Annotated in this window: 48 protein-coding genes (1 of these 48 cut by a window edge); 35 read left to right on the plus strand and 13 right to left on the minus strand. The window is 44.1% G+C overall.

Annotation, left to right across the window (positions count from 1 at the left end; genetic code table 11):
* Window position 1: 1 nt before the first annotated feature.
* Window positions 2–928: a hypothetical protein gene (locus tag CA600_RS16650; protein WP_082651207.1), complete on the minus strand. Its 927-nt coding sequence runs from the start codon at window positions 926–928 to the stop codon at window positions 2–4.
* Window positions 921–1,091 (minus strand): hypothetical protein, encoded by a 171-nt coding sequence (locus CA600_RS31280; RefSeq protein WP_156113055.1) that lies wholly within the window; start codon window positions 1,089–1,091, stop codon window positions 921–923. The genes CA600_RS16650 and CA600_RS31280 overlap by 8 nt, the downstream gene beginning before the upstream one ends.
* A gap of 187 nt (window positions 1,092–1,278) precedes the next feature.
* Between CA600_RS31280 and CA600_RS16655 the strand changes: the two genes are divergently transcribed.
* The 9 genes from CA600_RS16655 (at window position 1,279) to CA600_RS16695 (ending at window position 20,230) form a co-directional block, all read left to right on the plus strand.
* Window positions 1,279–3,096: a vWA domain-containing protein gene (locus CA600_RS16655; RefSeq protein ID WP_094871502.1), complete on the plus strand. Its 1,818-nt coding sequence runs from the start codon at window positions 1,279–1,281 to the stop codon at window positions 3,094–3,096.
* A gap of 61 nt (window positions 3,097–3,157) precedes the next feature.
* The gene (locus CA600_RS16660) at window positions 3,158–6,547 is read left to right on the plus strand and encodes a tubulin-like doman-containing protein (protein ID WP_094871503.1); all 3,390 of its coding nucleotides are present in this window, start codon (window positions 3,158–3,160) and stop codon (window positions 6,545–6,547) included.
* 4 nt (window positions 6,548–6,551) lie between these two features.
* Window positions 6,552–8,954, plus strand: a complete 2,403-nt coding sequence (locus CA600_RS16665) for a transcription initiation factor TFIID (protein ID WP_094871505.1) — start codon at window positions 6,552–6,554, stop codon at window positions 8,952–8,954.
* A gap of 329 nt (window positions 8,955–9,283) precedes the next feature.
* Window positions 9,284–10,558, plus strand: coding sequence for a vWA domain-containing protein (locus CA600_RS16670; protein ID WP_256989881.1), 1,275 nt, complete (start codon window positions 9,284–9,286; stop codon window positions 10,556–10,558).
* Window positions 10,559–10,580: 22 nt separating this feature from the next.
* A complete protein-coding gene (locus tag CA600_RS16675; protein ID WP_094871508.1) occupies window positions 10,581–11,222 on the plus strand; it encodes a beta-mannanase in 642 nt (213 codons plus the stop codon).
* An 84-nt stretch (window positions 11,223–11,306) separates the two neighbouring features.
* A complete protein-coding gene (locus tag CA600_RS16680; protein ID WP_042124368.1) occupies window positions 11,307–12,569 on the plus strand; it encodes a hypothetical protein in 1,263 nt (420 codons plus the stop codon).
* On the plus strand, window positions 12,566–15,526 hold the full coding sequence (locus CA600_RS16685; protein WP_094871510.1) for a GAP1-N2 domain-containing protein: 2,961 nt from the start codon (window positions 12,566–12,568) through the stop codon (window positions 15,524–15,526). Before CA600_RS16680 ends, CA600_RS16685 begins: the two co-directional genes overlap by 4 nt.
* 208 nt (window positions 15,527–15,734) lie before the next feature.
* Window positions 15,735–18,314 (plus strand): DUF4430 domain-containing protein, encoded by a 2,580-nt coding sequence (locus tag CA600_RS16690; RefSeq protein WP_094871511.1) that lies wholly within the window; start codon window positions 15,735–15,737, stop codon window positions 18,312–18,314.
* A gap of 209 nt (window positions 18,315–18,523) precedes the next feature.
* Window positions 18,524–20,230 (plus strand): methyl-accepting chemotaxis protein, encoded by a 1,707-nt coding sequence (locus CA600_RS16695; protein WP_179281645.1) that lies wholly within the window; start codon window positions 18,524–18,526, stop codon window positions 20,228–20,230.
* Window positions 20,231–20,305: 75 nt separating this feature from the next.
* Here the strand turns inward: CA600_RS16695 and qoxD are convergent, their stop codons facing one another.
* The 4 genes from qoxD to qoxA are packed head-to-tail and all read right to left on the minus strand — an operon-like array spanning window position 20,306 to window position 24,171.
* The gene (gene qoxD, locus CA600_RS16700) at window positions 20,306–20,599 is read right to left on the minus strand and encodes a cytochrome aa3 quinol oxidase subunit IV (protein WP_179281646.1); all 294 of its coding nucleotides are present in this window, start codon (window positions 20,597–20,599) and stop codon (window positions 20,306–20,308) included.
* 1 nt (window position 20,600) lies between these two features.
* Window positions 20,601–21,197 carry a cytochrome aa3 quinol oxidase subunit III gene (gene qoxC, locus CA600_RS16705; protein WP_094871514.1) on the minus strand — a complete coding sequence of 199 codons (597 nt, stop codon included), beginning with the start codon at window positions 21,195–21,197 and terminating at the stop codon, window positions 20,601–20,603.
* Window positions 21,194–23,137, minus strand: coding sequence for a cytochrome aa3 quinol oxidase subunit I (gene qoxB, locus CA600_RS16710; protein WP_042185110.1), 1,944 nt, complete (start codon window positions 23,135–23,137; stop codon window positions 21,194–21,196). Before qoxB ends, qoxC begins: the two co-directional genes overlap by 4 nt.
* A 38-nt stretch (window positions 23,138–23,175) precedes the next feature.
* The gene (gene qoxA / locus CA600_RS16715; RefSeq protein ID WP_094871516.1) at window positions 23,176–24,171 is read right to left on the minus strand and encodes a cytochrome aa3 quinol oxidase subunit II; all 996 of its coding nucleotides are present in this window, start codon (window positions 24,169–24,171) and stop codon (window positions 23,176–23,178) included.
* 484 nt (window positions 24,172–24,655) lie between these two features.
* Between qoxA and CA600_RS16720 the strand changes: the two genes are divergently transcribed.
* The 9 genes from CA600_RS16720 (at window position 24,656) to CA600_RS16755 (ending at window position 32,673) form a co-directional block, all read left to right on the plus strand.
* Window positions 24,656–25,777, plus strand: a complete 1,122-nt coding sequence (locus CA600_RS16720; protein ID WP_256989882.1) for a polysaccharide deacetylase — start codon at window positions 24,656–24,658, stop codon at window positions 25,775–25,777.
* 211 nt (window positions 25,778–25,988) lie between these two features.
* Window positions 25,989–26,759, plus strand: coding sequence for an amino acid ABC transporter substrate-binding protein (locus CA600_RS16725; RefSeq protein WP_094871518.1), 771 nt, complete (start codon window positions 25,989–25,991; stop codon window positions 26,757–26,759).
* 29 nt (window positions 26,760–26,788) lie between these two features.
* On the plus strand, window positions 26,789–27,448 hold the full coding sequence (locus CA600_RS16730) for an amino acid ABC transporter permease (protein ID WP_094871519.1): 660 nt from the start codon (window positions 26,789–26,791) through the stop codon (window positions 27,446–27,448).
* Between the two features lie 14 nt (window positions 27,449–27,462).
* Window positions 27,463–28,215 (plus strand): amino acid ABC transporter ATP-binding protein, encoded by a 753-nt coding sequence (locus CA600_RS16735; RefSeq protein ID WP_373455890.1) that lies wholly within the window; start codon window positions 27,463–27,465, stop codon window positions 28,213–28,215.
* A 167-nt stretch (window positions 28,216–28,382) separates the two neighbouring features.
* Window positions 28,383–28,772: a GntR family transcriptional regulator gene (locus CA600_RS16740; protein WP_094871522.1), complete on the plus strand. Its 390-nt coding sequence runs from the start codon at window positions 28,383–28,385 to the stop codon at window positions 28,770–28,772.
* Entirely contained in the window at window positions 28,765–29,667 is a 903-nt protein-coding gene (locus tag CA600_RS16745) for an ABC transporter ATP-binding protein (RefSeq protein WP_094871524.1), read from the plus strand. Before CA600_RS16740 ends, CA600_RS16745 begins: the two co-directional genes overlap by 8 nt.
* Complete coding sequence (locus CA600_RS16750; protein ID WP_094871526.1) at window positions 29,642–31,663, plus strand: hypothetical protein; 2,022 nt, start codon at window positions 29,642–29,644, stop codon at window positions 31,661–31,663. The genes CA600_RS16745 and CA600_RS16750 overlap by 26 nt, the downstream gene beginning before the upstream one ends.
* Before the next feature lie 208 nt (window positions 31,664–31,871).
* Entirely contained in the window at window positions 31,872–32,039 is a 168-nt protein-coding gene (locus tag CA600_RS32115; RefSeq protein WP_179281647.1) for a hypothetical protein, read from the plus strand.
* A 112-nt stretch (window positions 32,040–32,151) separates the two neighbouring features.
* Window positions 32,152–32,673, plus strand: a complete 522-nt coding sequence (locus CA600_RS16755; protein ID WP_094871527.1) for a mismatch-specific DNA-glycosylase — start codon at window positions 32,152–32,154, stop codon at window positions 32,671–32,673.
* 340 nt (window positions 32,674–33,013) lie between these two features.
* Here the strand turns inward: CA600_RS16755 and CA600_RS16760 are convergent, their stop codons facing one another.
* On the minus strand, window positions 33,014–33,949 hold the full coding sequence (locus CA600_RS16760) for an MraY family glycosyltransferase (RefSeq protein ID WP_094871567.1): 936 nt from the start codon (window positions 33,947–33,949) through the stop codon (window positions 33,014–33,016).
* 167 nt (window positions 33,950–34,116) lie between these two features.
* On the opposite strand from CA600_RS16760, the gene CA600_RS16765 reads away from it, so the two are divergent.
* A complete protein-coding gene (locus CA600_RS16765; RefSeq protein ID WP_094871529.1) occupies window positions 34,117–34,818 on the plus strand; it encodes a YjjG family noncanonical pyrimidine nucleotidase in 702 nt (233 codons plus the stop codon).
* Window positions 34,819–34,873: 55 nt separating this feature from the next.
* Here CA600_RS16765 and CA600_RS16770 read toward each other — a convergent pair whose 3' ends face one another.
* Window positions 34,874–35,851 carry a ring-cleaving dioxygenase gene (locus CA600_RS16770; RefSeq protein WP_094871530.1) on the minus strand — a complete coding sequence of 326 codons (978 nt, stop codon included), beginning with the start codon at window positions 35,849–35,851 and terminating at the stop codon, window positions 34,874–34,876.
* A 167-nt stretch (window positions 35,852–36,018) separates the two neighbouring features.
* On the opposite strand from CA600_RS16770, the gene CA600_RS16775 reads away from it, so the two are divergent.
* The 3 genes from CA600_RS16775 (at window position 36,019) to CA600_RS16785 (ending at window position 39,157) form a co-directional block, all read left to right on the plus strand.
* Window positions 36,019–36,816: an AAC(3) family N-acetyltransferase gene (locus CA600_RS16775; RefSeq protein WP_094871532.1), complete on the plus strand. Its 798-nt coding sequence runs from the start codon at window positions 36,019–36,021 to the stop codon at window positions 36,814–36,816.
* 118 nt (window positions 36,817–36,934) lie between these two features.
* Window positions 36,935–37,867 carry a manganese-dependent inorganic pyrophosphatase gene (locus CA600_RS16780; protein WP_094871533.1) on the plus strand — a complete coding sequence of 311 codons (933 nt, stop codon included), beginning with the start codon at window positions 36,935–36,937 and terminating at the stop codon, window positions 37,865–37,867.
* 183 nt (window positions 37,868–38,050) lie between these two features.
* A complete protein-coding gene (locus tag CA600_RS16785) occupies window positions 38,051–39,157 on the plus strand; it encodes a Glu/Leu/Phe/Val family dehydrogenase (RefSeq protein WP_076283886.1) in 1,107 nt (368 codons plus the stop codon).
* A 235-nt stretch (window positions 39,158–39,392) separates the two neighbouring features.
* Here the strand turns inward: CA600_RS16785 and CA600_RS16790 are convergent, their stop codons facing one another.
* Window positions 39,393–40,076, minus strand: coding sequence for a peptidylprolyl isomerase (locus CA600_RS16790; RefSeq protein ID WP_094871568.1), 684 nt, complete (start codon window positions 40,074–40,076; stop codon window positions 39,393–39,395).
* A 204-nt stretch (window positions 40,077–40,280) separates the two neighbouring features.
* On the opposite strand from CA600_RS16790, the gene CA600_RS16795 reads away from it, so the two are divergent.
* Window positions 40,281–41,486 (plus strand): MFS transporter, encoded by a 1,206-nt coding sequence (locus CA600_RS16795; protein ID WP_076283887.1) that lies wholly within the window; start codon window positions 40,281–40,283, stop codon window positions 41,484–41,486.
* 93 nt (window positions 41,487–41,579) lie between these two features.
* Here the strand turns inward: CA600_RS16795 and CA600_RS31865 are convergent, their stop codons facing one another.
* Entirely contained in the window at window positions 41,580–41,978 is a 399-nt protein-coding gene (locus tag CA600_RS31865) for a hypothetical protein (RefSeq protein WP_256989884.1), read from the minus strand.
* Between the two features lie 224 nt (window positions 41,979–42,202).
* Between CA600_RS31865 and CA600_RS16805 the strand changes: the two genes are divergently transcribed.
* Window positions 42,203–44,101 (plus strand): sensor histidine kinase, encoded by a 1,899-nt coding sequence (locus CA600_RS16805; protein WP_094871535.1) that lies wholly within the window; start codon window positions 42,203–42,205, stop codon window positions 44,099–44,101.
* Between the two features lie 114 nt (window positions 44,102–44,215).
* The gene (locus CA600_RS16810) at window positions 44,216–46,126 is read left to right on the plus strand and encodes a sensor histidine kinase (RefSeq protein WP_256989886.1); all 1,911 of its coding nucleotides are present in this window, start codon (window positions 44,216–44,218) and stop codon (window positions 46,124–46,126) included.
* 16 nt (window positions 46,127–46,142) lie between these two features.
* Here the strand turns inward: CA600_RS16810 and CA600_RS16815 are convergent, their stop codons facing one another.
* Both CA600_RS16815 and CA600_RS16820 read right to left on the minus strand, forming a co-directional pair.
* The gene (locus CA600_RS16815) at window positions 46,143–46,382 is read right to left on the minus strand and encodes an NHLP leader peptide family RiPP precursor (protein ID WP_170880314.1); all 240 of its coding nucleotides are present in this window, start codon (window positions 46,380–46,382) and stop codon (window positions 46,143–46,145) included.
* Window positions 46,383–46,476: 94 nt separating this feature from the next.
* The gene (locus CA600_RS16820; protein WP_094871538.1) at window positions 46,477–47,412 is read right to left on the minus strand and encodes a hypothetical protein; all 936 of its coding nucleotides are present in this window, start codon (window positions 47,410–47,412) and stop codon (window positions 46,477–46,479) included.
* Window positions 47,413–47,515: 103 nt separating this feature from the next.
* Between CA600_RS16820 and CA600_RS16825 the strand changes: the two genes are divergently transcribed.
* Window positions 47,516–47,809 (plus strand): hypothetical protein, encoded by a 294-nt coding sequence (locus tag CA600_RS16825; protein ID WP_094871539.1) that lies wholly within the window; start codon window positions 47,516–47,518, stop codon window positions 47,807–47,809.
* Between the two features lie 41 nt (window positions 47,810–47,850).
* On the opposite strand, the gene CA600_RS16830 is transcribed toward CA600_RS16825, so the two are convergent.
* Window positions 47,851–49,761: a family 20 glycosylhydrolase gene (locus CA600_RS16830; RefSeq protein ID WP_094871541.1), complete on the minus strand. Its 1,911-nt coding sequence runs from the start codon at window positions 49,759–49,761 to the stop codon at window positions 47,851–47,853.
* Between the two features lie 84 nt (window positions 49,762–49,845).
* Between CA600_RS16830 and CA600_RS16835 the strand changes: the two genes are divergently transcribed.
* The 9 genes from CA600_RS16835 to CA600_RS16875 all read left to right on the plus strand — a co-directional run.
* Window positions 49,846–50,700, plus strand: coding sequence for a helix-turn-helix domain-containing protein (locus tag CA600_RS16835; protein WP_179281648.1), 855 nt, complete (start codon window positions 49,846–49,848; stop codon window positions 50,698–50,700).
* Between the two features lie 317 nt (window positions 50,701–51,017).
* On the plus strand, window positions 51,018–52,664 hold the full coding sequence (locus CA600_RS16840) for a sensor histidine kinase (RefSeq protein ID WP_094871544.1): 1,647 nt from the start codon (window positions 51,018–51,020) through the stop codon (window positions 52,662–52,664).
* A 24-nt stretch (window positions 52,665–52,688) separates the two neighbouring features.
* Window positions 52,689–53,324, plus strand: coding sequence for a response regulator (locus CA600_RS16845; protein WP_094871545.1), 636 nt, complete (start codon window positions 52,689–52,691; stop codon window positions 53,322–53,324).
* A 268-nt stretch (window positions 53,325–53,592) separates the two neighbouring features.
* Window positions 53,593–54,333, plus strand: coding sequence for a YveK family protein (locus CA600_RS16850; RefSeq protein WP_094871547.1), 741 nt, complete (start codon window positions 53,593–53,595; stop codon window positions 54,331–54,333).
* Entirely contained in the window at window positions 54,317–54,958 is a 642-nt protein-coding gene (locus CA600_RS16855) for a CpsD/CapB family tyrosine-protein kinase (RefSeq protein WP_094871549.1), read from the plus strand. The genes CA600_RS16850 and CA600_RS16855 overlap by 17 nt, the downstream gene beginning before the upstream one ends.
* A gap of 67 nt (window positions 54,959–55,025) precedes the next feature.
* Window positions 55,026–55,916: a UTP--glucose-1-phosphate uridylyltransferase GalU gene (gene galU / locus CA600_RS16860; protein ID WP_036676615.1), complete on the plus strand. Its 891-nt coding sequence runs from the start codon at window positions 55,026–55,028 to the stop codon at window positions 55,914–55,916.
* Between the two features lie 30 nt (window positions 55,917–55,946).
* The gene (locus CA600_RS16865) at window positions 55,947–56,639 is read left to right on the plus strand and encodes a sugar transferase (RefSeq protein ID WP_042124430.1); all 693 of its coding nucleotides are present in this window, start codon (window positions 55,947–55,949) and stop codon (window positions 56,637–56,639) included.
* 25 nt (window positions 56,640–56,664) lie between these two features.
* Window positions 56,665–57,600, plus strand: coding sequence for a glycosyltransferase (locus tag CA600_RS16870; RefSeq protein ID WP_094871551.1), 936 nt, complete (start codon window positions 56,665–56,667; stop codon window positions 57,598–57,600).
* 9 nt (window positions 57,601–57,609) lie between these two features.
* On the plus strand, window positions 57,610–57,671 hold the 5' portion of the coding sequence (locus tag CA600_RS16875) for an O-antigen ligase family protein (protein WP_094871552.1). 1,285 nt of this gene lie beyond the right edge of the window; the window shows 62 of its 1,347 coding nt (coding positions 1–62); its start codon is at window positions 57,610–57,612; the stop codon falls past the right edge of the window.

Consider the following 57,671-nt stretch of genomic DNA (forward strand, 5'->3'; position numbering starts at 1 on the left):
CCTATTGAACTTCCGGGTCCCAGCGGTATTTGGCTTCACGAATGTCCGCTACTCTTTGGTCCAAGCCATTCCACGGTTCATGGGGATTTGCAGCGATGAGTTTGGATAACCGCATAAAGCGGTCTTTAGGCAGATCTTGCACGTATCGGCCGATCATACTGGAGTAGAGCAGGGCATAACGTTTCATTCTTACTGCAGCTCCGGCAACTCCCGTAAGGATGGTCATACCATTATTCATATGACGAATTTCTACTTCATAGTTCTTTACGTATCGTAGTGTACGATCTTTGATCAGATCAGGACGGACTTTAGCGATCTCGCCGATATATTCGGCTAGTAGCGGCTCGAAATCCTTAAGAAGAAGCTGCTCCAGTTCTAAATCCATATCCTTGCGAAGCAAAAAACCATGCAGCAAGGCGATACGTTGCCGTGCGATCCGGTCACCACGAAGCAGGATGGAGAGTTCGCGCAGCTTCTCGTAGGCAAGAACATCGTCCTCACGGAGTACGGAGACAGCCTCCTGGCGGTTGATCTCCAGTCCCTCTTTGATGATGCCAATTCCTCGGCCGAGCAGCTCGTTAAGAGAACGAAGATTCTCGTTCTGCCGTACTTTTCGCTGCGTATAGTACAATAGTCCAGCGAGGAGAATTCCTCCGGCACCACATAACATCATCTGCTCTATGCTATTTCCAAAATAGACGGAGGCTAGTGTAAGCAGTAAGATGAATAGGAGGCGCGTATGCATTTTTCTTCCTGCAATGGATGCGGCTTGCTTCTCTACCGTAATAAGTGAATCTTTACCGCATTTGGTGCATCGATCTTCACCGAGAGCGGTGTATTGTCCGCAGTGGCGACAAATACGAAGCTTGTCATAAGCGTAACGAGGAGCCTTGAAAGGGCGAAAGGTAACAGGTCTTTTCTTATTCACGGCCTTTGTCGCCTCCGTTCAATGCGGCCAGTAGGCGGTCGTTAATATCATCTCGAGTTAGTGGTTTACGTTGGCGTGCAGCATAGATGGAAATTTGAATTACGACAATTAGGAACGTAATCCCAAGAATGACGTATGAAATCATGGAACAGTCCTTTCTCATAGACGCCTCGCAGTATGGATAGCTCATAGAATGATCACTCTATGCATCATTGCTACTTTGGTCCGGCGGTCCTAAAGTTGAAGTTTACAAGGTTTAATTATATCATAATGGCATACTATTTACAGATTTTAGCGATAGTGCTGAACCTGTCATATGTGCCTAATATAACACAAGAGGAGCCCTATTTATGCTTCGTAAATATCAAAGCAACAGAACAACTAAGACACTTATTCAACGTATCTTCCCGGCATTACTGCTGGCGCTATGTCTTGCTGCCTCACCATTTGCAGCTGTTCAGGCCTATGCGGCAACATCGGCGCAATCTCACATTGATGCAGTGCTTCTTATCGATGTAAGTAACTCCATGAAGACTAGTGACAAGAACAAAGTCGCGAGCGAAGCGATGAAAATGTTCATAGATATGCTATCTACTCAAGGTGATAAAGTAGGTATTGTTGCCTATACCGACAAAGTGCAGCGGGAGAAGGCCCTGCTGGAAATTAATTCAGAGGCAGATAAACAGGATTTGAAGGATTTTATTGATGGACTGGACCGTGGAGCTTATACCGACATTGCTGTCGGTGTAGAAGAAGCTGTGAAGGTGCTCCAGAATGGTAGCGATCCGAATCATGAGCCAATCATTGTAATGCTAGCTGATGGCAATAATGATTTCAACAAAACAACAGGCCGGACGCAAAGCGAATCGGATAAAGAACTGAACGCCGCTGTGGAGGTCGCCAAGAAGAATGGCTATCCCATTTATACGATTGGGCTTAATGCCGACGGCAAGCTGAATAAACAGAAACTCGCTGATCTGTCCACTGAGACAGGTGGTAAAGCATTTTCGACGGACTCCGCAGATGATCTTCCGCAAATACTTAGTGAAATTTTTGCTAGCCATCTGAAGCTAAAGGTAGTGCCTGTGCAGTCGATCACTGCAAATGGGGATTATCAGGATGTGACCGTCAACGTGCCTAACGGCAGTGTTTTGGAAGCCAATATCTCAATTATGTCGTCACAGCCTGTGACCGCGAAGCTAACTGATCCTGCAGGAAATGCTGTCGCCATCCCGTCCAAGGATGTTGTGCTGTCGAAGTCTTCTACTTATAGCTTGATCAAGCTGTTGTCACCGCAAGAAGGAGATTGGAAGCTTCAGGTCAAAGGTGTGCCAAAGGATAAAATTGATATTAATCTAGTTTTTAACTACGATTTGGAGCTTAAGATCGATGCGTTGCCATCAGCAACCTATAAAAAAGGTGATAAAATTGATATTACCTCTCACCTGTTCAGCAATGGTACTCAGGTAACGCTCAGTAATTTGTATCAAGATATGAAGGCGGTACTGCTTGCTACAGATATCGATACAGGTGATGTACAGGAAATCGAACTGGATAACTCCGGGGATGTTTTTAAGGGTACCTTTGAGGTAAAAGAGAGCCATGACTATGAGCTGAAGGTTCGTGCAGAGGAAAGTAGTTTCTATCGTGAAAGTGCTCCTGTGAAGATCAGCGCGAAGTCAGGTGGCGCAGCTACTACTAGTCCATCAACAGGGACTGGCAAAGAAGAACCTCTGAAAGAAGCATCGTCTAATACCTTGTATTACATTATTGGTGGTATTCTTCTGGTGTTGGCAGCCGCTGCGGCATGGTATGTGCTGAATAAGAAATCGGCACGTGGTTTTGTTGGACAGTTGGTAATTGAGGTTAAAGACGGCAATACGGGTGAGAAGACCTACCCACAATATAAGAAACTTGCTGGCTTCAGAGGCAAGTTCACTCTTCATCAGCTGCTGCAATTAGCGCCTGAGCTGAAGGAAAGCGAGAGCATTATTTTCACACCAGCTAAGAATGACCGATTGCTGTTACGCAGTGGTGAAGGTGTTACTGTAGAGAGATCCGGACGTGCTGCGGATGCCTCGCGTGGTCTTGAGCTGAAGAGTGGTGACCGCGTTTCAGTGTCCCTGCACACGGTAGATAAGACGATTTATCTCGAATATTTAGTATAGAAGTGGTTTTGCAAGAAATCTGAAGTACAGCTTCCGCAAAACTTTTAGGAGGATAAAGCATATGAAACCAGTAGTAAGAGAGCATATACAGCAATTGGATGTATCACTAGGCGGCGGGATTGTCAGTGATAAGATCAGGGTGGATACGATTGATAATCCGATCCTGATTATTGGACTAGGCGGCACGGGCATTGATGCCCTGCTGCGACTTAAATATCAGATTAACCGCCGCTTTAAGCTGCCGGAAGATCCGATATCCAAGAAGAAGCGGGACAAGCCGGATAATGTGGAGTTTTTAGCCTTTGAGACGAATGAACAGGATCGCGGGAAGAAATACAAAGGGATTGGACTTGATCCACAGAATGAATTTGTATTGCTGGCAAATGCCGAAATCGGTGGATTGCTGCAGAATCGCAGTATTCTTGACTCCTACATTACGGATTGGTTGTCACCTGAACTGAGCATCACAGATGGTATGAACGGTGCCGCTGGTGTTCGGCAAGCTGGACGTCTACTCTTATTCACCAAGATTAATCAGGTGGTAGGTGCGATTGATAAGAAGATTAAGACCTTGTCCGTAGGGACTAACAAAAAGCTAATGGTCTTTCTTTTGACAGGTCTGTCAGGCGGTACAGGTAGTGGAGCGTTCTTGGATATTGCCTATATCGTACGCGGTATTATTGAACGTGATTATGGATCAGCCGGTATTGACCGTGTGAACACACTGGGTTACCTATTTACACCGGACGTGAACCTGTCTAATAAAAGTCTAAGCGAGCATACGCGTGAATATATTCGCAAGAACGGATATGCGGCGCTAAAAGAGCTGGATTACTGGATGAATGTAGACAGTCGCGGGGAACGATTCCAGCAGCAATACGGTAATATTTTGACGGTGAATTCTCCGCTGCCGCCTTTTAATCTATGCCATTTGATCTCTGCAACGAATACAGAAGGTAAGCTGCTTGAGAATGCGTATGATTACTGTATGAACGTAACGGCTGAGAACATCACGAACTTTATGGCAAGTGAAGAAAAGCAATCGGGTGAAGAATTCGCCATCCATGACTATATCAGTAATATCCGCACTAATATTGCGCAGATGAACAAGACTTATCCAGCTAACTATGAATACAACATTATCGGTGCCTCGTCTGCCGTGCTTCCGATTGAGGAAATGACGACTTATCTGGCCTTCCGCTTGTTTGATAAAATGGAAAAAATGTTCCAGCAGGCGCCTGGTCAAGAGGATGTTGAGAAATTCGCACGCAAGCTGGGGATAGATCTCGACAGCATGATTAAAACCTTTGAATCCCGTGTACCTGAGCCATTACCAGGTTTCGAAAATAGCGAACGCCTGAATCATGCCAATGTAGTTAAGAATCAAGTGGTAAGCATGGATACAGAGCTGGAGCAGAACTTCCTGGCTCGTGCCCGAGAAGAATATATCAAATCGAAAAAGCAGCTGCCTGGTGAAATTGTCGGACGTTTCAGTGAAGAGCTGGAGCGCATCTTCCTGCACCCAGAGCAAGGTCCGTTCTACGTTTCCCGCCTGCTGTACACCGAGAAGGGCTTCTGTATTTTGAAGCTGATTCAGTCTTATATTGAGGCTTTACGTGAAAGCTTGCTGCGTCTGCCACGGGATATTGAGACGGCACAGGACAGTGCGGATGAGAAGCTGAGCGATGCTCGCAGTGCTTTTGTATCCAAAGAGAAGAAGAAAAATGCCTATATTGAGGCTAAAATCAATGAATATTGGCTCCATGCCGATGTAGAACGCACGGAACAAATGATTCAATTTTACGAGGACTTATATGAACTCTTAAATGAAGAGAATAGCCGGATTTACGGTGTGTTTACGGAGATTCTTAGTGCGCTTAGCTCGATTTTTGCCAAGAATGGGGACATCCTTATCAATGGTGAAGAGCAAGCAGATTATAAAGGCAACAAAACTTATTATTGGAACATTGTTAACGTGCCGGATATTTCGGCGACGATCTCCAAAATCATGGATCAGAAGGACGGCGACGACCTGATTCGCGACTTCACCCGTGAAATGCTGAAACATTCCGGACGCTGGGTTAAGGAACAGGAGATTGATATCGTTCGCTCGATTTCGGATTTCCTTAGCGATAAGTTCGGGGATCTGATCACCCGTTCGATGGAAGATTTCCTTGTGATGAAATTCGGCCATGAAGAGCCGCTGGATAAGTTCGTAGAGCGGATTATTGCCGGTAAATTGGACGAAGAGGCTGTGCCTACCTTCCACCTTAGCAACAGCTCGGGCAGCTTGCATTTCCCATCATGGGGTTTCGTTTCCGTACCTGTTAAAGCGCCTGGCATCCTGAAAGGGATTCGTAATTATCAGAATAATGCGCTTGGCAAATCACAATTTACAATCAAAGAAAGCCAAGTGAAAAACCGTATTTTCTGGCTTAACACACGTAACGGTGTGCCACTCTTCGTCTACACGCCGCTGCGGGTGTTTGAAGAGAACTATGAGCGGACCATTCTCGATAAGGAAGGGATCGGCCGCCATCTGGTGATGACGGATAAGAACAACTGGACGTATCTCCCTTCTCCGATTCCGGAAAAATCATGGGGTGACACTTACGTCAATTCTCGTGTACGTGATTATAACGCACGTGTGCGTGCAGACTTTGCAAAGGCGTTGGCAAGCGGAGTGATCATCGAAAAAGGTGTAGACGAGAACACAAGCAACAGATACTCTGTTGTGTTTACGAAACCATTTGATATGGATGCTCTATTGAGTGGATTTGATATGCAGTTAAATTCTTCGCGTCCGAATCTCGGAGAAGTGAAGAAGGCGGCTGATGAACTAAAGAATCTGCGCGAGAAGGGCTTGGAGCGCGAAGGCATTAAAGATATTTTTGGCAGCATCAATAAAGAAATGGCACAGGAGAATCTAATTCGTTCACCACAGCTGATTTCTCGTGTTCGTATTGAGCTAGCTAAATATGCTGAGCTGACTGCAAAAGCAACGGAGCTTGAAGGGCTGCTCCATCAATATCTGGACGAAGACAAGTGGATGGACCAATTCATCGAAGCGTTGTACACGGACAGCATTATCAAGAAAGGCGCACTCTACGTTTATGACCGTGATGAAGAAGAGGAAGCTTGGGAGCCGTTTGCCAACTTGATGAAAGAACGTAGCTACGTGGAATATGCCGTGTACCGTCATTTCCGGGAGCTGGATGAGAAGAGCCGCAGCGTTCTGCTGCGTAAGGCAGCTCGCCGTGCGAGTGAAATGACTGCCGCTGAAGACGTAACCCCATTGCTCTATAAGCTGGAAGGTCTTTATGTATCATTCCTTGAAGCACGCGACAGCTTGGAGTATGAACGGGTAGAGTATGAGAGCGGCGATGAGATGTATAGTTTCTACAAGAGTATGACTAGCAAACTCGGCAGCATCCGCAGAAAGTTGAAATAGGCCTATGATCAAAACACTGGCATTATCCTATGGTGAACAATATGCGGTACAGGAAGAGGCACAGCGCAGTAAAGGGGATGGACGCAGCAGCATCCATTACCCAGCCCTGTTTCTGTTCGTAGGCGACAAGGTTGCTCCGGCCATCGGTCCGGTGCTGGATAGCTGCGAACGGAAATGGGATAACGCCGGCGGTGTTATGGCATTACATGCTGTGTCAGGCACGATGAGTGAGGACACAGACAGAAGTAAGAGGGGCACTGATGCAGGAGGAAAAGACCGGGTACTGGCCATGGCCTTGCCGGATATGGCAGGGTCAGATCCGCGCAAGGTGCGTCATGAGCTTTACCGCAAGTTTCATGAGGATACACGTTATCTTGCTGAAATGAATAAAGTTATCCGGCGGCTGAGCAACAGTATAGCGGATTATGGACGTCTATATTCATCTTTTGACGTGATTCATCTCTCTATCATTACGCGGGTCGATGACCCGCTTAATGTGTTGTTGCCAGAAATTACACTGCTGGCTCGTGCAATACTCAGTCAGTCTTTTAAGTCGGTACAGACGGATCTCTACGCTCTAATTAATGAGCGGGAGCAAGGGGATAATTTTGGATATTCCAGCTCGGTAGGGCTGGCTTTTCTGCGTGAATTGGACAGAATGCAAGCTACGGACTATACCTTTAATGCGCCGCTGCTTGTAACCGAAGACGGACTGTCAATTCCAGTTGGCCATGGTCCTTCTGCATTATTTGACCTTGTGTACCTGCTCTCTGATAAGAATGAGCGCGGAATGATGTCTGCTCACGGCATGGATGATAACTACGAGATTATTTCCCATATCAGTTTACTCAAGAATCGTGTTCGCCCGACTTCTGATCAGGCAACCGGACACGGCGGGTATAACAATATGACCTTCAAAAGCGGGATTAGAGGCAGCACAGGAAGACAAGGCTACGCCTCTGCAGGCTTTTCTGGCGTAAGAAGGCCTAATGTCCAAATTGCCTTGGCCGTGCTGTATCACGCCTTCCGGCGTCTTGCAGCGGATATGCGTGAGGGTAGTCCATGGACTATGCGCGAGCGTCAATCTCTATTAGGGCTGGATCCTGATCGTTTACGGGAGCATAGGGCGCAGCTAGTCCCGGAGAAAGACGGCCTTAGTGAAATGACAGGGCTAATGAGCCATGGACGTCCGTCCTACAATGAGCTGAAGCAGTTGTCACTTCGTGAAGCTGAACAGCAGCTGTTCGGTGATGGGGGCGAAGCTTATTTCCGTAATAATTTTGTGGCAGAGTCTAACCGGAGAGTAGAAGGTATTCATCCACTTCGTGGATGGCGCACCCTATTGGCGGCACAGGAAACAGCTACACCAGCAGTAACATTCTATCAGCTTGCGGAGTGGACAGCTGATCGCGATGAGGGTGGCAGTGTGCTGCATGCTTTGCGTCAGCATATGACTGGATTGCGTTCAGCACTTGTCTCCGCGCAGGATGAGCTTGAGGATCTTTATGCGGAAAGTGTGGAGCGCCAACCGTTCCAGCGTGTGCCGCTTTTTGACAAACGAACGGTACGCAACTTCATTCATTACTTATTCTCTGCGGTATATGGCAAAAAATATGAGCTATTATGTATGGAAAGTGAGCTTGCGCTATGCAGTCGTTTGGAATCTGCGCTTGAGCAGCTTCACGTGGAATGTGTGGCTCGTGTGAAAGCTATGGAGACGCTCCAAGAAGATCTGCGTATTACTGTGATGGACAGCATTGGACGAACGAATGAAACCACTGGCCAGAACGTGATGGAATACTACCGAGTTGTCACAGAAGAAGTAATGAAAGAGATCGAGACCCGGCGTGGGCCAGGGATATTCTTTAGTGACAAGTACATGGGTAGCATTTCTAAGCTGTTAGAGCAAGGCAAAGTAGCGGTAGCGGAGCGTTTGATTGCCATTTGTCAGCGGGAAATATTAACGGCAGATCCGTTTGCTCTATCTTTCGAAGAAGAGCTTTTGCGACGTGCAAATGTTGCGGCTGCTTATGAGAACCGTCAGGTTCTATCCAAGGAAGAGCTGTTCAAGCGTCTGTACCATAACCTGGAGGATAGCGCGACGATCAATGTTCGTCTGTTCGAATACACGCAAGAGCATCGTCATGAGGAAAAATATTTCTTCGGAGACAGCGCATCTGAATTCCTGCGCTATGCATTTGGTGTGGATGAGACGACTCGCATTTATCGCTTAGGCTTCGTGCATGAACAGCGCAGGAGCGGAGTGGAAAAATTAAATCTGATGGGTGGTTTCCATTTAGAGGACTTGCTCTATTACCGTAATGGGAAGGTTTATTATGAAACCTATGCTCAGAATGGCTATCAGCTTCATGGGGTGAGTGAAGAGCAGCTTCCCGAGATGCGCTGATGGCGTAATAGGTGGGTACCCTCACTTTGAGCCTCTTTATTGCACTTTGTGCAATAGAATCAACGGAAATAACCTTTAACTAGGGTTCTGTCGTATTTGATACATTAGATTTAAGCGGATTTCTGGAAGAGGGACATTTCTCCTTATTTCCAATGCACATTATGCAATAGAATAGAAATAGATGTTTCTTTTATTCCATTCTATTGCACAAAGTGCAATCTGGGGGATAATTACACATCCGGGCAGCCCGTTAATTTGGGCTACATAACCCCCGAACAATGTTAAGACCATAAGAGTACAATTCAGGTTTCTCCCGGAAAGGAAGTATAATGATGCAGAGAAAAATCAATCTGCTCCTGCTCTTCTTCAGTCTGATCGGCGGCGGGGTCGCCTTTCTTTTTGGCGAGTGGCTGCTAAGCTGGTACAACGATCTGCCTTCCATCTTACTCGTAGGCATTTATTTTGCCATAGTAGCACTCGGTATCGGCATCGGCTGCCTGCTAGCAGAAATGATCTCGCCACGGCTGAACGGAGCCTCATGGAAGCAGCGCTACCTAGGACTTTCCTGGAAGCTCCTGCCACTGATGATTGTCCTTGCACTTGGAGTTGGAGCATTAACAGAATTCGTTTATGAGCTGAATTTTGGCGGTGCTAAACCGGTTAAGAATGTTGTAATGGCTATTGATGACTCTGGCAGTATGGCGCAGAGTGATCCTGATAACAGCCGTTATTCAGCAGCTAAGGCGTTAATTGCGAGAATGGACAATGATAATCAGGTAGCGGTGGTGACCTTTAACCACGAAGCAGTAGTCGTCCAGCCGTTAACACCACTCTCGAATTCGCAGAATCGTGAGAAGGTGCTAACGTCCATTGATAATCTGAAGCCAACTGAGGGCGGCACGAACATTAGTGGTGCGATCTCGGAAGCACTTAAGGAGATAGACAGTGACGGCAGAAAAAATCAAGGCGCTATGGTCATTTTGCTGTCGGACGGAGTCAGTAATTTCGACACCTCACGAGAATTACAGACCTATATAGATCGTGGCATTGCCGTAAATACCATTGGCCTGGGGATGCAGGATCCTGCCGGTACCCAGTTGCTGCAGGATATTGCGAAACTAACGGGCGGTCACTATTATGATGTGACAGATACGGCTCTTTTGGGTGATGTATTCCAGCAAATCTATGATCGGTTGGGAGATCGAACATTGCTTACGGTGCGCAGTGATGCTACAGCAGATAGTCCATACTATGCTGCAGTTCGTATTTTGTCGCTGATGCTAATCGGTGCTGCACTTGGACTCGGTCTTGGTATTATGTTTGATAACCGTCATCTAGCAAAAAGCTTCGGGATTGGCGGCGTAATTTCAGGGTTGTTCGCAGGGCTTATTCTGGAATTTGGACTTAGCGGACATCATTTCACGGACGGACTTATTCGCCTTCTAGCTGTTCTTATATTGGCTGCAATCATCTCGTTATTTACAGGCGTCATTCCGGTAGGAGAAGGACGTATTTACCGTAATAGAAGAAACAATGCAGCGCCTACTCCACCGTCAGAAAGCTTTCCTGATCGACGGAGAAATCGGAACAGCAAAGGATTCTAGTAGTTGAAGGGGGCTTACAGTAATGAGGTACGCCGAGGATAATACTTCCGCTCTGGTAATAACGGATGTGACCTCTCAAGTGGATGACCGGTTCTGTACGCTGAGATGGCGCTGGCCGGACGGTGTGCAGGCGGTGTACATCCATAAGACCTCCGCAGAAGAGGCTTCTATTGGCACCGGGGATATTCCTCCGGCCGGAATGAAGCTCTATACTCGTGAGGAATACAAATCAAATAATGGATATCGTGATCGATTGGATGAGATCGGCCTAATCTCCTATACCATATACGCTCGCCTTGCTGATAACGGAGAGACGCTGCTGGTGAGGCAAAGTGATGGTGCGAACCGTATGGTGGTCAGTGCAGGCAAAGCCAGAATCTATTATTCCATTCAACAAAAAAGAGGATTATTCGGCAAACAAAAGACCGTACATATGGCGATTACGGCAGAAGTTCCAGTGGCTCGAGATGTCCTCTGTTATGTTAAGAAACGGGGAGGACATCCGGCAGGGAAAGAGGATGGTATTCTCTTTCCCTTTGTACAGGATTTCGCCCCTGGACGCAATGTACTCCCGCCGATTGAGATCGGTAAGGATGATTTTGTACGCATCTTTTTCACCGACGGTCCTAAGTATGGGCTTTATTACGATTTGGTGCCGGAGTAAAACCAGTCTATGCGTACAAGCGAGAGTTGGACATTGCCTGTCCATAGCAAGATACGCAGATACAACTTTTGGGAGGATGAGTAGATGTCTTTTTTTAGCCGTTTTATGAAAAAGAATCAGCCGGAGCCAAGGCCGCTTTTTTATGATATTGTGTGTCCGTATTGCTTCACTAAGTTCTCTCCGGAGGATGTAGTCTTCCGGGCTATGCATAGCCGAGAGGACGATGAGAATTACGCGCTGGGCGAAGATGATGCCTTGAATAAATACCGTGAGCGCTTTGGGCTTGATACGGTGGATGACATAGAAGCAATCATTAATCCGGCGGATATTCCGGAAGAATACCATCATTATACCGATCATGTGTTAACAGGGCTTACGGATCGTTATGGCGTGCTCACACGCAGACGGCTATGTCCATCCTGTCATAACGAGCTGCCTGTGACTGCAGGTAAGGTTCCGAGTAACATTATCTCGATTATCGGAGCTTCCCAAGTCGGGAAGTCGGTATACATGACCGCGCTGATTCATACCTTGCAGCATACGACAGCTGGTCATTTCGATGCCGCTTGTATGCCGCTCAACGCGGAGATTAGCCGTAAGTTCCGTACGCTCTATGAAGAACCGCTGTTTGAACGTGGGGATCTGCTAGCTTCCACACAGAAGGAGAAAATGCAGGAGCCGTTTATCTTTCAATTTGTTTTTAAGGATGAAGAAAAGCCGCCGCTGACACTTGTGTTCTTTGATGTAGCGGGTGAGGGCATGGTGGATCAGGATTATCTCGGACTACACGGTCAGCATATTAAGAACTCTGCCGGTATTCTGTTTATGGTCGATCCGCTGCAAATCCGTTCAATCCGTGAGAAAATTCATATTAACATCGGTGATCGCCCGGGCGAATGGGTCTCGCAATATGACGAGCCGCGTGATGTTGTGCTGACGATGTTCGGTGATTTTATCGCTTATCAGGAAAAGAGCAAAACTGACATTCCAACAGCAGTCGTTCTTGCGAAAAGTGATATGCTGCATTCGCTAAAGGATGAGGATGGCGATTACATCAAGTCCAACAGTAATGTGTTCAATAACTATGTCCATCGCAAAACATTGAATATGGATGAATTCCATAACATCGACGGAGAAATTCGCAGATTTATTGGTAAGGTGGACAGACCTTTTAAAGATACGATGGATGTGTACTTCTCGAATACGGGCTATTTTGCGGTTTCTGCGTTGGGCAGTAATCCTGTGAATCAGAAGATTGAGGGTGTAGTAAGCCCGATTCGCGTAGACGAGCCGTTTATTTGGCTGCTGCACAAGCTGAAGTATATTGAGGGGAGCGACGGCCCGTGAATGTTTTCTCAGGGTCTAAGATCGCCCAACAAATGTATACCCGCGAACGACGCGGATTGTTTCGTTCCACTGAAGGTTTTGATACAGTAGCGAAATCGGACAGCCTGGACAATAATTTTATCAAAAAAACATTACATCCCTTCTGCCTCTACGATGCACCGGCAGAGCTTACCGCGCGTGGAGAAAAGGATGAATCTGCATATCCTAGTGCGCTGCATCTGTTCCATGCGGAAAATGGTGACACGGTTATTGGAAAAAGTCATTATCAAGCGACGGATTTTACGGGCCAGCGGAGCGCCTTTTTTGCACATAACTTTGTAGTTCCGGCCTCACGTTCAGAGGAGATTGTTCAGAGCTACGGGGACTTTCTGCATGCGGATTTCGCAAAAAGCTATGAAGGAGAGCTGGGCGGCACCTTGCCGGAGCTGTCAGCTATTCCAGTTATACGTACAGATCGTCGCCCTGATCCTATAGCGGGATTACGCTTGTTAGGGATTGATGAAGGGATATTTAAGGCATTGCTGCAAGCGGTGATGCTCTCTGTGGCAGGTAAGAAAAAAATCTATATCGCTCTAAATGTACCTATCACGGAGCTGTCTGCACGTGCGGTGGAGCTTACAGAAATTTTATATAGCGTGCTGCCATATGAATTCCGCCGCAGATTAGGCGTCATTACTTATGCTAATGAACCGCAAAGCCGTAAATATATTCATCTTAGTTTTGTGGAAAAAGGTTCGCTCCGTCCCGGTGATCGCAGCATCGAGAAGGACTTCACCTTCGATTTGGTTACAGGCCGGATGGGAAATGTAGATTTTGGCGAGTCCCGTCAGCCGTATGCTGATCTGGTTTGGAAGCTGTTACTTCTGAATCCGGGGGATCTCGACGATTTCGTAAGTTTTGCCGATCAGATCCTGCGTGGAGAAAGTCCTGAGCATAAACTATCGCTCGCTCTCTATAATGAGTTAGCCGTATTTTATGAGATTGAGCAGGGGAATGAGCACTTATATACAGAGAATAAGAGCGCGGTGCTGAGTGGTTTGCTCTCTTATCTTAAAGCTGAGGGTGCGATTCATTCCAGAATCCGACTGAATGATATTTTCTTGGAGCGGTTCGACAGAGAATTTGATTTAGTCCGGCAAAGGAATGTCCCGGATCCTGCAATTATGGAGTGCTTTAAGGATTATTTTATTCTCAAGGATCATAATTACAAAGCCAGAATCGTTGATTATTTCATTAATGGAATGCTTCATAGCGTGGAAGCGGGACGCAAAGATGTTCTTAATGAAGCTTACGGTATCATTGAGAGTAATGATGAGCTGAGTGTTGCTTTTTTCCAACGGGTAATGTCAGAATCGTATTTCCGTAAGCAGCTATTAGAGCCTTATATGGAATCAAGACTAGTTGCTGCATCTAAATCTGTGGACATTCTGAATTTTGTACTCCATTGGGGCCGTTTTCTACCAGCTGCGTTAGAGCAGCCTTTTGCTCAGGATGCAGTAAGGGATTACTTGCTAGAAAAGCTACAACTGGAGACTGATCCGGTTGCTGCGGTGGCGGAAATTCATGGCACTGTAGATAAAGCAGAGAAAGATCGACGTAGAGGGACAGGCGTATCTCCTAAAGTACTTTCGCTTATGCTGGAGCTTGCCGCGTCTGCTGATAGATTCTTGTTGAACCGCCTATCCCTTACTGACATGACGCAGGAAGAGTTACTTGAGGTTGTTTTCTTACGTTATGGAAATGTTGTGGAGTGGCAGCCGCCATTAGATAGAATTAGCAAGCAGAAAGAAAATGCACTCCGCGCTGCGTATCGCTGGTTTGGTGAAGAGAAGCCGAATGAAGAGATTTTTGCAGGCTTATCTCCAAAGGAATTGGACGATGTACAGCTGCTCGGTCGCCGTTTACTGAAGGAAGCTAGAGTGCTAGAGCCTTTTGAACGTCTGCCTCTAGCTTTCTACTACACTAGTCAGCGCGAGGGTGGTCCGCTGGATTATGACGCACTCCTGGAATTAGTAAAGCATAAAGCCGGTACCGATAAGGATGTTATCTATCGATTCTTTGCATGGTCTCAAGGAAATTCTTTATTTACGATATCGAATAAAAAGCTTTATCCGGGTTATCGCCGGGCGATTCTGAAGTATTTCCAGAGCAGTGACCGCGAAGCCTTCAAGAATCGTGAGTTCCGTAAAAGCTATGTCGCTACAGCACGGCCTGCTCTTCAAAATGTGTACAATGAAGCTCGCGCTCAGCTTGCTTCCCCGCTGGCGCGCTGGATCAGCCGCAGTCGATTTCGACTCCTGATTTCCGGTTCCATCACGGGCATTCTGGTGATTGTCGCAATTATTGTATTCAGTATGCTGCGTCCGGAAGATCCAAAGACGGCTCTACCGGGGACAAGCCCTGAGCCGACAGCCGTTCAGAGTGCAGGCAATGAACTGCCTCCGGCTTCAGTATACTTGAAGGAGCAGAGTGTCGAAGGAGATAAGGGAAGCAGCATATTGGTGTTCACGTTTGCTAAAGCAGATGATTGTGTGCAATTTAATCTGACGGAGATTAGTCTGATGACTTCATCCAATGTGGTGGATAAGACCTTTAAGGTCGCTGCTAGCAATGGAACGTGTCCAGTTCCGTCAGCGGATGCCACAGGCACTGCTGTTGAACCGGCTGAAGATGCGGACGCTACTAACGCAGGAGCCGATGCCTCGCCGTCTCCTACCCCGGGAGCCGATGCGGATAATAACACAGTTGGGTCATCCGCGACAGCTGTCACAGAAGGGGTACAGCCATCCTATCAGGTGGAGGTTACCTTAGAACCGGGAGCGACCATCGTAGAGAAAAGTATGATCAAGGCGGGAAGATTTACATTGATTGTAGATCCCGCTCCAAAGGATGCACTGGGTGTTAACCCAAGTGCTGAACCTTCGCCAACGGCAAGTCCGGAAGGAACAGCTGAATAAAGGAATTTCTGATCAGCAGAACGATGCCGAAAGGTTTGGTTCTGCTGTTCTTTTTTTGTTACTCAAACAAAGCTTTTCTATAGACATGCTATGTATTAATAGATATGATTATGAAAATAAGGTTATACCGCCCTTTATAGGGGCGGTCTTTATGTTGTGCGCTCTTATTTTATGTAGTATCCATTCCTTTATAGAAAGAGGTTGAACAATGAAGAAAGTAGTCACCTCCAAGTTTTTTGTACTTGGACTGGCCATATTCATGGTCATTTCAATTTTAGGAACACCCCTTGCTCCGGCAGGAACCATCTTTGCAGAGGCAGGTGTTAGCACCGGACTAGATGAATCTAACGATGCAGCTGCTCAGGCGGAGCGAATTAATGTTGCGGATGCGACCTATACAGCTGCAGAGTTTATTTTAAAGGGTGGCGTGCAGTCGGATTGGCAAGCGATTGGACTGGCTCAAGCGGGATACAAACTGCCAGCAGGTTACCGTCTAGCTCTTGAGAAAAAGGTGAAGGATGCAGAGGGCAATTTCGCGAACGTAACGGATTATGCGAGAATTGTGCTCGCAGTAAGAGCAATTGGTGCTGATCCTACCAACTTTGCTGGAAGCGGAACAACACCTGGCTATAACTTAATAGAGAAGATCTATAATCATGACAAAATCAGTGGACAGACACTTAATAATCCAGTATATGCTTTGCTCGCACTGGACTCTGGTAAATATAATATTCCATATAACGCGAAATGGACTGCGGATAAGCTCATTGCTGAAATTCTCTCCAAGCAAAATCAAGATGGTGGCTTTGCCTTAACGACAGGCGCGAGTGAGCCAGATATGACAGCGATAGCTTTAACCGCTCTAGCGGCGCATAAGCGTAATCCAGAAGCTTACACAGCAGGGCTACAAGCCGTATCTTGGCTATCTAATGCTCAGGATAGTCATGGAGGTTACGGAGATAGTGCTGAGAGCGCTGCACAAGCTATTCTAGGTCTCACATCCTTCGGTGTAGATCCAAGTGGATTAGAATATACCAAGAATAAAGTGAATCTGATGGGTAACCTGCTGAGCTACCGTCTAGCTGACGGAAGCTTCGCGCATAGCCGTGACGGAAGCAGTAATATTCTAGCTACAGAGCAGGGCCTTCAGGCGCTTGTAGCTTACAATCTACTCTATAAAGACAGTAACAGTAAATTATACGATTTTTCTAAGTCATCCGTTCAGAATGCCTTAATCTATGCACCTGTTACTGTAGAGGGTCCTAAGAGTACTTTAGTACAGGGATATGGATATGCCAGTAACGTGCTTGGTGCACTAGAGAAGTTGGCTCTTCAGACGAACTTGCCGATCACGAATCCTTCCGGTGCATATGTCACTGGAATTGGAAACATTTCCGCTGGAAGCTACGGCGGCTATGACGGATGGATGTATGCCGTATCCCGTAACTCTCAATGGATCAACCCTGATGTTGGAATGAGTGATTTTGCGCTTAAAGATTCAGATCAGGTGCTGGTTTATTATGCTGGAGATGATACTAAACTTGTAGATTCGGTAACGGTGTCTAAACCAAGCCCTAAAGAGGGCGATTCTTTTACTGTAGTAGTGACTAGTAAGACATGGAAATGGGACGCTGTAACGAATACGTCCTCCCCGGTAACTGCCAAAGCTTCTGCCGTTCAGGTCCAAATTGGAAATCGCATCGTAACAACGAATGCTAAAGGCGAGGCGTTATTCTCAGGGAATGTTCCGGCAGGTGATTACAAGCTGACAGTAACAGGCTATCGTGAAGGAAAAGCACCATCGATAGCTAAATATACGCAAGATCTAAAGGTAATTCCTAAGAATGTAACGGCTTCACTTTCCGTGGAGGGTCCGCAAGGATTGATCGGTGAGGGGACTTTAAAGGCTTCCAATGCGCTTGAAGCTTTGCAGCAATTGGGGTTATCCAATGATTTTAAAGTAGATATCACGAAATCGTCGTATGGTAATTTTGTATCGGGCATTCATGGAGTTACTCAAGGCCTTTATGATGGCTGGTGGAGCTTCGTAGTATGGCGTAGCGGCGAATGGATCTATCCAAGTGTGGGTATGGATGCTTTTGAATTACAGGAATCGGACCGTGTTCTTGTATATTATGCCGGAGAAACCACACAGGTTGTTGATACTGCGGTTGTATCCTCTGTACAGCCGAAGCCGGGTGAAGCTTTCACAGTAACAGTTTCTCAGAAACAATGGGTGTGGAATAAGGATACCTTTACTTCTGATCCAGTGACTTCTCCAGCCGCTGGTGTGCAGGTCTTGATCGGTGATCAGAAGGCGATCACAAATGCTAAGGGGGTAGCTGCATTTGACCAAGGTCTACCAGCGAATACCTATACGATCATTGTTACCGGATATGTTAAGGATAGTGTGCCTAGTGTGGCGCGTTATACTCAGTCCCTAAACATTCCTTCAGATGTTATTGCTCCTGATAAAGCTACGGCTACCATTTCAGTCGTTGGGGATAACAAGAAGGGTACGATTCTGAACAGTACAACAGTATCGCTAAAAGAAGGTGAAACAGCTTATAGCTTATTGATTAGTCAATTGGGCGATAAGGTAGTATCATCCGGAAACGCTGGAAGTAAATACGTGAAATCTATAAATGGTTTGTCCGAATTTGATGGCGGACCTAGCAGTGGATGGAAGTATAAGACGAATAGAGATGCTGATCCAAGTATCAGTGCGGACAGCTACATTTTAGAGAACGGTGATATATTATATTGGTACTATTCATTGGGTGAATAAGTACGATTGATTATTCGTTAGACGGACACTACGATTCGGAGTATTAGCGGATCTAGTGTCCGTTTTTCTTTTCATTCGTTGCATTATTTGACAAGAGAAACTTTTTTTCGACATTTTATTCATGATTTTATTTAAAAATCATCACACTATTCGCCTTTCTTACCGATAAAAATAGATAGTTAGTAAGATCATGAGAAGGCGGAATGCAGATGAAGAATATGAAAGTGAAATTTAAAATTGGGATTCTATTGGTATTTTCTGTAGTTATGTTGAACATTGTGGGGGTAACTGGCTTTATCACTTTGGACAAAATGGCCAAAAAAACAACAGAGACGTATAATGAAAACTTGTTGCCTGTTTCTTACGTGGGACAAATGCGTACAAACAATCGGGCAATTGAAGCTTTTCTCTTGGAGCGCTTGATTAGCGTTGATGTAAACAAGAACAAACAACTGAAAGAGAGCATTACGGAGAAAGTGCAGGAAAATAATAATCTTTTGAACAAGTTGAAGACCGTCCAGTACAAAGATAGTACGGTAGTGAGTAAAATAAAGGAATATGAGTCCTCCTTAACAGACTATCGTGCACAAAGAGACAGTATTATTCAGATTGCGGATAGCAAAGGTAGTCAAGAGGCCTTTCAAGTATTCACAGGTGAGTTTAGTAATTCTCGTGAGAAAATGATCAATATGCTTAAAGGAATAAGCGATTCGCTGCTAAAGGGAGCTGGAGATCATAATTCAGAGTCTACGGCTACCGCTAAGAGCATGAAGACTAAAAGTATAGTGTTGATAACGTTCTCTTGGATCATTTGTATCGTGCTTAGCGTTGCAATCATTCGACTGATTACGAAACCTCTTAAGGAACTGCAAAGTTTAATGAAGCGGGCGGAAAATGGAGATTTAACCGTCACGGCAACGTATACCGCTAAGGATGAAATCGGCCAAATTAATAGCTCATTTAACAATATGCTGGAGAGCTTACGGAAGATGATGCAAGGCATTGCGGAGAGTGCAGAATTGTTATCAGCCTCATCGCAAGAGATGAGCGCTAGTGCGGAGCAGACCTCGCTGGCTTCGCAAATGATCGCCGAATCTTCAGGAGAGATTGCAGCGGGGTTTGATGAACAGACGGAAAGCATTGATCGTACCTCTCAGTCTATACAAGCTATGACCAATAATATTTCGGCCGTAGAAAGTAGCAGTTTTGAAATGTCCGACCTTATGGGAGTCGCTTCTGGTTCAACAGATCGTGGGGTAATCGCTGTAGATAACATCATTGAACAGATGAAGGAAATCGACTCCGGCGTAACTCAGAGCCAAGAGATTATTAGTAACCTCGGGCATCTGTCTCAGGATATAAATACAATTATTACTACGATTAACGGAATTGCAACACAGACGAACCTGCTGGCGCTTAATGCTTCTATCGAAGCAGCGAGAGCTGGAGAACATGGACGCGGCTTTGCTGTAGTTGCTGGAGAAATTCGGGGTCTTGCAGAAGCGACGAGAAACAGTTCACTGAAAGTAACAGATATTATTACGCATATTCAAAAGCAAACTGAAAGAGCAGTAGAATCAATGGCTTTCGGCTCTGAGCTAGTCTCTATCGGCGTAGCTCAAAGTCAGCTCGTATCTCAAGCGTTTCATGAGATTCAAAGTTCTATTAAAGAAGCTACGCTGCAGACGGAAGAGATTAGAGAGGCGGTTGCGCATGTCTCCTTAGAGTCACAAGGTGTGGCGGCAGCAATGGTGCAGGTCAATGCTATATCCAATAAAGGGGCAGTGGGTGTTCAGGACACCAGCGCAGCTAGTCAGCAGCAACTGTCTGCTATGGAGGAAATGTCCGCATCAGCTCAGTATTTAGCGGTGCTGGCGGAAGATCTGCAGAAGACTTTAGCGCAATTTAGATTATAACGCGAAATGAAAAAAAAGGACGTCCCAGAGCCATTTAGGCTTTGGAGACGTCCTTTTGTGTGTTATTGAATGGAGTTAAGCATACCAGCCCCATACGAAGATGAAGAGCGTACCAAAGATCGTAACTAAGCCAACGAATAAGGCATAGGCGATATTGATGTAGAGTTCTTTCTTGGTATCAGCTGATTCCCCAATATGCATGAACAGGAAGAGCTGCAGGGAAGCCTGAATGAGCGCTGTAATAAGCAGGATAGCCATGTTCGCACTATTAGATAGATCAAGGTAGATTACAGCAAGTGCAGCCACAGAAAGGACAAGAGAGGCTAAGAAACCCATCACATGGCGAATTGGAAACAGTTGCTTCATCATGCTACATCAGTCCTTTCAGATAGACGAAGCTGAAAATAAAGATCCAGACAACGTCCAAGAAATGCCAGTACAGCGAGAAGATAAAGGATTTATTGGCCGTAGCCGGAGTAATACCTTGACGCTTCAACTGGATTAAGATAGCCGCACCCCACAGGAACCCGAACGATACGTGAGCTCCGTGTGTTCCCAGCAGTACAAAGAGACTGGATAGGAATCCGCTGGTTTGAAGTGTAGCCCCTTCGTGAACATAAGTGACAAACTCCGTGATTTCAATACCAAGGAAGCCAAGACCCATTAACAGGGTTAGTCCGAAAAAGACCATCATAGCTTTTTGGTAACCATGCCGCATAGCATGAACTGCAAGACCGATCGTAAATGAGCTTGTCAACAGCAGTAATGTTTCGATCATCACTGGACCAATTTCAAAAAGGTCCGGCCCGCTAGGGCCGCTGGCAAAACGGTCTACCATTACAAAGTAAACAGTGAACAACGTAGCGAACAGTGCAATCTCTGCTCCTAGAAAGACCCAGAAGCCAAAGATTTTATTACTATTCTCTTCTGTTGAGTATTCAAGCGGCTTAGACGCATCTATTTTCATATTGTCTCACCCCGCAATTTCTTTTCAGTAGCAATAACTTCTTCTGCAGGGATGTAGAATCCGTGATCCCGATCGAAGGACATAGCAGCTAGAACGATGAGGATACCTACTCCAGAGAGGATGGCCGGAATCCAGAGACTGAATACCAGAGAGAATCCTGCAATGAAGAAGATAACACCCAGAATAAATGGTTTGCCTGAATTACTAGGCATATGAATCTTAGTAATCTTGTCTTCGTATAAAGGTACGTTGTCTTGTTTAGAGAACCAGTAGGCATCGCGTGTTTTTACGGTTGGAACCACTGCGAAGTTGTAAGCCGGAATCGGACTTTTCGTTGCCCACTCCAGAGTACGTGCATCCCATGGATCTCCATTTGTATCTCTTGGTTCATAACGTGTACTCCAGTAGATGTTATACACCAGAATTACAAATCCGACTGTAAGACCTATCGCCCCTATGAACGAGACCATACTGAGCGGACCAAATCCGGTATCCGCAGAATAAGTGTATTGTCGACGTGTCATTCCCTTAAGTCCGAGAAGGAATAGTGGGAAGAACGATACGTTAAAGGAAATAATAATCCACCAGAAGGCATGTTTACCAAGGCGTTCGTTCAAACGGAAGCCGAATACTTTAGGGAACCAGTAGTGGAAACCTGCGATAACGGCGAATACAGCACCTGGAATGAGAACGTAGTGGAAATGCGCCACCAGGAACATTGTATTATGGTACTGATAATCGGCGCTGGCCATGGCCAGCATGACACCTGTTACCCCACCAATCGTAAAGATCGGGATAAAGGCGAGCGAATATAGCATCGGCGTCGTAAATGATATTCGCCCTTTTCGTAAGGTGAATAGCCAGTTGAATATTTTCACACCTGTTGGAACGGCAATGGCCATAGTAGTAATCGAGAAGAAACTGTTAACCATAGCGCCTTGACCCATTGTATAGAAATGGTGAGCCCATACTAAGAAGGACAAGAGGGAGATGATCAACATACTAAAGACCATGGATGTATATCCATACAGGTTCTTTTTGGAGAAGGTGGCGATAATTTCACTATAAATACCGAAGGCAGGTAGTACAACGATATATACTTCTGGATGTCCCCATACCCAGAAAAGGTTGGCCCATAACATATCCATACCGCCGTTGGCCATCGTGAAGAATTGAGAGCCGAATAACCGGTCGAACATCATCAAAGCGAGCGCAACCGTAAGCACTGGGAAAGCGAATACGATAATTACGTTCGTGATTAGCACGGACCATGTAAACATTGGCATTTTCATCAATTTCATACCTGGAGCACGCATCTTCAGAATCGTTACAATAAAGTTAACGCCTGTGAGGAGTGTACCGATACCAGATATTTGAAGCGCGAGCGAATAGTAGTTGTTACCCACCGTTGGGCTGAACTCTATACTTGCTAGTGGGAAGTATGCAGACCAGCCAGCATCTGGTGATCCCCCGATAACAAACGAAATGTTAAGCAGCATTGCTCCGAAGAAGAAGAGCCAGAAGCTGACGGCATTAAGACGCGGGAAGGCAACGTCTCTGGCACCGATTTGTAGCGGTACGATAACGTTCATCAAACCGATAATAAACGGCATGGCCATAAAGAGGATCATGATCAAGCCGTGTGTTGTAAATACCTCGTTGTAATGCTGTGCGTCAAGAAATTTCATGTCTGGGGCTGCCGTTTGCAGCTTCATCATAATAGCGTCAACGCCGCCGCGGAAAAGCATTAGTAGCGCAGCAAGGATATACATAACCCCGATACGTTTGTGGTCAACGGTAGTTAACCATTCGCGCCATAAATATCCCCATTTTTTAAAATAGGTTAGTCCGACGATAATCCCGATTGTAGCTAAAACAATACTTGCCATAGCCCCGTAAATCAGGGGTTCGCCGTGGACCTTAAATTTATCCCAATCCATTAGGAATCGCTCCTTTCAAGTTGCTCAATTAACATGGACTAATGTCCTTCATGTGTAGTGCTCTGTTCATCCAGTTCTGGATTAGGTTCGCTGTTAAATTCTGTCTCGCTAGATGGTGCAGGAGACGGATGAATTTCTTTATTATCCTGATGTTCCATAGTTCCATTATCCATATCCATTTCTTTACCATTATTGCTCATATGGTCGCCATGATCTCCCGGAGGAGGGCTAAAGGATAAGTGAGTGTTGGTGTATGTTTTGCGTCCGACATATTCCATTTTCAAAAGATTTTTGAATTCATCTTCGGTTAATGGACCTGCTGTTTCTTTAACGTCTTTTACCCATTCTTGATAGTCCTTATCAGTCATCGCAAGGGCTTCAAACTCCATGTGGGCAAAACCCTTACCATTAAAGTTCGCATTTCTTCCGGTATAAGAACCTACAGTATCCGCTGAAAGATGCAAAGTGGTAAGCATGTCACTCATCGCATATTTCTGTCCTCCCAATTGAGGGATCCAGAGACTTGAGATCGTACCGAAAGAGTACAATCTGAACTCGACAGCGCGGTGAACTGGAATGTTCACGTAGTTCACGGTTTCAATACCTTCCTCAGGATAGCTGAAATGCCATTTCCAGTTGGAGGAGGAAGCGTAGATTACAAGCGGTTTCTGATCTTTATAATCCGCTGCAACGTTTTCTACATCTACTGTCGTTTTGACAGTGACCACGGAGAGGAATGCCACGATAATAATCGGGATTGTAATCCAGATAGCCTCCAACCATTTGTTTCCTTCCTCGTGAGGAGGAATATAATCTTCGTTACTTTTCTTAGCGCGGTACTTCAAAAGTACAAAGACATATAAGATGTAGACAACTGCTAGAACACCGAGCATCACAACAATGGAGAGGATGATCGTGTCAGACAGAGTTCTCGCAGCCGGCCCCTTCGGATTCAGAACAGCGATTGAACTGCATCCTGGCAAGAGTAAAATTAGGCTGAGAAATAAAGCGTATAACGGTCCCTTTTTGTTCATGCTTAAGCTCCTTCCTTCAATACTTCTATTAATTAACCCTCATCATTACCTTCATATATAGTAAGAACTAATGAGAAAGAAAGCAAAAGACTTATTTTTCCATCTTAGCCATAATAGACCTTAATAATGGCGATCAAGTTAAATATGTGTGATCAATTTGTTACAAGTTCCTAATGATATGATAAAGATCACTGTAGCTACGCTGTTTAATGGTTATTTATTTCTGTTCAAACTTTGTTCAATAATTTACTAAAGTTGCTAATTTGGACACATCTATTTTGTGCAAAAGGATTGGAATTTAACCATTTTTTGTTGGTGTGACAGGATTTGGTCGAAATTAGAATTTGGTGAATTTTGTCGAAATATCTGCGAACGTAGAAAAGGGTAACAAATTATTCTGTATTAAGTTACAATCTCTCAAATTTCTATCTATTAATCTATGATAATGTTATAGGTAAATATACGAGATGGGAGATTTTTTAAGATGTTTAAAAAGAAAGTGTGGCTTTTATTTATAGTACTATTCGTATGTACGGGTTTGGTACGAAAGATAGATACAGTGAATGCAGCGGGTGCGACAGGATCCCTGAAATTAGGGGTGAACGATAAATTAACTAAAATTGATGCAGTGTCGATAAAGGATACATATTATGTTTCACTGCGTGATTTGTCCCTAGAACTGAATCTGAATCTTACCCTTCAGGGTGTTGGAATTCATGTTCAAGGGAACAACGGTTCCATCGAACTGCTGAATGATCATGCAACAGCGCTTCTCCCTAATGGAAAGACTATTCCGCTGATAACATTTGTTGAAAATGGTAGAACGATGGTTCCTGTGAAGATGACCTCTCATCTTGGATTTTCAATTTCGTTTAAGCCAGCTCAATCTCTATTAAGAGTGTATAATTCCGGGGCTAAATTAGACGATGCTGCATTCGTGAACCAATATAAAAAGGATTTGCAACAAAATGTACCTACAGGGACGACAGGCACAAAGGGGAAAGTCGTATATCTTAGCTTTGATGATGGTCCATCTGCTACTACCTCTCAACTACTTGATATTTTGGCGAAGTATGATGCCAAAGCAACTTTCTTTATGTTAGGAAATAACATGAACGCACATGCGTCTCAAGTGAAACGCTTAGTGAAAGAGGGACATGCACCTGCTTTACACGGCATGACACATGTGAAAGATAAATTTTATGCTTCTCCAGCCTCTGCGTTAAAAGAGATGAATGACGATAATGCAATTCTGAAGAAGATTACGGGTCAAAGTACAACACTGATTCGTACACCTTATGGCAGTAAACCTTATTTAACAAAAGCTTATAGAGATAAGATATTAACGCAAGGGTACCATCTGTGGGATTGGAACGTTGACTCTGAGGATTGGCGATATAAGAACGATAGTAATTCTATCTATAATACAGTTATGAGAGAGGTTCATAATCTGAAGAAGAGCACCCCGGTGATTCTAATGCATGATCAAAAGGCTACACTTAAAGTTCTTCCACGCATCCTAGAGGCACTGAAGAAAGAAGGCTATGCGTTCCGTATTATTACTTCGGATATGGAGCCTAACAATTTTTGGAACGATAAGCGCTAACTCTGATAGTAAAATTAAATCATTTTCATTGTTATGGCGACAGATTTGATCTGTCGTCTTTTTTTTGTTGTCTGAAATCTTTGTAGATTTGACACATGTAGGCTTACCTAATCTATCGACGTAGTTAATTTGTCATGTTATCATGATACTCTGATAACGTATTAGCGAACTAAAGCACACGGCGCTGTGTCAACGATGGGGGATAAAAGAGATGAAGAAGAATGCATTTTTAGTTTTATTTATGATCATGGTTATTGCAGCTTTATCAGGCTGTTCGTCTTCTGGGAGCAAGGACGGAAAGCTGGTAATCGGGATTGATGATAAGTTCGCTCCAATGGGCTTTAGAGATGAGAACAATGAAATTGTTGGGTTTGATATCGACTATGCCGGAGCTGCAGCTGAGAAAATGGGCAAAGAAATCACTTTTCAGCCTATTGACTGGTCAGCTAAGGAGTCAGAACTGAATAGTGGGCGCATTGATATGATTTGGAATGGTTATACCATCACAGATGAACGTAAGGAAAAGGTGTTATTCACAAAGCCTTATCTTGAGAATAGTCAGGTAGTAGTCGTATTAGCGGATTCCACTATTTCAAAGCTTGAGGATTTGGCTGGTAAAGAGGTAGGACTTCAAAGTCTATCCTCTGCTGCCGATGCTTTAAATGCTAATCCGATTAAAGACCAAATTGCTAATCTGTCGGAATTTCCGGATAATGTGCTAGCGCTCACAGATTTGAAGACTAAGCGCCTGGACGGTGTAGTCATTGATGAAGTGGTAGCCAGATATTATATGTCAAAAGAGCCTGATACCTTTAAGCTACTAGATGAATCGCTTGCTCCTGAGCAGTACGGTATTGGAATTAAGAAAGGCAATGAGGCACTACTGGAAGAACTTCAAAAGGCTTTGGATGAAATGAACAATGACGGAACGGCTGAGAAGATCTCCACGAAGTGGTTTGGTGAGAATAAGGTATTGAAATAGCAGGTCAATATACAGAGTTTATTGGAGAAATGAAAATGGATTATATAATACAAATTTCCGGGCCGATGTTAGAAGGCGCGCGTACAACTATTTTATTGTTTCTTATTGTTATTTTGGTGTCGATTCCGCTCGGGTTCCTAGTCACTTTGATGGCGAAGAGTGCGATCAAGCCCGTGGCTTGGATTGCACATACCTATATCTATGTCATGCGGGGAACACCACTTTTACTGCAATTGTTATTTTTTTGCTTTGGTTTACCACAGATTCCGGTGATTGGGCAATATCTGGTCATGGACCGCTTCGTTGCGGCGAGTCTTGGATTTATTCTTAACTATGGGGCCTACTTCGCGGAGATCTTCCGTGGGGGTATGCTCTCCATTGATAAAGGGCAGCATGAAGCAGCTAAAGTACTCGGACTGAGTAAATGGCAAACGCTGCGCAAGGTAATTCTAGCTCAAATGTTTAGGGTAGCTTTGCCAGCCGTGGCAAATGAATCGATTTCCTTGGTCAAAGATACGGCTCTGCTGTATGCCGTTGCTGTGCCTGAGCTACTGAACTATGCAAAAACAGCAGTGAATCGAGACTTTACTGTAACCCCCTTTGTAGTGGCGGGAGTGATTTACTTACTGATGACGCTGGTGCTCACTTTATTCTTCAAAGGACTGGAGAAACGTTTTAAATTCGAGTAGAGGACTGTCTGAATATGAGTAACATGATAGAAGTAAGTGATTTACAGAAATCCTTCGGCAAATTGGATGTGTTGAAGAAGGTTAGTTTCAATATCCAGGCGGGTGAAGCCGTCGCTGTTATAGGGCCTTCAGGTTCGGGTAAGAGTACGATGCTGCGTAGTCTAGTACATCTAGAGGAAATTACGGGTGGAAGCATCTTCATCCAAGGCAAGCCGCTCGTGGCGAATGGAAAATACGCTAGTGGAGCAAGTATTCGTGAGATCACGGCGGCCATGGGAATGGTGTTTCAACACTTTAACCTATTTCCACATTTAACGGTGCGAGGCAATCTAGAGCTAGCTCCAAGGATGTTGAAGCGAGAAAGCGTGAAGGAGATTACGGCTAGAAGCGAGAACTTACTTTATAAGGTAGGACTTGCTGAAAAAGCGGATGTGTATCCTGCAAAGCTGTCAGGTGGACAGAAGCAACGGGTTGCTATAGCGAGAGCATTAATGCTCAATCCTGATATTCTATTGTTCGATGAACCCACTTCCGCGCTTGATCCTGAACTCACGGGCGAGGTACTACGCGTCATACGTCAACTTGCTGAGGAGAATATGACGATGATTGTTGTCACTCATGAGATGAATTTTGCCCGTGATGTGGCCGATCGTGTGATTTTCATGGACAACGGTGAGATCACGGAGTCTGGAACACCTGAGCAGATTTTTGATCATCCACAGCAGGAACGCACTCGAATTTTTTTGAATCAAGAGTCGAGAGTGTGAATAGCTCAAGCTAATAAAGTGTCTATTTATGAGAAAAACCCACACAGTTATAAACCACTGTGTGGGTTTTTTTGCGTTGACATAAAGATTAAACTGTATTAATAATAGTAGTACAGTTAATACACGTCATGATGGATTTAATGCAAGACAGTGAAAGGAGGATGGTTATGTTCGAATTGGACGTTCGCAGTCGCAAGCCGATTTATGAGCAGCTGACCGATAAGGTCAAGGAGATGATTTTACATGGTATTTTGCAGACTGATGAACAACTGCCTTCGGTAAGGACATTATCCCAGCAGCTAACCGTGAATCCCAATACGATTCAGAAGGCTTACCGTGAATTGGAACGTGAGGGGTATATTTATTCACTGCAGGGGAAAGGGAGTTTTGTAGCCCCAATGAAAAAAGAACAGAATGAGATTAAAAAAGCTGAAGTACGTGATGAGTTGCTTAGACTGATGGTGGAAGCGGTATATCTTGGGTTCACCGCCGCTGAGATTAGTTCATTGTACCGACAAGTGGAAAAGCAGAGAGAAGGGGGGAAGAGTAATGATTGAGATTCGAGGAGTCAGCAAGTTATTTCAAGGGGAGAAGGCCGTTGATGATATCTCTTTAACGGTACATAAAGGGACAATTTATGGGCTGCTCGGGTCTAATGGAGCGGGTAAAACTACGCTGCTGAAGACCTTGGCAGGCATTTACTTTCCGGATAAGGGGACCGTGAAGGTGGATGGTGAAGCGGTATTCGAACACCCGACAACTAAGCAACGGGTTATTTTTATGCCGGATTCTCCTTACTTTTTCCCGCAATCCAACATGCTGCAAATGGCAGCCTTCTATCGCTCGATCTATCCGAGCTGGAATCAGAAGCGTTTTGAAGATTTGGGGACCGTCTTTCAGCTCGATAAGAAGCGTAAGCTTAGTCGTTTCTCCAAAGGGATGCAGCGGCAAGCGTCATTCTGGTTATGTTTAAGCTGTATGCCAGATGTGCTTATTATGGATGAGCCGATTGACGGGTTAGATCCGGTAATGCGACGCCAGATCAAAAACCTGCTATTTCAGGAGGTTGCTGAACGCGAGCTGACGGTAATCATTTCTTCACATAATCTTCGTGAGATCGAGGACCTATGCGATCATGTAGGGATTATGCATGGTGGTAAGATGTTGATTGAGAAGGATCTGGATGATCTTAAGGCGGACACTCATAAGATTCAAGTGGCCTTCCGAGATGAGCGGCATGAAATTCCGATATCAGCGAAGCTGCAAATTTTACATCAAGAACGCCGGGGGAGCGTGAACCTGTACATAGTAAAAGGGGATCGTGAGCGAATCAAAGCGGCCTTTCAGGTATATGAGCCATACGTATTCGATTTGCTTCCGTTGACGTTAGAAGAGATCTTTATTTATGAAATGGGGGATGTCGGATATGACGCGCAGCCGGTACTACTTTAATAGCAGTATTATTCGCCAGAACTTCCGCCAGCATGGCTGGATAGGGATTATCTATGCACTTGGCTTATTGTTCGCACTTCCACTGCAGCTGTTCATGAGCAATAATCCGAATGAGAAACCGCAGGAAATTGAACATCTATTTCGCATCGCTGGTAGTGTGCAAGCCTTGTTTATTATTACGATCCCTATTGCAGCTGGACTCTTTTTGTTCCGGTACCTTCAAGCAAAATCACCCTCAGATCTCTTTCATAGCTTGCCTTTACGCAGAGGGCATTTATTTACAGCTCATTTGACAAGTGGACTTATATTACTGCTGTTGCCTGTTTGGTTAACTGCTGGGGTGGTTGCAGTTGTTAAGCCATGGAGTGGCAATTTTTATATTTTTCAAGGCGCAGATATTTGGCAATGGTGTATCACCGTTAGTATTTTGACTTTGTTCCTCTTCTGCTTTAGTGTTTTTGTGGGAATATGCACGGGCCAATCTATTCTTCAGGGAATTATCGTTTATATTTTGCTTATTCTTCCTGCTGTACTGATTTCATTAGGCAATAGCCATTTAGCCATGTATCTTTATGGATATGCAAATGCAAATGTAAGATTCCTAGATTCTAAATCACAGATGTGGTCTCCGTTTGTTCATATTATGTATTATTTTACCGGCAAACCATACACCAATACCGAATTATGGATCTATGGAGTATTGTCACTTTTATTTATTGGATTATCCTACCTGCTATACCGTAAACGTAATACTGAAAAAGCCGGCCAGGCTATTGCTTTTGGATATTTCAATCCACTTTTTAAAGCAGGAGTTATGTTATGTGCCATGCTTATCTCCGGAACTTATTTTGCACAAATGAAGCAACAGCAAATAGGCTGGGTGATTGGCGGATATGCCATTGGAGCCATTATTGGTTATATTGCCGCAGAAATGATTATTCGAAAAACATGGCAGATTATGACGCGTAAAGTGTTAGCCGAGTTTTCGGTTTATGCAGTAATGCTGGGGTTACTTCTGTATATTCCGGTATCAAGTGTTACGGGGTATGAAGCCAGAGTGCCTTCCGGTGAAAGGATTAGCGGTGTATATATGGGATCTAACTACCGGTGGTATACCCCAATAGATGATTATTCAACTACACCTTATATGGGACAGGATCCATTTTCGCATGATAAAGATTATATAGAAGCTGTCCGTAAGTTTCATCAAGCGGTAGTTGCAGTACGTCCAGAACATACCTCACAACAATACGTTTATGAATACTTTACTCTGGCTTATCAATTGGAGAATGGTCACAAGTTAGTGAGGGAATACTGGATCCCTAATAAGGGGTTTGAATCAGAGATCAAGGCGGTTAAGGATACTGAAGCTTTCAAGTATGAAAACTATAATTTAACTCTGTTAGACAAAGACCTGGATTATATGTGGATTACCAACAGGAATAAAAAAGTAGCCATCTCTGATCCCGGGGAAATTTCAGAGTTAAAGGAGATTATCAAGCATGAAATTTTGAATATGTCCTATGAGGTACAGGTAGATAAGGACGGAAGACCTGATGTGGCTAATATCCAAACACAGGTAAAGGTAAAAGAGGAAAGTGATCGGCCATCTGTAAATTACGGTTATTATTATCCGTGGAAGTCTTCTTTCCATGAGTTAGAAAAATGGATGGTCGAAAAGGGTTATACGGATAAAGTACGAACAACCGCTGAAGATATACAATCGGCAGAAATAATAAAAGATGACTATATGGATAAGCAAACACCTAAGAATCCTACTAGTCCTGAACAAAGGCTAATACTTGCACGTGAAAAGAATCGTACAATTGTTACGAAGGATAAGGCACTATTAACGGATATTGTGGATAATCAATTCAATTATGGAGTTGAAAATGGCAACTACATTGTGAAATTGATGTATAAAGAGGGTTATAGCGATTTCGTAATGTTAAAAGCATCGGATATGACGCCTGAATTGAAGGTTTTGCTGAAATAAGCTCAGAATAAGGTAGAAGATTGCAGATAAAGACTACCGGTTTACATAAACTGGATAGTTGGATTATGCTTTTGGAGATATGTTATTTAGGTGAAGCCTGGCCATGGACGATGGAGTCCATGGTCTTTTTTGCAAATACTTAGAAGGTTAAAGAGAGGGATTCATAAATCAGAAATATATCAATCGATCATTCAGCAGCTTCGGACCATTGAATCTGAAGAACAAGTCCGCATTTTGTATGCGTGTGAAACGGGGCAATGGAACTGGTAAGCTGGATGACTCCGAAGGGTCACATTTCGCCAGTATGGCCGGAAGCCGCCGGGGGGAATTGACGCTGCTAACGGTTGATACGATTAGAACTGGTCAAATGGTGTAACCTTTTATTATGCGGGTAAGAGGTATGGCTGGCAGAACCTATTCCATCTTCCTGTCTTAATGTGTACACTCATAGTTGAATAAGAACGTCTTTTGGTAGGAGGCAGAATCACATGGACGAAATTCCAGATCATTTAGATCACGGATTACAAATTGTTTTTATTGGATTTAACCCGAGTATCCGTTCTGGCGAGGTTGGGCATCATTACGCGAATCCGCGAAATAATTTCTGGAGAATCTTACACAATTCAGGACTTACTCCTCGGTTGTACGACGCGTCTGAGGACGGAGAGCTGCTTAAGCTGGGTTATGGTTTTACGAATATTGTTGCCAGGCCAACACGCGGGATCGACGATATCACTCGTGAGGAATATAATGAGGGCCGCGAGTTGCTTCGTTCCAAGCTGGCGCTTTATCGCCCACAAGTCGCTTGCTTCGTTGGAAAAGGTGTATATACAGAGTTTAGTCGGAGAAAAAAAGCAGAATGGGGATTTCAAGGAAACGTGTCTCCAACGGTAGATGGTGTGCGTGAATTTGTCGCCCCCTCTTCCAGTGGATTGGTTCGAATGCCAATGGAGGAGATCGTAGGGATCTACCGTAGGTTAGCTGAGTTTACACAAGAGAGCGATGGCTGACTCGGGAGACTGAGTTGGAGGGAACAGAGGGTGGAATGCTGAGTAGTGGCGTATGTGTAGGGGGAGTTGTGGAGAAGCTGAGAAATGCCGCTAGTAACACGAAGGAGCAACTTCATGGATGAGCTATCGGCTATCGGACTCGACAATGATTGCCATATAGCGTAGTAGAATTAGAAGCCCTTATATACCTTATAACACAGCTTGCTACAGTTCTGACTCACTCTTGGCTATCTCCCATCAAGTCCCTGTAATCCGCCACGCCCGAAAAGCTTTGAATATAAAACGAGCAAGATTCCAGTTGGAATCTTGCTCGTTTTATGTCTTCAAAGGGTTGTATAGGCTAAGTCTCGATCAACAACAGGATGATAGAGGATAAGGATAGACAAACGCTGATCAAGCATAACACGGCAACGACTTGCTTTTGGCTCAGACCTGCACGGAGCAGGCGGTAATGAGCCTGGGTTGCGTCGGCCTGATAAATGGACTTGCCTTGGATAAAGCGTTTGACGACGACAAAAATATTGTCGAAGATCGGAACGCCCAGCGCCAGAATCGGGATGAACAGCGACAGGGCCGTGGCTTGCTTAAACGCACCGTCGAGTGCGATTACCGCAAGGATAAAACCAAGAAAGGTAGCCCCGGCGTCGCCCATAAAGATTTTGGCAGGCGGTTTATTATAACGTAGATAAGCAATGGTAACGCCGACGAGCGCAATCGCCATAATCGCTGAAGAGGACTGCCCCTTAGTTAATGCGACAATAAATAGTGTTATGGCCGAAATAGCAGTTAAGGCGCCAGCCAAACCATCCATACCATCCGAGAAATTAATGACAGTGGTTACGCCGAAGATCCAGATAATCGTCAATAGAAACTGTAATACAACGGGTAGAACGATATAATCCCCTGAGAAGGGATTATAGAATCCGGTAAATGCGTTGCCGGAAAAATAAACAAGAACAGCCGCACTAACCTGCACAATCATTTTGGGCAGTGCCGGGAAATCCTTACCCTTTGTTTTGTACCAGTCATCTATGGTACCAATAGTTAGTAGCAGCACACCCCCTGCAAACAGTGCGACGGTCTCCATGGAAAATTCCCGGGCAAAGACCAGGTAAGTGATGAAGAACCCGATGAATATGGCATAACTGGCCGTAAGCGGTATAGGTTCTCTATGGATTTTACGCTCAACGTCTTGACGAGGCTTGTCCACAAAATCAAGTCGGAAAGCTAGTCTGCCGAGCGGCGGAATTAGAAAGTATACGATAGAAAAAGACATTAGAAACGATAAAACGTATAATATGACGCTCACCACCGTTTTCTTTTTAAAATAACACAGTTCGCTTAAAACTACCTTAAAAAAGTAAATTTTTGTCGTCTGACTGATAAGTTGACTTGATTGTATCACTGTAGTACCTTTTTGAGAAAAGAGTTTTGGGGGATATGATGAAATACGACGTTATTTTATTCGATGCTGATGATACACTGTTTGATTACGGAATGGCAGAAAGTCACGCGTTATCTAACGCATTTCTACATGTTGGGATGCCCACAGGTGCTGAGGATTATGCTGCCAGTTATCAGGAGATTAATCATGCGCTGTGGCGGGATTTGGAGCAGGGGAAGATTAGTTCTGCGGCATTACGCGTGGAACGGTTTAATCGGTTATTCGCTGCGAATGCGCTGGAGCTAGATCCTGAGGCGTTTAGTGAAGCATATCTGCGTTTCTTAGGCGAGGGAACCTTTCTGATCCAGGGAGCGATCGAGCTGTGCGAGGAGCTTGCCGGCTGCCGATTAGCAATCATTACGAACGGAATTAAAGAAGTGCAAACTTCCAGAATCCAAGGATCACCGCTTAGTGAAACCTTTGAGCAGATCATTATTTCAGAGGAGGCTGGTTGTCAGAAGCCGGAGACAGGGATTTTTGATTATGCTTTTGCCAAATTGGGGATTTCGGATAGGGAAAAAGTACTGATTGTAGGGGACTCCTTAACCTCTGACATTCAAGGCGGAATCAATTATGGGATCGATACTTGCTGGTTTAACCCGCTCGGTAAAGAGAATTCGTCGGGTGTTCAACCGAAATACGAAATTCGAGTTCTGTCGGAGCTCTTAGACATTGTAGGCAAGACAGCTGATCTTCAATAATAAAAGGTGTGAGCGCATAGCGACTCACACCTTTTATTAAGTGAGCTGAAGGATCTTATTGCCGAGTATCCAGCGGCTTCAGATAAGCTTCGATTTGCTGGCGTTTCGATTCCAGAAATGGTGGCAGAGCAAGAGATTCACCCAAACTTTCCATCGGCTCATCTGTTGCAAAGCCTGGTCCGTCTGTAGCTAGCTCAAAAAGAATGCCGTTAGGCTCGCGGAAATAAAGGGAGCGGAAGTAAAAACGATCCACGAATCCGGAGTTAGGAAGCTGAGCAGTGCGTATATGCTGGACCCATTGCTTCAATTCCTCCTCGTTGTCCACGCGGAATGCGACATGGTGTACCCCGCCTCGACCTAAATGTTCCTGCTCTAGATCATTACGTTCCTCTAGGTGAACCTCTGCACCTGACCCGCCTTCTCCAGTCTCGAATACAATCACATCTGGCTGTCCTGCTACTGTGGAAGGATGAGTGCTTTTGCGGCGGAAGCCAAGCAATTGCTCCAGTACAGCCGCAGTATGCTCTGCACTTTCTACTGTAAGATGTGCGGGACCTAGGCCAATAATCCCATACTCAGCAGGTACCGGGCTTTTTGCCCAAGGGATGCCAGCGGCAACACCCTTATCATTCTCGTCGGATACTAGTATGAAACGTTGCCCTTCATGATCACGGAAGGCTAAAGTCTGGCGGCCGCCGATTGTTTGAATCGTCCCATGCTCAACGTCAAGCTCGGTGAAGCGCTGCTCCCAGTAGAGAAGTGCGGCATCGTTTGGCACCCGAAGGGAGAGCGCGGAAATGCTGTTGTTGCCTGCACGGTTGCGGCCCGCCATCGGGAGCTCGAAGAAAGTTAATTCGGTTCCGGGGTTACCCTTCTCATCACCATAGAATAAATGATACACTGAAATATCATCCTGGTTTACTGTCTTTTTAATGAGACGCAGTCCAAGTACTTCGGTATAGAACCTAAAGTTTTCCTGTGCGTTACCTGTAATTGCGGATACGTGGTGTAGTCCTTTTAATATTAATGTCATGTGTAATTACCTCCGTGTAAATGCTAAATGTGAGTAAGTTATATTGTGATCTTTAAAATATTAAGTGAGTATTATTAAGTAGCTATAATTTTAATAGTAAAAAGCGGTTTTTGCAAGTAGATGTTTATGCATCATAAAATCCAGTTCATACATAAGGAGAGCGTACATTGCACACAACAACTAGCTTGATGAAACAATTGCAGGAGCTAAAGCTTGATTCACATGGGACTATTCTGGTCCATTCCTCATTAAAAAGCATTGGAGAAGTAGATGGAGGCGCGAACACAGTATTGGATGTACTCAGTGAATATATGAAGGACGGACTGCTCGTATTGCCAACCCATACATGGGCTTATATTAATGCAGACAATCCAAGGTTCTCTGTTCAAGATTCCCCTTCTTGTGTAGGGATATTACCGGAGTTGTTCCGTAAACGTCCAAATGTTACTCGCTCTTGGCATCCGACACATTCTGTAGCGGCTTTAGGTGCAGATGCTGAGGAGTTCACCACGGGAGATGAACGCTGGGATACGCCGTGCGCCCGTGGTTCAGCATGGGGCAAGCTACTTGATCGAAAGGCGGAAATTGTCCTGCTGGGAGTCGATCTTCGGCGGAATACGTTCATCCATGGCATTGAAGAGTGGGTCGATATTCCAGGCAGAATGACGGATACCTATGAGGAGCTATATACGGTGACGCCAGGTGGCGATGAAATCATGGTGCCTTCTCGCAGACACTGTGGCCTCTCTTGGTCTGAGCATTTTTGGAAAGTGGAACGCGAGCTTGAAGAAGGCGGTGCTATGCGTAAGGGGCATTTTGGCGATGCGCTGGTTAGGATATGCGGGACGGTAGAAACAACGAATATTCTAAGCCAGATGCTGACAGAAAATCCTAATCTTTTCTCAGATAATGAGCCACTGCATGGGGAGGACAAGCCGGTACCACTTCCAAAGACTAGGGCGTGAGCAACCCTAGAAGAGGCTAATTGAATGCCGATAAAGCATTTTTCAAACCACACAATCTGGAAGCCGCTATCAATGTATGGTATATTAATCTCACTAAAACATAGTAAGGAGATTGGAAATGGAAAAAACTTTGGTTTTTGGACACAAAAATCCGGATACGGATACGATTTGTTCTGCAATTGCTTATGCTGCACTCAAAAAGGAATTGGGCTGGGATGCTGAGGCAATTCGTCTGGGTGAGGTTAGTGGTGAAACGCAATTTGCGCTTGACCATTTCGGAGTCGCTGCTCCTCGACTGGTAGAGAACGTAGCTGGTGAAGCAAATCAGGTTATTCTTGTTGACCATAACGAACGCCAACAAAGTGCAAATGACATTGATCAAGTGCGCGTGGTTGAAGTTATCGACCATCACCGGATCGCAAACTTTGAAACTGCACATCCGTTATACTATCGTGCTGAGCCAGTAGGCTGTACTGCTACTATTCTTAACAAGTTGTATAAAGAAAACGGAATTGTAATCCCTAAAGAAATCGCCGGATTGATGCTGTCTGCGATCATTTCTGATTCCTTGCTGTTTAAATCACCAACTTGCACTGCGGAAGATGTAGCTGCAGCACGTGAGCTTGCTGAAATCGCTGGTGTAGATGCAGAAAGCTACGGTCTCGATATGCTGAAAGCTGGAGCTGACCTTAGCGACAAGAGTATCGCTCAACTGATTTCCTTGGATGCAAAGGAATTCAAAATGGGTGAATACAAAGTTGAAATCGCTCAAGTGAACGCGGTGGATGTTAATGATGTTCTCTCCAAACAAGCTGAACTGGAAACTGCACTTACTTCCATTATTGCTGAAAAAGAATTGGATCTGTTCCTGTTTGTAGTTACAGATATCCTCAATAACGATTCTGTGGGTCTGGCTCTGGGTCGTGTTGCAGGTGCAGTAGAAACGGCGTACAATGTTAAGCTTGATGACAATAAAGCACTTCTCAGAGGTGTAGTATCCCGTAAATCGCAAATCGTTCCTGTTCTTACAGAAACAATTGCTAAGCTGTAACGCATTTTGACAATTGCACTCGATTCGGTGCAGTAGCATTCATATAAGAGCCACGTCATCCATTGAAAGTTTTAAGGGTGACGTGGTTCTTTTTGTTTTACGACGCATTCTGCTACAATACTTTGAGAGGTAAGAGTAACAACCAACATGTGGAATATAACAAAGAGACAGGGGATATTAAGAATGGAATTGTTTGCAGCACTCGAGCGGGACGATTACGAGGAACTGTTATTTTGTCAGGATAAAGCATCAGGATTAAAGGCAATCATCGCCATTCATGACACGACATTAGGGCCCGCACTGGGTGGGACACGGATGTGGACCTATGCTACAGAAGAGGAAGCGATTGTTGACGCGCTTCGTTTAGCGAAAGGGATGACGTACAAAAATGCAGTATCGGGTCTAAATTTAGGCGGCGGGAAAACAGTGATTATAGGTGATCCCAAGAAGGATAAGAACGAAGCGATGTTCCGTGCTTTCGGAAGATACATACAGGGCTTGAATGGACGGTACATAACAGCCGAGGATGTTGGCACTACAGAAGAAGATATGAACATTATTTATCAGGAGACAGATTATGTTACAGGTACATCTCCTACTTATGGTTCATCGGGCAATCCGTCACCTGCGACGGCTTACGGCGTATACCAAGGGATGAAGGCAGCGGCCAAAGCAGCGTTTGGCAGTGATTCGCTCGAAGGGAAGACTGTAGCCGTTCAAGGTGTTGGGAATGTGGCTTTTTCGCTGTGTAAGCATCTTCATGAAGAAGGCGCTCAGCTTATCGTAACCGATATTCATAAAGAAGCTGTGGGGCGCGCAGTAGAAGCTTACGGCGCCAAAGCAGTCGATCCTGCAGATATTATCAGTACAGATTGTGATATCTATGCTCCATGCGCACTCGGAGCAACGATCAATGATGAGTCCCTCCGGGTAATTAAGGCGAAGGTGATCGCAGGCGCAGCCAACAATCAGTTAAAAGAGGCCTATCATGGCGATACGCTGCACGAAATGGGCATTGTGTATGCTCCTGATTATGTGATTAATGCCGGTGGCGTTATTAATATTGCCGATGAACTGAATGGTTATAATAAGGAACGTGCGTTTAAGCAGGTTTCAAAAATTTACGATAACATCACCCGCGTGCTGGAAATCTCACGTCTAAATGGAATTCCTACTTCTGTTGCGGCAAATCAGCTTGCAGAGGAACGGATTTCCTTATTAAGAAATACTCGTAGTACTTTCCTGCGAAATGGTCAACATGCGCTTAGCAGAAGATCACTCCGGGGATAAGGTGCATAGGTACTTAAATTAGTCTTTCACATGCAAAAGCGCATCAGCGTCGCTAAAGGACGGTAAGCTTATATTTTTAAAAAAACTCGGCAGTCTCTCCGAATCATTTTCCGGATGGGAGCTTGCCGAGTTTCTTAATATATAAGAATTTATAAGTTTCACGCTATATATTATCCTTATATTTCTCTCATAAACGCTTACCGTCCATTAAGGACGCCGAAGGCGTTTTTGCTTGTTATTGTACTTTTTGTGGTTCCGGGTAAGTGACGCCTAGTGTGTCGACGGTTACTTTCTTCATCACTGGCGGTTCTTCTGGACGATCTGAACTGTCTGTTTTCAAGCCCACAATGGATTTAACCACGTCCATGCCTTCGGTAACTTTGCCAAAAGCGGCATAGCTTCCATCTAGACTAGGATAAGCTGCATCCATAATAAAGAACTGGGAGCCGGCAGAATCTGGAGCCTGCGATCTTGCCATGGACAGAACACCTTCCGTATGCAACAGGTTATTAGTAAACCCGTTTCCAGAGAATTCTCCGGCGATACTATACCCTGGACCACCCATACCGGTTCCATCAGGGTCACCGCCCTGGATCATGAAATTAGGGATCACTCTATGGAATATGGTGCCGTCATAAAATCCTTTTTGAATCAGTGAGATGAAGTTGTTAACCGTGTTAGGGGCAACTTCAGGATAAAGCTCGGCTTTGATGATGCCTCCATTATCCATCTCAATGGTCACAACGGGGTGGCTTGCTGTAGCTGAAGGGAGCCCTTCATTAGCTCCAGGATTTGTCTCGCTGCTAGCGTTATTACCTGCTGCTCCACTGCTGCTTCCATTATTACTGCTGGCATTATTATTGGTAGGCTTATTACCGCAACCTGCTGCAATAACCATCACCAGGCATAACATGACCATTAGGATAGCAGATCTTGCTCGTGTAGACTTCACTAATCAATCTCTCCTTTTTCTTGAATAATCTCGTAGGTACTTCTCATAATAACCTCTTTGTCCCTTTACATGCAAAGGTCAGTTGTGACATGTGGGATTGGCACATTCACAAAAGAGGTTTACAATAATAGGAATGTTTCCGCGAGAACATCAAGAAAGGATGTGTAGATCATGCGCTTTTCATGGAAACGGAACTTAATCGTGCTTTGGGTGGGTGTCTTTTTTTGTAGTACAGCGTATTCGATCTCTATTCCGTTCCTCTCTATTTTTTTGAGTGACGAACTTGGGGTTACGAATCATTTGGAAATTTGGTCTGGGGTTAGTTTTGGCATAACCTTTCTGGCCAGCGCTTTAATTTCTCCCTACTGGGGTTCCTTAGCCGACAAATATGGTCGGAAGCCGATGCTTATTCGCTCGGGCTTCAGTTTGGCAGCCTTATATCTGATTAATTACTTCGTGCATGATCCTTACGTCTTTCTGATCGTGCGCGTACTGCAAGGATTGCTTGCTGGATTTGTTCCCGCTGCGATAGCCATGGTGGCTACGAACACACCTGAGGATAAGACCGGTTATGCGCTGAGTATTATGTCTACAGCCGGAGCAACGGGCAGTATCATTGGTCCATTGATCGGCGGTGTAGTGAGTTTTTACACAAGCAATCGGGTTGCTTTTTTATTCTCAGCAGGTATTGTACTCGTTTCGGCACTTATCGCTACTTTTTTTGCTAAAGAAGAGAATTTTGACCGATCTGCTCCGAGGTCTCATGTAAGTGATGATATTAAGGAAGCGCGTAGCAATCGCGCATTTATGACTTTGCTATCGCTGGCGGGAATAAGTACCTTTTCTGTTATGATTCTGGAGCCGCTTATTCCGATACATCTGCTAGACATGGGAATCGCCAAAAGCAGCGCCTCGCTAAGCTCAGGAATTGTATTCTCCGCTGTGGGTATTGCTACTGTGCTAATGGCTCCGCAGTGGGGTAGAATTGGAAGCCGGAAGGGTTTCGGGATGATCTTGTTCATTGGATTAATCGGTGGAGGTATCGGTAATATTCTGCAGTTCTTTGTTACAGGGTATGTGGAATTCGCCGTTCTTCGTTTTGCCTACGGCTTGTTCTATGCAGGTGTGCTTCCATCTGTAAACGCAATGATTGTACAAGTGATTGAACCCGGGTTTCGTGGACGTGCTTTTGGTCTCAACCAAGCGGCATCTCAACTCGCGACTATGGCCGGGCCTATTATAGGCGGCTTACTTGGGGCATTTATCCAAATCCGCTGGGTGTTTGTGATCAATGGGGTGATGCTGCTTGTAGCAGCGGTATTGGTTAAGACCCGTAAGCTGGATTCCCAAATTGCAGCAGCGCGTTCAGCAGAATAACCGGCAGCAAAAAAAATAACCCTTACTGTGACCAGTGCTCATATTGAAAGACAAATAAAGCCGCCGGATCCTATTCCGGCGGCTTTATATAGTCTAATCTCCCTGTGATCCGTTTAAGATGTCCGTTCCAGGCATTCCATCTACTGGTGGTGAAGCAGGGTCGATGATGGATCCTGGATAAACCTCATCTGCATCAGGAATATCTTCCAGTGGCGGATCCTCCTCTTCCATCTCTAGCAGCTCCTCTTCATCATCAGTATCGCTGCTTGTTAGTCCTGCCGTTTCAGCAGCCAGGAATGCATCGGATTCCAGTAAGTCATTTCTTTCGAGTGTTTCCTCAGGTTGGTTTAAACCAATATCCGCCGCCAAATATTTATCGCCAACCAATACGGGGTCGGCATCTTCATTGACAACATCCTCTACATCAATATCAGCTTGTATATAACGCTCGTATGCAAAGTCGGCCTCAGTTTTATTAGGTGTATCTTCCATAGCCGTTCACTCCCTCGGTAGGTTAAGATTTGGACTTCTCATATGTATCTTTACCCGATTGCCTATGTTCGAATCGGTTTATAAATAATCAGGGAAATAACGCTGATAAATAACGTCTTTTTTCGAGGGAATTAACAAGAATAGGCAGGAATAGTGCGAAGGTTGTCGAAATTAAGAATCATATATGATCATTTAAACAACTAATGAATTACTGAGGTGCTACGATGAAGTTGCCAAAACCAAAGATAGCGGTTTCTTTGCTATTATTTCTATTGCTAACAGCAATAGTGTCTTACGGTGCGGCGATAGTGAGTGCTGGATCATCAGACTCTGCGCTGCCAAGCTGGGAGATTAGATTTGGAAATACAGAAGCAGAGACTGTCGAAGAAGCTGTAGCAGCTGCAGATGATGAATGGATTCGCGTAACGCCTCATGATAACAAACCAGAGACGCCAAAAGGTACATCCTCAGCGTGGCTCCGGTTTTCTTTGCCGCAAATGAGCGAGAAATCCGCGTTATTCATTAATAAGGTATATGGAAATAGCGTCAAAGCTTATGTGAATAACGCGTTAGTATATGATTCTGAGAATAAATACAATTTCAACGGCAGCAAAATTCTAATTCCTTTATCCATAGAAGATGGAGGGAAGGAACTATACATATGGACACACGGAGGAAGCAAGGATTTAGGAATAGAAGGCGAAATAAGAGTAGATCGCTACAGTGAGCTGTTGTCCATTTATGTAAAGCAGGGCTTAATGGATATTATCATTGGGACGACATTTATCTTTATAGCTATTGTCCTGTTTATTTGTTCATTATTCTTGAGAAAAGGATTTTTTACGGACGGATTTTTGTTGGTATTAATTCTCTTATCTATTGGAGTTATAGTGGTTACGTATTCTTCGTTTTTGCCGATCATCCTCGGGGATTATGGGAAAATCGTGCTTGTTTTCTTTGATTTAGCGTTGTACACTTTGTTGCCATCCGTAACCTTTTATTTCGAGAAAATATTCGGTTCAGGGAAAAAACAAATCGTTACCCGATTCCGTAAATTTCAATTGGTATATTCTATATTCTGTTTTTCACTAATGGTTATTAATATCCTTCTGTCGTATCAGCTGGAAGACTTTTATAGATTCATGACTGCTGATATTCTAGGCATCATTATGATTGTGCAATTTATATTATTGGTAAGCTTAGCGTTAATTCATACTTATCGCGGCAATGGAGATGCTATTGTTTTTACTACAGGGTTTACCATCTTTGCATTTATATCTCTTGTCGAATTGATCGTATACTACATATCCAGAGAATCCTATCAATTATATTGGTGGAAGTGGGGGATGATGGTTTTCGTATTATCCTTAATCGTCATTCTGGGGAGAAGGTTTACGAGAAACCACGAGCAACTTGTTGAATATTCTCGTAAGCTTGAAACGTTTAATAATGATTTGCAGCGTTCCGAGAAAATGGAGATTATAAGTGAATTGGCGGCTTCTGTAGCGCATGAGGTACGGAATCCTTTACAGGTAACCCGTGGTTTCCTTCAGATCCTAGGAGAACGTTCAGATTATAAGGAGAGGGAATATATGCAGATGGCTATCGCAGAACTGGATAGAGCTACGGTGATTATCTCAGACTTCCTTACCTTTGCTAAGCCAGGGCTAGAGACCATTGAGAGGCTTGATGTATCCGAGGAGTTACGGCATGTGTCGGGTATTCTCGCTCCGCTTGCAAATTTGCAAGGGGGAGTCATTGAACTCAACCTGCAGTCAGAACTCTGCGTGATTGGATCATCTGCCAAATTTAAACAAGCGTTTATTAATATTATAAAAAATAGCATCGAAGCCTTACAGGATAATGGACTTATTAGAATTACGGCCTGGAAATCCGAAGGCCATATAATGATTAGTGTACGTGATAATGGAGAAGGGATGAGTGGTAGTGAACTGGCCCGACTGGGTGAGCCTTATTACTCTAATAAAACAAAAGGAACAGGGCTTGGACTTATGGTAACCTTCCGAATAATTGAGGCGATGGAAGGGTCAACTGAGTTTCAGAGTGAGAAGGGGGAAGGGACGGAGATTATTATTAAATTGCCAAAGGCTAGAAAAAATTAGGAGAATTTAATGATTATTCCGTTTTTTAGAAGGAAAGGGTAGCATAGTGAGCGAAGTAGTAACACACAGAATATTGTTTCTGAAACTTCCTTCTGAGGTGCCTATATGCGCTTGATGGTTAGAATACTCCACATTACAATCACCCTTTCACTCCTCCTGATAGGTTGTGGCTCTATTATTGTATCGGCGGCGAACCCAAATCCACCCCAAGAAATTACAAAGTGGCAAATGAAATGGGGGGATGAAACAGGAAATGCAGGAAAAGAGATTCCGTGGAGTGAAGGCCAGCAAGGCTGGATGAACATAGATTCTAAGAAGGGACTCCCAGAGTTACCTTCAGGAGTATCCTCTTCTTGGACCCGCATTTCCTTACCCGTTTTAAGTTATGTGTCTCCATCGGTGTATATCGATACTTTATATGCTCTTCATGTGAGAGTGTATGTGGAGGATCGTTTGATCTTCGAGGAAAATCGTAAATATATCAAGGATAACTATTCTTTGCTGTTGCCTTTAAGTAAAGAAGATAACGGGAAAACACTATATATCTGGACAGAAACCATGCAAGACAGAATTGGAATTAAAGAAAGTGTAATGATCGGTGAACATAGTCAATTAATTAATGAATATATTGAGAATGGACTAAGTGATGTGATTTTGGGCTGCGCTTTTTTTCTGGTGGCTATCGTTCTATTTATAAGTGCTCTATACATAAACAAAGATTATTTCTCCAGTGTTGCTTCACTAGCAGTAGTTATAGCGGCTACTGGAATCCTTTCTATAACCTACTCCCCCTTCATCTATACCTTTTACAATAAATTGGGGCCAATTAGTAACGTATGCTTAGACTTAGCCCTTTTTTCACTTCTCCCAGCGCTTACCTTTTTATTTGAGAAATTATTCGGTAGTGGTAAATTCAGTATCATTCGAAAATTTCGTCAATTTCAAGTGCTTTACTCTTCTTTTGGTTTGTTATGTCTTTTAATCAATCTCCTATCCAATAATCACTATATTAAGTTCTATTATTTTATTTCTACCACCATTATAGGGTTTATCCTTATCCTCCAATTCATCCTGCTGATCGCATGTGTGGTTATATTCTCTCTTAAAGGAAATAAAGATGCTATTGTGTTTGCCATTGGATTTGGAACCGCTGCGTTTACTGTAGTTGCAGAGCTATTATGGTATTACATCCAAAAAGGGAATTATGATTTGTTCTTGTGGAAGTGGGGGCTGGTTGCTTTCATTATTTCCTTGATCGTAATTCTGGAACGAAGATTAGCCTTTAACCATCAACAGGTTGTTAATTACTCTAGAGAACTAGAGCGTTTCAACAATGAATTGGAGCGTTCGGAAAAAATGGAGATCATTAGCGAGCTTGCTGCATCTGTAGCTCATGAAGTAAGAAACCCACTACAAGTCACTCGGGGCTTTCTGCAGCTGCTTAGCGAGAAATCTGTTAACGAAGAGCAAATTTATATGTCAATGGCCCTAAGTGAACTAGATCGTGCATCCAATATTATTACTGATTTCTTAACCTTTGCTAAACCAGAATTTGAGACGATCTCTAGTCTGAATTTATATGATGAATTCAAGCATATTGAGAGTATTATGCAGCCCCTGTGTCACATCAATGGAGGGAAAATGATTCTGGATGTATCCGGTCAATTATGGGTAAAAGGAAATTCCTCGAAATTTAAGCAGGCGTTCATTAACATTATCAAGAACAGCATTGAATCATTCAGTGAGGAAGGGTTCATTTATATGTCGGTGTATGGTGAAGATGATAAAGTGATTATTCACATCAAAGATAACGGGGAAGGAATGGACCCTGATGTTCTGCACCGACTAGGAGAACCATATTTCACCAAAAAAAATAAAGGAACAGGTTTAGGATTGATGGTCACCTTCCGCATCATTGAAGCTATGCAAGGTGAAGTGAGATTCACAAGCAAAAAAGGAGTAGGAACCGAATCCATTACCATACTGCCACTGGCAGAAGCTCCGGATGATTCCTACTCCCTATGAGGTTAATCCTGCTGTCTTACCAAGAACCGCGTGGTGCTGCGGTTGCTTTCAATACATCTGATGATGGACTTGGTGGGATTACAAGATAGAATTCATTTGAACCTTCTTCAACGGCTTTCAAGGTAACGCTGTCGGGAATGATTACGCCTAGCGCTTCTTGGAGAGCTGCTTTTGGATCTGCGAGTAGTCTTTGCTTAAAACTTGGATCTTCCCATGCCTTTTGAATGACTTGATTTCTAAGAACTGCTTCTGACATAATAATCACCCTTCCCAAAATGTATATATTTACCTTTAATAATATAACATAGCAATTGTGCTAATACTATTCTTTTTATTACAAAATAATAGAATTATTGTATATTTTTTGACAAATAATAAAACAAGCCTCCACCTTGTAAAAGCTGCTTTTCTGCTTCGATGGAATCGGAGATCTGTTGTAAGTTCGTCACCAACATGGAGTGGAATGCTAGGAGATGAGGTACATCCAAGCTGGAAGCCATTACTTTGCGATGCGTATCCTGCGCTAGCTCAGCATAGGTACGTAGTCCGTTTGCTGTAAACAGGAAGAATTCGACCTCTTTTGATGTGAGTGTGGTTGCTTTATCAGCGGATAGATAGCTTCGTGTGAGTGAGAGGAGACAATTATAGCTGCCTTCTGATAAATCTTCGTTCCAGTCTTCATAGTCGTCAAGCATTTGCAGTGTAAGTAGAACAGAGTCGATCATTTCCTCAGACTGCGGTACAAGAGAATCCTTACCAGATAACAGAAGGGCAGCGGTGCTGGATAGTTTGAGCGGACTGGCTTTATAAGGGATCTTGATCCGATCGTTAAGAAAATAATCACTGGCGGTTTCATTACTAACACTGTCTGCCCATTGAGCGATATAACGATTGAACGAGGTCCAGAAAGAGGAGTCATTCGGAAACAAAAGTCTGTAGATATTCAAAAATTCAACATAGAGTAGGTTCGCTAAAGGTAGTCTTTCGTATGTAGAGGATTCTTTGCTGTCTATCAGGTCATCCTGTATGAAAAAATATAGCATGAAGAAGACATTGCCCATCGACATTTGACGGGTGATTTCTGCTGAGAGTCCACAGCTTTTCTGAAGCCAAAAGGGCAATAGATAACATATGTAATTTTTGTGGCTTTCCGCATTGAATACGTTAAAATGTTCAAGATAGGACATGCCTTGTGAATTTAGAGGCTCAGGAAATTCGGAGATGATCTTTCTACTTTCTTGAAAGACTAAGCGGAGTTCTTCTTCATAATCATTTAGCCAATCCATTGCATCCCTCCTACAATAAAATTGCAAAAAAATGGTTCTTTCGACCTGATTATATCCTTCTCTTTATTCCATTACAACTAAAATTTAGGAGGTTTAAGGACGAATGGAATGTTATACTTTTGGACAAATGCTTATGACTATTCGAATGGGGCAAAAGGCTGAAACGCCAGACGGCCGCATTGTAATGCGTACCTCTTCGGGACTTATTTGGACCAATGGGATATTGAATGGAAAAACAGTGGAAATCAAAAATTATTTGTTCTCTGATCTTTGGCAAATCTATGAGGATGAGGAAAGCATGAAAGAGGGAATTGGCAGAGAAAAGCATGAAGAACGGGAGCGGGAAATGCTTGAAAATCAATATGAAGAGCTGCGCTTAGCGAGTCGGAAACGTTAAATTCAGCGTTCGACTCGCCAATTGCAGCTTTGATGAGGAAATTACTCCGATTTCAATGCTTCATATTGTCCTCTTAGACGTATAAGTCTCCAAATACTTTGATCTAGGCCGCCGGGTCGGTTGCGCTCGGTCCACAATAGACGATACTGATGAAGAAGAACATTCAAATCATTGATTTGTTCTGTAATCAGATTAGGGTCAATCGTATCTGGCGCGGATGCCAGCTGCAGTTTAGTTCTTCCAAGCTGCACAGCATGCTTCACAAAATGGATTCCGTTACTCAGTTCCTTAAGAACAAGATCAGCATCATCACATTGAAGATCAAGCCCCGAGAGACGTGTCTCGATAGTGAGCATGTATTCTTCGAGATTGTTGAAATGATCTTCGGTAAGTTTCTCTACAATTAACAAATTGTCGAGATTAGTACGAAGGAGCAGGGACATTTCCGTATCATTTGAACGAATAATCTCGGATTCAAGCTGATAATAATTGCCCAGATCAAGGAGTAGTTGACCAATACCCTCGGAACGATCCGCGAAGATGAATGTATTCAAATATTTTGCAGTGTCTACATCTAAATTGTTATCTACATTCCAGGAAAGCGCAGCACCATAAACATATCCAGTGTAGCTGATTGGGAGATGCTGCCAGTGCCCATGATCACCCCAATCGGTAATGAGATAGCCGATAGAACCATTATTTTTGCCATGAATAGCTGCACTACGCAGATTGGCAAACATATTGTCGCTACGCCCTGTAATGGAGTTCCATGAGCTGGTACCTGGGCAGACATAGAAAGGAATACCTGCTTCCCGGAATTTGAGGGTATCCGATTCAAAAGGATGTTCCGCACTGTAACCCCATTCCATAGCAATAATATCTTTAGGCAGGTGAGGGATTAGTTCGGGATGTTGGATAATAATATCGCCCCAGAATTGCATCGTCTTGCCGCGTTTCGTAACAAGCTCATAAATCTTCTGAAGAAAAGATAAATAGATCTGACCCTTGCCTTGTGATTCAGCCAGCGCTTTGCTTTTGCCAAGACCAAGCTCATACGTCTCATCACAGCCTACATTAAATTGATTAGAGGAGAAGTATGGAAGCAGATCGTCGAACATTTTTTCTAGCAGAGGGAGCACAGCAGGATCTTCGGTATCAAACGTACCGGGATGCATAAATAGTCCTTCTGGATATACATCCCCCATGTACAATTCCTTGGGAAGCATAAATCCCTCTGGAATTTCGGCTAAAGCATTGAATTCAGGACGGGAAAGCCAGCCTTCCATATGTCCAAAGCTGTTCTGGTTTGGAACAAGCTCAATATAACGCGCTTTACAGTAGGCATCTAGAAGCAAGATTTCCTCTCCTGTGATTGGAGTCTCAAGCTCCCACACTTGAGGGAAAGATTCATACGCGAACGGCGTACCTTCTATATATAGCTGAAGCTGGTTCATCTTCAGATCGGCCATAAGGTCAATGATTCGGTACAAGGTTTCTTGCTTCGGAATTTTATTGCGGCTGATATCAACGGTTATCCCTCTGACTCCAAAATCAGGTTCATCGCGAATTTGCAGATGAGGAATAGATCTGCCGCTTTGTTCAATGATTTGTTTCAGTGTGGCTACTGCGTAGAAGGCACCGACAGGTGAGCTATAGGAGACAACGATACCGCTCTGATCAATAACTATTTCGTATGCCTGCTCAGATAATGATGGCACATAGCTAAAGATACAAGCGGATACAACCGTTGGACGTGTGCCAATAGATAAGGTCAAATGAAGATTTAAGGCTTGTTTAATCACAGCTTGCAGCTTTTGTGCAGCAGGCATTGAACTTTGCTCTCCCGTACTAGGAAGCACAATGCTTCCGCTGATTGGGAAACGGTATGAGCCTTGCGACAATGTGATTTCACGCGGATTAGGCAGAAGCAGTAGTGTAGAATGATTAAGCATAGCGTGGACACCTCTTATTCATGTAGAATATGATCAAGTTCACAATAACCTTATCACTACTAAACAGAGGGAGGAATGTCTATAATGTCCAAGCACATGGATTATATGATCAGTCCCTATCCAATACGAATTATTGATCCGAAGGTTGAGTCCTCTAAGCTGAAGCTTAAAAATATTAGAGTCGGACAAGCCGGTCATTTGCCTGGAAGAACGTTATTCCGTTCAGGCGTAGTTTTTGAACACTGGGCTATTGTTTACATAGTATCAGGTGGTGGCACCTATAGGGAGACTTCGGGGAAAGAACAGCAGGTGCGCGAAGGCAGCTTATTCTTTTTTCGTCCAGGATACAGTTATAATTTCGGTCCACCGCATGGAGGGAGCTGGGATGAGTATTATATTAATTTTAATGGGACACGTGTATCGGAATGGCTGGAGTCGGGGCTAATCGCTGGCGGGAATGTGTTCCAAGCGAATTCGATCATGGGACTTTCGGCCTTATTTGAAGAAGTGCTAGAGCGGATGGAGAGTGGAGAACCTGCAGATGCGGATCGGGCCGCACTACTCGTTGAAAGGATGCTATTGGAGTGTTCTTTTATAATAGAAGAAAAAAGTTGGAATGCCCAGGCAGATTATATGCGTCAGATTCGGGAGGACCTGAATTTATGCATTTATGGTGAAATGGACCTAGATCAAATTGCGGCAAAACATCATATCTCCATGTCTACCCTTCGTCGTCTTGTTCGGCGTAGTAGCGGGTATCCGCTTCATGAATATATTCACCGTCTTAAAATGGCTGAGGCCAAAAAGCTGCTTCTCAATACCTCATTACAAGTGAAAGAAATATCGGGCATGCTTCATTATAATGATCCTTTCTATTTTTCACGTTTATTTAAAAAATATATGGGAATTGCGCCGCAGCTTTGTCGAAGTAACATATAAATCGACATTATACTACTAGAGTCCCAATGAGAATTGTTATAATTGTATAATTATTGTCGTTTTATAAAATTTATTTAAAATTATGGATTAATATTACATAAATACGTTAGTTCTTAATAACTATAGTGGATAAAATGACAAATTTTAGGTATAAAATCTCCTGAAAAAATAATAAATTTTTTGTAACTATTTTTCAAATGGAAGCGCAAACATGGGAAATGTCAACTTGTTATTGTGATTTTTCTCATGTATGATGCTTTTATCGAGCACAGCATAATCTCGCATTTTCCAAAAAAACTGGAGAATAGGGTGGTGGGATGAAAATCAAGCCAACTGCAGAAGACAAACTGATTGAGTATTACAGGTACTTCTCTTTGTCCCTCACATCGCTCATGTATCTTCTAGATAAAACGGGACCTTCCGTAATTTATAAATTCCTTGTTATTGCCATACTCTTTCTGTTTGCACAAACGTTCTCATTTGGTTATCGGAGGTTACGAAGCAGGCCAAAGACTCTCGTCCTGGCTGTTAGTATAGAGATGGTGGGAATTATTGCATTGACCTTGTTTACCGGTGGGTACGAGAGTTCTTTTAGGCTCTATGTGCTAAACCCTGTATTGATTGCTGCAGGTTCATTGTCCATTTATTTTGGATGGTCGCTGCTGTTAAGTTACATCAGTATTTTTGCGGTGCTCTGTTATTTTTTTATCAATTCTGCGAACAAAACTTTTCTGGAAATTGTATTTGTAAATGGGAATCTGTTTCTAACACTGGTACTTACGGTTATAATAATGCAGATCGTTAATCGGATGAAGCGGCAACGTGAAGAATCGAATGCCCGCACGAAAGAGACGATGGAGCATATTAAATCGCTGTACCATATCGTGGAAACCTCAAGCCAACATGATTTCATGAATATCGGTCAAGTGATCACCGATTATGTTGTTAAGCTAACGAAGCTAGATAAGGCTTTGTTTTGGTTCGCTAAGAAAAGCGGAGAACCAGCTCCGCAGAGCAGGCAGACCGGCTGGCAGCAGGAGGAGGAACAGTTCCTATTCTCAGAACTGGGAAAACATGAGCATGAATGGAGATTGCAGCGAGAGCCTATTTTTAGAAATCTTCCGGGATTAGGAGATTTCCTGCTGATGCCTGTACGGATGAGCACCCGTTTTGTAGGGATGATTGGACTCAAGCTGGAGTCTACAGAGGGGCTGGAAGGCCGCAGATGGTATATTCAACAATTGATATTCTTATCTGAGCTAAGTGCGAATATTCTTGAAAGGCATGAGCTTGGTGTGATTGAGAACCGGTTGATCATCACGAACGAACAGAACCGGATTGCGGATGAAATGCACGACAGTGTATCCCAGAGCCTTTTTGGTATTGTGTATGCGACGCATTCGCTGAAGGAATCGTGGAAGAGAATGTCAGATCATGAGCTAGAAGAACAAATTGAGCTTATTCATGACTCTGCTACAAAGGTTGCTAAAGAACTGCGGATCACGATCTACAGTCTTAGCTCCAAAAAGAGTGGCGGGCCTACATGGTTGGGCATGGTAAGATCACATTTGAAGAGCTTATCCAGATTAAATGATGTTGATATTGAATTAAAAATAACGGGAGATGATTTCAGTCTCCCTTATCCTTATCACAAGGCGCTTTTTCGAATTATCTCTGAAGCTACTGGAAATGCCATCAGGCATGGCGCTGCCAGTCGAGTGGATGTAGAACTGTCTCTGAAACCGACTTGGATCCGATTATTGATTTATGACAATGGTGTTGGTTTTGATACTGATTTGTTATGGATTGAATCCGAAGATAGTGCAAGTGGGCTTGGCATGAAGAATATGCAATATTTGACGCAGTCGCTAGGTGGCGACTTCCAGCTGTCCAGTAATGAAAATATGGGAACGAGAATCTTGATTTCCATTCCTGTGGGTGTAGCTGAATTAAAGAATGCATAAACTTTAGGGCGGGAGGTCGTTTCTATGAAAATCGTCATTGTAGATGATCATCCTCTAGTTAGAAGAGGGCTGGCATCCGTTATTTCGATGCAACCAAATGTGAAGTTTGCTGGAGAGGCGACGAACGGCCAAGAAGCGCTTCTTGTGATTGAGGAGACGCAGCCTGACCTTGTACTCATTGATCTTAAATTAGCGGATGAATCAGGACTTGATGTCATCAAGACGGCACGTGCTCGAGGTATCGTTAGTAAGTTTATTCTGCTGACATCCTCTGCAAGCAGAGAGGATTTTCTGAAAGCTGAGGAAGTGCTGGTAGACGGATATGTACTAAAAGAGGCATTGCCAGAAGAGTTACTATTTGCTATCCAGTTGGTCTATAAAGGAAGAAAGTATTATGATCCTGGTCTGATGGAAGATAAGATGCGAATGAGTGGAAGCAGTCCAACAGATGAATTGACCCCTAAAGAGAAGGAAGTCTTAATCGAGCTGGGACAGGGCGCTTGTAACAGAGAAATTGCCTCACGTCTTTTTATTAGTGAATTTACAGTGAAAAAGCATGTCAGTCAGATTTTAGCGAAATTACAGGTGGCAGATCGTACACAGGCAGCGCTTTACGCAAATGCTGTTGGATTGACCAAATATGAAATGTCATATGAGTGAAAGCTGAAATGCTTTATAAGCAGCATCGTACATAAACACGGACAGGATGTCCGTGTTTTTTTGTGCGTCAAAACTTAAATTAGCCCTAAATATGGCACTAAAGTATACCTCACCCCCCTCTTAAGGAGTACAACATCTTACTCCAAAGTGAAGAGGAAAGTAATGGTATGAGCCATGTGGCGAATGGTGTGGATTGATAGAATTAAAGCAACAACTGAAACTTTCATGAATGCTTTCAGAATGTAATTTTAGCGGAAGGAGGGTTACTGTGGAAAAGACGATTCTGGATTACATTAACCTGATTAAAAAAAGGTTTTGGCTCATCATGGTGTTCGTTTTGATCTCCTGTGCTACGACTTACTACGTTAGTAAAAACTTCGTTGAACCCGTCTATTCCGCTTCCGGACAGCTGCTTGTCAACAACATTGCCAAGGCTCCCGAGAGCAACAATCTTAATGATTTGAGCTTTAGCCTGAATTTAATTGAGAGTTACAAGGAAATTATGAAATCACCGACCATCATGAAAAGCGTAATAGAAAATCACCCGGAGTTTGGTCTGACGGCTGATGAACTAAGTCAGAAGCTTGAGATTAAAACTTCAGAGAAGAGCCAGGTAATCAACCTAAATGTTCAGGATGAAGACTACAACAAAGCTGCCGGGATCGTAAATGCGGTTTCGCAGACATTCATTCGTGAATTGCCATCGCTGATGAGGGTTGACAATGTTACCTTGCTGACACCGGCCGATCCAACTGATGTTCCAGGGCCCTCGAACGGCGGGTTTGCGATGAATCTCATCATCAGCTTTGTTGTATCGCTTATGGCTGCCCTAGGAATTATTTTGCTTATGGAAACACTTAACGGCACATTAAGGTCTGAAAAGGAAGCGGAATATGACCTTGGTCTTCCGGTAATTGCTTCAATCGCAACCATTCGTAAACGCGATTTGGGTAAGGCGGCAGGCGGGAACACAAGGGTGAAGGAGGGTGCTTATGTTACGGCTAAATAAGAGTCTGATTACTGATGCTAATCCATCCTCACATATCTCGGAATCGTTTCGTTCGCTACGCACATATATACGCCAGCTTGGAATAACGCAGGGTAGCGGAGGAAAAGTGCTGCTCTTTACGTCAGCAGAAGCTGGAGCAGGCAAGACGACAATCTTGTCGAATCTCGCGGTTTCTTTCGTCCAGGATGGCAAGAAGGTAGCAGTGGTGGACTGCAATCTGCGACATCCCGGTCTTCATACAGTGTTTGAAATAGAGGGCAGTGACGGGCTTGCGGCTTATTTAAGTGGGCCAGAGGAAGCGGATAACATCGCTGTCCTCGGAAATCTGGCCAATCTCTCGGTTATCCCGGCGGGGAAAACGCATGTTAGTCCGCCAGATTTGCTAGGTAACCTTAAAATGACCGCTTTGCTTGAGGAACTAAAAGAAAACTACGATCTGATCCTGCTGGATTCTCCTTCGGCAGTCGATTTCAGTGATGCTCGTATATTGGCACCTCAAACGGACGGCGTGATCCTGGTGGCCAGATACGGAAAGTCCAAACGGGAATCGATTCGTAAAGCGAAGACACTGCTTGAACAGACCGGCTCTAATCTAATCGGAATTGCCATGAACCAGGCGAAGTAAACGTTTATGCTTTCGATGTGAAATCATTGTAGCTAATGCTTACAAAACTTTTAGGAGGTAAAGTGCGATGAAAAAAGTGAAAAAAGTAATCATACCCGCGGCAGGACTAGGTACTCGCTTTCTTCCTGCAACGAAAGCCATGCCTAAAGAAATGCTTCCGATTATCAATAAACCAACCATTCAATACATTGTTGAGGAAGCTATTGCTTCCGGTATTGAAGATATCATCATTGTTACTGGTAAAGGTAAAAGAGCCATTGAGGATCATTTTGACAATGCGTTTGAGCTGGAGTCTAGACTTCTGGAAGATGGAAAGCTGGATCTGCTTAAAGAGGTTCAACGTTCAGCCAAGGTAGAAATCCACTATATTCGCCAGAAAGAACCAAAGGGTCTGGGGCATGCCGTATGGTGTGCAAGACGGTTTATCGGTGATGAGCCATTCGGTGTCATGTTAGGCGATGATATCGTCACAGGAGCCGTACCTTGCCTTAAGCAGCTGATCGATCAATATGAAGAAACACAAAACTCGGTGATTGGAGTTCAAGAGATTCCTGATGAATTCACGAATCGTTACGGTATTATTGAACCGGATTTGCAGGACGGTAAATTGTATCGGGTTAACAATTTTGTAGAGAAGCCGCCACTAGGTACGGCACCATCCAATCTGGCAATCATGGGACGTTATGTGTTTACTCCGAAGATCTTTAAGTATCTCGATCTGATGGAAGAAGGTGCTGGCGGAGAGATCCAATTGACAGATGCCATTCAGAAGCTGAATCAGAGCGAACGGGTATATGCCTATAATTTTGACGGAACAAGATATGATGTCGGTGAGCGGCTTGGATATATTTTAACAACACTTGAATTTGCACTGCAGAGCGAAGATTTACGCTATCCGGTGATGGATGCAATGTCGGAATGGCTGAATAAAATGGGACAAACCAGCTTGAGTAGTTAAGTTGAGTTCGCAAAATTTTAGATGAGGAGGATGAGCATGCAAAAACTGCCGGAAGACTACGAGGCGGTCCTGCCGAAACTTTACATGCTGCATACCGATGAGAGAAGGAAAGAAGCGGAGTCCTATTTGATAATGAAACGGATGATCGATATCTTTTTTTCCGCTCTTGGTCTTCTCGTGTTAATGCCATTATTTGTTGTCGTGGCAATTCTGATCAAGCTGGAGGATCCGAAAGGAAAGGTGTTCTTTCGGCAAAACCGGGTTGGGAAGAATGAAAAGCAGTTCCCGATGTATAAGTTCAGATCCATGGTTAGTAACGCTGAAGAGTTAAAAGAAAACCTGATGGCTTATAACGAAGTGAGCGGTGCCATGTTCAAGATTAAGAACGATCCGCGGATCACACAGATAGGGAGATTCCTGCGCAAGACGAGCATCGATGAGCTGCCTCAGCTGTGGAATGTGCTAATAGGTCAAATGAGTCTGGTCGGTCCTCGTCCTCCGCTGCCAGAAGAGGTGGCTCAGTATACGGAATATGACAAACAGCGTTTGACGGTTACACCAGGTTGTACCGGATATTGGCAAGTGAATGCCCGAAACAGTGTCGGTTTCGACGAAATGGTACAGCTGGATTTAACCTACATCCATATTCGGAGCACCATGCTGGATCTAAAAATCATTGCTAAAACCGGACTGATGTTACTCGGTTCAAAAGATGCTTATTAATAATGTGGAAATTAGGTGAATGCCGATGCGTGAATACGGAGACGTTCCTAAGCTTTCCATTATCATCTGTACCTACAACAGAGCACCTTTATTGATCAAGACGCTTCAGTCACTTTTAAAGCTGGATCACTTAGAACAGGCGGAGATCATTGTTGTGGATAACTGTTCCAAGGATGATACAGAAGCGTGCGTCAAAAAGTTTATAGGAAAGCATGGAGCTGATGTGGATATCCGCTACATGATGGAGCCTATGCAGGGGCTTTCAGCGGCTAGAAATACAGGGATTCTGGCCTCCAAATCACCGCTGATTGCCTTTCTCGATGATGATGCGATACCTTGCCAGCGATGGATTACAACGATTGTCAGTACTTTCGAGAGTAAACCGGAGGTCATGGCTATGGGAGGCAAAATCGCGCCTATATTCGAAAGTAAACGTCCGGACTGGTTGATTAAACCCTTTGAGCTTCCGTACACCATTGTTGATTTAGGTAACCGGATTAAGGAATATCCCAAGCAGCTTCATCCTTGTGGGGCCAATATGGCGATGCGGAAGCTCGTATTCGACATCAGTCTTTTTCCCCTAGATCTGGGAAGAAAGGGTGATTCTCTACTCTCAGGTGAAGAGACCTGGTTATTCGGACAGATTCAAAAAGAGGGACATTCCATCCTCTATCATCCGGAAATGGCGGTTGACCATTTCGTTCCGGCAGCTCGGTTGACGGAAGACTGGATTATGAGGCGCTATTATAGCCAAGGTATCTCTAACGCTATGAAAAGCGAAGGGTTAAAAGGCAAGCTAATTCTAGTGGGAAAGACAGCTGCTAAGCTCGTGTATATCCTGGCTGATTCTATTCTCTCAAGAAGCAAAGGAAGAAGGCTTTTGAACAAATGCAGGCTGGAGAGTATTCGTGGAACGCTTCATATGATTCTTAATCGGGAGAGGCATTCCGCAGCGGGGTGAGGGATTAACATGACTAATTTTGAGTGGGGCTCCAAATTAAATGTTTTGCCATACGGGATGCTCTATCTCAT

Origin of the sequence: Paenibacillus sp. VTT E-133280, assembly GCF_002264385.1 — a bacterium.
GTDB lineage: Bacteria > Bacillota > Bacilli > Paenibacillales > Paenibacillaceae > Paenibacillus_AQ > Paenibacillus_AQ nitricinens.

Excerpts from the sequence above, each read along its gene's own strand:
- CA600_RS16765 (WP_094871529.1), top strand. The coding sequence starts at position 34,117 with ATGAAATACGACGTTATTTTATTCGATGCTGATGATACACTGTTTGAT.
- CA600_RS16865 (WP_042124430.1), top strand. The coding sequence starts at position 55,947 with ATGAGCATGCAAAAACTGCCGGAAGACTACGAGGCGGTCCTGCCGAAA.
- CA600_RS16745 (WP_094871524.1), top strand. The coding sequence starts at position 28,765 with ATGATTGAGATTCGAGGAGTCAGCAAGTTATTTCAAGGGGAGAAGGCC.
- CA600_RS16675 (WP_094871508.1), top strand. The coding sequence starts at position 10,581 with ATGAGGTACGCCGAGGATAATACTTCCGCTCTGGTAATAACGGATGTG.
- CA600_RS16760 (WP_094871567.1), bottom strand. The coding sequence starts at position 33,949 with ATGTCTTTTTCTATCGTATACTTTCTAATTCCGCCGCTCGGCAGACTA.
- qoxA (WP_094871516.1), bottom strand. The coding sequence starts at position 24,171 with ATGAACAAAAAGGGACCGTTATACGCTTTATTTCTCAGCCTAATTTTA.
- CA600_RS16820 (WP_094871538.1), bottom strand. The coding sequence starts at position 47,412 with ATGGATTGGCTAAATGATTATGAAGAAGAACTCCGCTTAGTCTTTCAA.
- qoxB (WP_042185110.1), bottom strand. The coding sequence starts at position 23,137 with ATGGATTGGGATAAATTTAAGGTCCACGGCGAACCCCTGATTTACGGG.
- CA600_RS16790 (WP_094871568.1), bottom strand. The coding sequence starts at position 40,076 with ATGGTCATGTTATGCCTGGTGATGGTTATTGCAGCAGGTTGCGGTAAT.
- CA600_RS16695 (WP_179281645.1), top strand. The coding sequence starts at position 18,524 with ATGAAGAATATGAAAGTGAAATTTAAAATTGGGATTCTATTGGTATTT.
- CA600_RS16835 (WP_179281648.1), top strand. The coding sequence starts at position 49,846 with ATGTCCAAGCACATGGATTATATGATCAGTCCCTATCCAATACGAATT.
- CA600_RS16720 (WP_256989882.1), top strand. The coding sequence starts at position 24,656 with ATGTTTAAAAAGAAAGTGTGGCTTTTATTTATAGTACTATTCGTATGT.
- CA600_RS16690 (WP_094871511.1), top strand. The coding sequence starts at position 15,735 with ATGAAGAAAGTAGTCACCTCCAAGTTTTTTGTACTTGGACTGGCCATA.
- CA600_RS16680 (WP_042124368.1), top strand. The coding sequence starts at position 11,307 with ATGTCTTTTTTTAGCCGTTTTATGAAAAAGAATCAGCCGGAGCCAAGG.
- CA600_RS16655 (WP_094871502.1), top strand. The coding sequence starts at position 1,279 with ATGCTTCGTAAATATCAAAGCAACAGAACAACTAAGACACTTATTCAA.
- CA600_RS16670 (WP_256989881.1), top strand. The coding sequence starts at position 9,284 with ATGATGCAGAGAAAAATCAATCTGCTCCTGCTCTTCTTCAGTCTGATC.
- CA600_RS16840 (WP_094871544.1), top strand. The coding sequence starts at position 51,018 with ATGAAAATCAAGCCAACTGCAGAAGACAAACTGATTGAGTATTACAGG.
- qoxD (WP_179281646.1), bottom strand. The coding sequence starts at position 20,599 with ATGATGAAGCAACTGTTTCCAATTCGCCATGTGATGGGTTTCTTAGCC.
- CA600_RS16755 (WP_094871527.1), top strand. The coding sequence starts at position 32,152 with ATGGACGAAATTCCAGATCATTTAGATCACGGATTACAAATTGTTTTT.
- CA600_RS16725 (WP_094871518.1), top strand. The coding sequence starts at position 25,989 with ATGAAGAAGAATGCATTTTTAGTTTTATTTATGATCATGGTTATTGCA.
- CA600_RS16870 (WP_094871551.1), top strand. The coding sequence starts at position 56,665 with ATGCGTGAATACGGAGACGTTCCTAAGCTTTCCATTATCATCTGTACC.
- CA600_RS16795 (WP_076283887.1), top strand. The coding sequence starts at position 40,281 with ATGCGCTTTTCATGGAAACGGAACTTAATCGTGCTTTGGGTGGGTGTC.
- CA600_RS31865 (WP_256989884.1), bottom strand. The coding sequence starts at position 41,978 with ATGGAAGATACACCTAATAAAACTGAGGCCGACTTTGCATACGAGCGT.
- CA600_RS16770 (WP_094871530.1), bottom strand. The coding sequence starts at position 35,851 with ATGACATTAATATTAAAAGGACTACACCACGTATCCGCAATTACAGGT.
- CA600_RS31280 (WP_156113055.1), bottom strand. The coding sequence starts at position 1,091 with ATGAGAAAGGACTGTTCCATGATTTCATACGTCATTCTTGGGATTACG.
- CA600_RS16845 (WP_094871545.1), top strand. The coding sequence starts at position 52,689 with ATGAAAATCGTCATTGTAGATGATCATCCTCTAGTTAGAAGAGGGCTG.
- CA600_RS16735 (WP_373455890.1), top strand. The coding sequence starts at position 27,463 with ATGAGTAACATGATAGAAGTAAGTGATTTACAGAAATCCTTCGGCAAA.
- galU (WP_036676615.1), top strand. The coding sequence starts at position 55,026 with ATGAAAAAAGTGAAAAAAGTAATCATACCCGCGGCAGGACTAGGTACT.
- CA600_RS16815 (WP_170880314.1), bottom strand. The coding sequence starts at position 46,382 with ATGTCAGAAGCAGTTCTTAGAAATCAAGTCATTCAAAAGGCATGGGAA.
- CA600_RS16825 (WP_094871539.1), top strand. The coding sequence starts at position 47,516 with ATGGAATGTTATACTTTTGGACAAATGCTTATGACTATTCGAATGGGG.
- CA600_RS16810 (WP_256989886.1), top strand. The coding sequence starts at position 44,216 with ATGGTTAGAATACTCCACATTACAATCACCCTTTCACTCCTCCTGATA.
- CA600_RS16855 (WP_094871549.1), top strand. The coding sequence starts at position 54,317 with ATGTTACGGCTAAATAAGAGTCTGATTACTGATGCTAATCCATCCTCA.
- CA600_RS16740 (WP_094871522.1), top strand. The coding sequence starts at position 28,383 with ATGTTCGAATTGGACGTTCGCAGTCGCAAGCCGATTTATGAGCAGCTG.
- CA600_RS16780 (WP_094871533.1), top strand. The coding sequence starts at position 36,935 with ATGGAAAAAACTTTGGTTTTTGGACACAAAAATCCGGATACGGATACG.
- CA600_RS16750 (WP_094871526.1), top strand. The coding sequence starts at position 29,642 with ATGACGCGCAGCCGGTACTACTTTAATAGCAGTATTATTCGCCAGAAC.
- CA600_RS16660 (WP_094871503.1), top strand. The coding sequence starts at position 3,158 with ATGAAACCAGTAGTAAGAGAGCATATACAGCAATTGGATGTATCACTA.
- qoxC (WP_094871514.1), bottom strand. The coding sequence starts at position 21,197 with ATGAAAATAGATGCGTCTAAGCCGCTTGAATACTCAACAGAAGAGAAT.
- CA600_RS16730 (WP_094871519.1), top strand. The coding sequence starts at position 26,789 with ATGAAAATGGATTATATAATACAAATTTCCGGGCCGATGTTAGAAGGC.
- CA600_RS16805 (WP_094871535.1), top strand. The coding sequence starts at position 42,203 with ATGAAGTTGCCAAAACCAAAGATAGCGGTTTCTTTGCTATTATTTCTA.
- CA600_RS16665 (WP_094871505.1), top strand. The coding sequence starts at position 6,552 with ATGATCAAAACACTGGCATTATCCTATGGTGAACAATATGCGGTACAG.
- CA600_RS16830 (WP_094871541.1), bottom strand. The coding sequence starts at position 49,761 with ATGCTTAATCATTCTACACTACTGCTTCTGCCTAATCCGCGTGAAATC.
- CA600_RS16785 (WP_076283886.1), top strand. The coding sequence starts at position 38,051 with ATGGAATTGTTTGCAGCACTCGAGCGGGACGATTACGAGGAACTGTTA.